Annotated in this window: 53 protein-coding genes (2 of these 53 cut by a window edge); 34 read left to right on the top strand and 19 right to left on the bottom strand. The window is 66.0% G+C overall.

Going from position 1 to position 56606, the window contains the following annotated elements:
• Positions 1–1151 carry the 5' portion of a sensor histidine kinase gene (locus J3R73_RS05020; RefSeq protein WP_307423188.1) on the bottom strand. It extends 463 nt beyond the left edge of the window, so only the first 1151 of its 1614 coding nucleotides appear in the window; it begins with the start codon at positions 1149–1151; its stop codon lies off the left edge, out of view.
• A complete protein-coding gene (locus tag J3R73_RS05015; RefSeq protein WP_307423185.1) occupies positions 1148–1855 on the bottom strand; it encodes a response regulator transcription factor in 708 nt (235 codons plus the stop codon). The genes J3R73_RS05020 and J3R73_RS05015 overlap by 4 nt, the downstream gene beginning before the upstream one ends.
• 285 nt (positions 1856–2140) lie before the next feature.
• On the opposite strand from J3R73_RS05015, the gene J3R73_RS05010 reads away from it, so the two are divergent.
• Positions 2141–3096, top strand: a protein-coding gene (locus J3R73_RS05010; RefSeq protein ID WP_370879838.1) for an IS630 family transposase whose coding sequence is annotated in 2 segments (ribosomal slippage) — positions 2141–2489 and positions 2489–3096 — 957 coding nt in all. Because the reading frame shifts where the segments join, the coding sequence is not laid out codon by codon here.
• 11 nt (positions 3097–3107) lie between these two features.
• Here the strand turns inward: J3R73_RS05010 and J3R73_RS05005 are convergent.
• From J3R73_RS05005 to J3R73_RS04990, 4 genes are all read right to left on the bottom strand, one after another.
• Entirely contained in the window at positions 3108–3302 is a 195-nt protein-coding gene (locus J3R73_RS05005; protein WP_307423183.1) for a Trm112 family protein, read from the bottom strand.
• A gap of 9 nt (positions 3303–3311) precedes the next feature.
• Positions 3312–3968 carry an LON peptidase substrate-binding domain-containing protein gene (locus tag J3R73_RS05000; RefSeq protein ID WP_307423180.1) on the bottom strand — a complete coding sequence of 219 codons (657 nt, stop codon included), beginning with the start codon at positions 3966–3968 and terminating at the stop codon, positions 3312–3314.
• Positions 3969–3992: 24 nt separating this feature from the next.
• On the bottom strand, positions 3993–4886 hold the full coding sequence (gene trxA, locus J3R73_RS04995) for a thioredoxin (RefSeq protein ID WP_307423178.1): 894 nt from the start codon (positions 4884–4886) through the stop codon (positions 3993–3995).
• Positions 4887–4991: 105 nt separating this feature from the next.
• Positions 4992–5495, bottom strand: a complete 504-nt coding sequence (locus J3R73_RS04990) for a prolyl-tRNA synthetase associated domain-containing protein (RefSeq protein WP_307423176.1) — start codon at positions 5493–5495, stop codon at positions 4992–4994.
• 179 nt (positions 5496–5674) lie between these two features.
• Between J3R73_RS04990 and mnmA the strand changes: the two genes are divergently transcribed.
• From mnmA to glmM, 5 genes are all read left to right on the top strand, one after another.
• Complete coding sequence (gene mnmA / locus J3R73_RS04985) at positions 5675–6844, top strand: tRNA 2-thiouridine(34) synthase MnmA (protein WP_307423174.1); 1170 nt, start codon at positions 5675–5677, stop codon at positions 6842–6844.
• A 278-nt stretch (positions 6845–7122) separates the two neighbouring features.
• Positions 7123–8115 carry a flagellar motor protein MotA gene (locus J3R73_RS04980; RefSeq protein ID WP_307423171.1) on the top strand — a complete coding sequence of 331 codons (993 nt, stop codon included), beginning with the start codon at positions 7123–7125 and terminating at the stop codon, positions 8113–8115.
• Between the two features lie 105 nt (positions 8116–8220).
• The gene (locus tag J3R73_RS04975) at positions 8221–9258 is read left to right on the top strand and encodes a peptidoglycan -binding protein (protein ID WP_307423168.1); all 1038 of its coding nucleotides are present in this window, start codon (positions 8221–8223) and stop codon (positions 9256–9258) included.
• The gene (locus J3R73_RS04970) at positions 9255–9707 is read left to right on the top strand and encodes a GNAT family N-acetyltransferase (RefSeq protein ID WP_307423165.1); all 453 of its coding nucleotides are present in this window, start codon (positions 9255–9257) and stop codon (positions 9705–9707) included. Before J3R73_RS04975 ends, J3R73_RS04970 begins: the two co-directional genes overlap by 4 nt.
• 130 nt (positions 9708–9837) lie before the next feature.
• Positions 9838–11178, top strand: a complete 1341-nt coding sequence (glmM, locus tag J3R73_RS04965) for a phosphoglucosamine mutase (RefSeq protein ID WP_307423162.1) — start codon at positions 9838–9840, stop codon at positions 11176–11178.
• A gap of 84 nt (positions 11179–11262) precedes the next feature.
• On the opposite strand, the gene J3R73_RS04960 is transcribed toward glmM, so the two are convergent.
• Positions 11263–12024 (bottom strand): ABC transporter permease, encoded by a 762-nt coding sequence (locus J3R73_RS04960; protein WP_307423158.1) that lies wholly within the window; start codon positions 12022–12024, stop codon positions 11263–11265.
• The gene (locus tag J3R73_RS04955; RefSeq protein ID WP_307423155.1) at positions 12021–12971 is read right to left on the bottom strand and encodes an ABC transporter ATP-binding protein; all 951 of its coding nucleotides are present in this window, start codon (positions 12969–12971) and stop codon (positions 12021–12023) included. Before J3R73_RS04955 ends, J3R73_RS04960 begins: the two co-directional genes overlap by 4 nt.
• 219 nt (positions 12972–13190) lie before the next feature.
• On the opposite strand from J3R73_RS04955, the gene J3R73_RS04950 reads away from it, so the two are divergent.
• The gene (locus J3R73_RS04950) at positions 13191–13982 is read left to right on the top strand and encodes an outer membrane protein (RefSeq protein ID WP_307423151.1); all 792 of its coding nucleotides are present in this window, start codon (positions 13191–13193) and stop codon (positions 13980–13982) included.
• Positions 13983–14084: 102 nt separating this feature from the next.
• On the top strand, positions 14085–15146 hold the full coding sequence (locus J3R73_RS04945) for an ABC transporter ATP-binding protein (RefSeq protein WP_307423148.1): 1062 nt from the start codon (positions 14085–14087) through the stop codon (positions 15144–15146).
• Here the strand turns inward: J3R73_RS04945 and J3R73_RS04940 are convergent.
• The gene (locus J3R73_RS04940) at positions 15143–15643 is read right to left on the bottom strand and encodes a hypothetical protein (protein WP_307423145.1); all 501 of its coding nucleotides are present in this window, start codon (positions 15641–15643) and stop codon (positions 15143–15145) included. The genes J3R73_RS04945 and J3R73_RS04940 overlap by 4 nt on opposite strands.
• Before the next feature lie 23 nt (positions 15644–15666).
• Here J3R73_RS04940 and J3R73_RS04935 point away from each other — a divergent pair, with 23 nt between their 5' ends.
• From J3R73_RS04935 to serA, 5 genes are all read left to right on the top strand, one after another.
• Entirely contained in the window at positions 15667–17337 is a 1671-nt protein-coding gene (locus tag J3R73_RS04935) for a type 2 periplasmic-binding domain-containing protein (RefSeq protein ID WP_307423142.1), read from the top strand.
• A gap of 270 nt (positions 17338–17607) precedes the next feature.
• Complete coding sequence (locus J3R73_RS04930; protein WP_307423141.1) at positions 17608–18717, top strand: carbohydrate ABC transporter permease; 1110 nt, start codon at positions 17608–17610, stop codon at positions 18715–18717.
• Between the two features lie 79 nt (positions 18718–18796).
• Positions 18797–19660 carry a carbohydrate ABC transporter permease gene (locus J3R73_RS04925; protein WP_307437106.1) on the top strand — a complete coding sequence of 288 codons (864 nt, stop codon included), beginning with the start codon at positions 18797–18799 and terminating at the stop codon, positions 19658–19660.
• A gap of 281 nt (positions 19661–19941) precedes the next feature.
• A complete protein-coding gene (locus J3R73_RS04920; protein WP_307423137.1) occupies positions 19942–21108 on the top strand; it encodes a phosphoserine transaminase in 1167 nt (388 codons plus the stop codon).
• Positions 21109–21466: 358 nt separating this feature from the next.
• A complete protein-coding gene (gene serA, locus J3R73_RS04915; RefSeq protein ID WP_307423135.1) occupies positions 21467–23056 on the top strand; it encodes a phosphoglycerate dehydrogenase in 1590 nt (529 codons plus the stop codon).
• Positions 23057–23203: 147 nt separating this feature from the next.
• Here serA and J3R73_RS04910 read toward each other — a convergent pair whose 3' ends face one another.
• Positions 23204–24355: an IS5 family transposase gene (locus J3R73_RS04910; RefSeq protein ID WP_307437102.1), complete on the bottom strand. Its 1152-nt coding sequence runs from the start codon at positions 24353–24355 to the stop codon at positions 23204–23206.
• Positions 24356–24758: 403 nt separating this feature from the next.
• Complete coding sequence (locus tag J3R73_RS04905; protein ID WP_307423133.1) at positions 24759–25001, bottom strand: hypothetical protein; 243 nt, start codon at positions 24999–25001, stop codon at positions 24759–24761.
• 141 nt (positions 25002–25142) lie between these two features.
• Between J3R73_RS04905 and J3R73_RS04900 the strand changes: the two genes are divergently transcribed.
• From J3R73_RS04900 to J3R73_RS04855, 10 genes are all read left to right on the top strand, one after another.
• Positions 25143–26000 carry a type 1 glutamine amidotransferase gene (locus J3R73_RS04900; protein WP_307423130.1) on the top strand — a complete coding sequence of 286 codons (858 nt, stop codon included), beginning with the start codon at positions 25143–25145 and terminating at the stop codon, positions 25998–26000.
• Between the two features lie 106 nt (positions 26001–26106).
• Positions 26107–27747: a mucoidy inhibitor MuiA family protein gene (locus J3R73_RS04895; RefSeq protein WP_307423127.1), complete on the top strand. Its 1641-nt coding sequence runs from the start codon at positions 26107–26109 to the stop codon at positions 27745–27747.
• Between the two features lie 240 nt (positions 27748–27987).
• On the top strand, positions 27988–28761 hold the full coding sequence (locus J3R73_RS04890; protein ID WP_307423124.1) for a ferredoxin--NADP reductase: 774 nt from the start codon (positions 27988–27990) through the stop codon (positions 28759–28761).
• Positions 28762–28810: 49 nt separating this feature from the next.
• Positions 28811–29242, top strand: coding sequence for a MarR family winged helix-turn-helix transcriptional regulator (locus tag J3R73_RS04885; protein ID WP_307423122.1), 432 nt, complete (start codon positions 28811–28813; stop codon positions 29240–29242).
• Positions 29243–29435: 193 nt separating this feature from the next.
• Complete coding sequence (locus tag J3R73_RS04880) at positions 29436–30395, top strand: sugar-binding transcriptional regulator (protein ID WP_307423119.1); 960 nt, start codon at positions 29436–29438, stop codon at positions 30393–30395.
• Between the two features lie 155 nt (positions 30396–30550).
• On the top strand, positions 30551–31867 hold the full coding sequence (locus J3R73_RS04875) for an ABC transporter substrate-binding protein (RefSeq protein WP_370879843.1): 1317 nt from the start codon (positions 30551–30553) through the stop codon (positions 31865–31867).
• 168 nt (positions 31868–32035) lie between these two features.
• Complete coding sequence (locus tag J3R73_RS04870) at positions 32036–32899, top strand: carbohydrate ABC transporter permease (RefSeq protein WP_307423117.1); 864 nt, start codon at positions 32036–32038, stop codon at positions 32897–32899.
• A 4-nt stretch (positions 32900–32903) separates the two neighbouring features.
• Positions 32904–33734: a carbohydrate ABC transporter permease gene (locus J3R73_RS04865; protein ID WP_307423115.1), complete on the top strand. Its 831-nt coding sequence runs from the start codon at positions 32904–32906 to the stop codon at positions 33732–33734.
• Between the two features lie 34 nt (positions 33735–33768).
• Complete coding sequence (locus J3R73_RS04860) at positions 33769–34770, top strand: ABC transporter ATP-binding protein (protein ID WP_307423113.1); 1002 nt, start codon at positions 33769–33771, stop codon at positions 34768–34770.
• 149 nt (positions 34771–34919) lie between these two features.
• Positions 34920–35690: an SDR family NAD(P)-dependent oxidoreductase gene (locus J3R73_RS04855; RefSeq protein ID WP_307423112.1), complete on the top strand. Its 771-nt coding sequence runs from the start codon at positions 34920–34922 to the stop codon at positions 35688–35690.
• Positions 35691–35930: 240 nt separating this feature from the next.
• Here J3R73_RS04855 and J3R73_RS04850 read toward each other — a convergent pair whose 3' ends face one another.
• Entirely contained in the window at positions 35931–37352 is a 1422-nt protein-coding gene (locus tag J3R73_RS04850) for a mannose-1-phosphate guanylyltransferase/mannose-6-phosphate isomerase (RefSeq protein WP_307423109.1), read from the bottom strand.
• Between J3R73_RS04850 and J3R73_RS04845 the strand changes: the two genes are divergently transcribed.
• From J3R73_RS04845 to J3R73_RS04830, 4 genes are all read left to right on the top strand, one after another.
• A complete protein-coding gene (locus J3R73_RS04845) occupies positions 37346–37576 on the top strand; it encodes a hypothetical protein (protein WP_307423106.1) in 231 nt (76 codons plus the stop codon). The genes J3R73_RS04850 and J3R73_RS04845 overlap by 7 nt on opposite strands.
• A gap of 399 nt (positions 37577–37975) precedes the next feature.
• Positions 37976–38545: a methyltransferase family protein gene (locus J3R73_RS04840; RefSeq protein WP_307423104.1), complete on the top strand. Its 570-nt coding sequence runs from the start codon at positions 37976–37978 to the stop codon at positions 38543–38545.
• 282 nt (positions 38546–38827) lie between these two features.
• Positions 38828–40306 (top strand): COG3904 family protein, encoded by a 1479-nt coding sequence (locus J3R73_RS04835; protein ID WP_307423101.1) that lies wholly within the window; start codon positions 38828–38830, stop codon positions 40304–40306.
• A gap of 174 nt (positions 40307–40480) precedes the next feature.
• Positions 40481–40942, top strand: a complete 462-nt coding sequence (locus J3R73_RS04830; protein WP_307423099.1) for a DUF4279 domain-containing protein — start codon at positions 40481–40483, stop codon at positions 40940–40942.
• An 88-nt stretch (positions 40943–41030) separates the two neighbouring features.
• Here the strand turns inward: J3R73_RS04830 and J3R73_RS04825 are convergent, their stop codons facing one another.
• Positions 41031–42548 carry a helicase HerA domain-containing protein gene (locus tag J3R73_RS04825; protein ID WP_307423097.1) on the bottom strand — a complete coding sequence of 506 codons (1518 nt, stop codon included), beginning with the start codon at positions 42546–42548 and terminating at the stop codon, positions 41031–41033.
• 294 nt (positions 42549–42842) lie between these two features.
• On the opposite strand from J3R73_RS04825, the gene J3R73_RS04820 reads away from it, so the two are divergent.
• The gene (locus J3R73_RS04820; RefSeq protein WP_307423094.1) at positions 42843–43922 is read left to right on the top strand and encodes an IS5 family transposase; all 1080 of its coding nucleotides are present in this window, start codon (positions 42843–42845) and stop codon (positions 43920–43922) included.
• 114 nt (positions 43923–44036) lie between these two features.
• Here the strand turns inward: J3R73_RS04820 and J3R73_RS04815 are convergent, their stop codons facing one another.
• The 4 genes from J3R73_RS04815 to J3R73_RS04800 all read right to left on the bottom strand — a co-directional run bounded on the left by J3R73_RS04815 (position 44037) and on the right by J3R73_RS04800 (position 47551).
• Positions 44037–44939 (bottom strand): SIS domain-containing protein, encoded by a 903-nt coding sequence (locus J3R73_RS04815; RefSeq protein ID WP_307423091.1) that lies wholly within the window; start codon positions 44937–44939, stop codon positions 44037–44039.
• Between the two features lie 96 nt (positions 44940–45035).
• Positions 45036–45935: an MBL fold metallo-hydrolase gene (locus tag J3R73_RS04810; protein WP_307423088.1), complete on the bottom strand. Its 900-nt coding sequence runs from the start codon at positions 45933–45935 to the stop codon at positions 45036–45038.
• A 9-nt stretch (positions 45936–45944) separates the two neighbouring features.
• Positions 45945–46898: a shikimate dehydrogenase family protein gene (locus tag J3R73_RS04805; RefSeq protein ID WP_307423085.1), complete on the bottom strand. Its 954-nt coding sequence runs from the start codon at positions 46896–46898 to the stop codon at positions 45945–45947.
• Positions 46895–47551, bottom strand: coding sequence for a bifunctional 4-hydroxy-2-oxoglutarate aldolase/2-dehydro-3-deoxy-phosphogluconate aldolase (locus tag J3R73_RS04800; RefSeq protein ID WP_307423082.1), 657 nt, complete (start codon positions 47549–47551; stop codon positions 46895–46897). Before J3R73_RS04800 ends, J3R73_RS04805 begins: the two co-directional genes overlap by 4 nt.
• A 411-nt stretch (positions 47552–47962) precedes the next feature.
• Between J3R73_RS04800 and J3R73_RS04795 the strand changes: the two genes are divergently transcribed.
• The 4 genes from J3R73_RS04795 to J3R73_RS04780 all read left to right on the top strand — a co-directional run bounded on the left by J3R73_RS04795 (position 47963) and on the right by J3R73_RS04780 (position 52262).
• On the top strand, positions 47963–49492 hold the full coding sequence (locus J3R73_RS04795) for a xylulokinase (protein WP_307423079.1): 1530 nt from the start codon (positions 47963–47965) through the stop codon (positions 49490–49492).
• Positions 49489–50559, top strand: coding sequence for a glycerol dehydrogenase (locus J3R73_RS04790; protein WP_307423076.1), 1071 nt, complete (start codon positions 49489–49491; stop codon positions 50557–50559). The genes J3R73_RS04795 and J3R73_RS04790 overlap by 4 nt, the downstream gene beginning before the upstream one ends.
• Positions 50560–50648: 89 nt before the next feature.
• Positions 50649–51407 carry an SDR family NAD(P)-dependent oxidoreductase gene (locus tag J3R73_RS04785; protein WP_307423073.1) on the top strand — a complete coding sequence of 253 codons (759 nt, stop codon included), beginning with the start codon at positions 50649–50651 and terminating at the stop codon, positions 51405–51407.
• A 63-nt stretch (positions 51408–51470) separates the two neighbouring features.
• Positions 51471–52262, top strand: a complete 792-nt coding sequence (locus J3R73_RS04780) for an SDR family NAD(P)-dependent oxidoreductase (RefSeq protein ID WP_307423070.1) — start codon at positions 51471–51473, stop codon at positions 52260–52262.
• Positions 52263–52347: 85 nt separating this feature from the next.
• On the opposite strand, the gene J3R73_RS04775 is transcribed toward J3R73_RS04780, so the two are convergent.
• Together J3R73_RS04775 and J3R73_RS04770 are read right to left on the bottom strand one after the other, a co-directional pair.
• Positions 52348–54915: a caspase family protein gene (locus tag J3R73_RS04775; RefSeq protein ID WP_307423068.1), complete on the bottom strand. Its 2568-nt coding sequence runs from the start codon at positions 54913–54915 to the stop codon at positions 52348–52350.
• 257 nt (positions 54916–55172) lie between these two features.
• A complete protein-coding gene (locus J3R73_RS04770) occupies positions 55173–55514 on the bottom strand; it encodes a hypothetical protein (RefSeq protein WP_307423065.1) in 342 nt (113 codons plus the stop codon).
• A gap of 133 nt (positions 55515–55647) precedes the next feature.
• On the opposite strand from J3R73_RS04770, the gene J3R73_RS04765 reads away from it, so the two are divergent.
• Both J3R73_RS04765 and J3R73_RS04760 read left to right on the top strand, forming a co-directional pair.
• Positions 55648–56112, top strand: coding sequence for a MarR family winged helix-turn-helix transcriptional regulator (locus J3R73_RS04765; RefSeq protein ID WP_307437096.1), 465 nt, complete (start codon positions 55648–55650; stop codon positions 56110–56112).
• Positions 56105–56606 carry the beginning of an HlyD family secretion protein gene (locus J3R73_RS04760; protein ID WP_307423062.1) on the top strand. The gene runs 707 nt beyond the window's last position, so 502 of the gene's 1209 nt are visible here — the first part of the coding sequence; its start codon is at positions 56105–56107; the stop codon falls past the right edge of the window. Before J3R73_RS04765 ends, J3R73_RS04760 begins: the two co-directional genes overlap by 8 nt.

Below are 56606 nucleotides of genomic sequence, written 5' to 3'. Positions count from 1 at the left end.
ATGTCGGCCCGCGCAAGCTCCAGGAGCCGCGCCACCAGCCGCGACAGGCGGGCGGCGTCGCCCTCGGCATTGGCGATGAAATGGTGCCGCTCCTGCGGGCTCATGCTGTCGCCATGCTCGTCGAGGAGTTCCAGCGCGCCGCGTATGCCGGTGAGCGGCGTCTTGAATTCATGGCTCATCGCAGCGGCGAAATCGCGCAGATAGCGCGAGCGCAGGTCGATCTGCGCCGCCATGCGGCGGAAATTGTCGAAGAGGGCGCGGATCTCCACCGTCGCCGTCGCGGGCGTCGGCGGCACCTCGCTGCCGCCCCGCCCGACATGGGCGCTCGCCTGCGTCAGCAACTCGATCGGCCTCGAAATGGCGCGCGAAAGCAGGCCGGCGAGGCCCAGGATGATGATGAAGATGACGCCGATCGCCAGCGCGATCTTGCCGAGGTCGTCATAGACGCCGCGGAACAAGGCCCGCGGCGAGCGCGACAACAGGAGCACGCCAACCGTTCTCTCGCCGATCTTGATCGGCCGGGCATAATGCACGCGGATGGCGGAGGCCCGGCTCAGCACCTCGAAGGCATAGCGCGGGACGTAATCGCCCCGCCGCCGCAGCACCGATTGCGACCGTCCCTCCATGGCCGACCGCACCTCCGGCAGGAAAGCGTAGCTCTTGCCCTGGAGCGGCCCGGCGGACAGCACGATTCCCTGGGAATCGAGCACCAGCGCATTGGCGAGGGTGCTGCGCCGGGTCTCCGCGATCAGCGGGGCGATCGCCTTGGCGGCGGCGAGCGCCTGGGGGTCGGGCTGACCCGGCCCATCGACGGGAGGCGGGCGCTGCGGCAGGATCGGCATGGTGTTGAGGTCGATGCTGAGGGCGTCGGGCGTGAAATAATGCGCCGGCGCGTCGTCGTCTCCTTCCTCATCGTCGGGCGGCGGCGCGGCCGGTGCCGGCCAGGCGAGACCGAAGGCCGCGTCATAGGCGGCGCCCTGCGCGATCAGTTCCGCCTCGGTCTGGCGGACGAGGACATTCTCGTAGACCCGCAGGAAGATCGCGCCGAAGCCGGGCATGAAGGCGGTGAAGAGCAGGACGCCGATCAGGATGGAGCGCAGGCGAAGGGCGGGCCAGCGCGCCTTGACGGCGTCCTTGATCGCTGTGATCAAGCGGCCCTGCCGGCGCAGGGGCCGATGCGATAGCCGATGCCCGCCCGCGTCTCGATGACGTCTTCGGCGCCGACCGCGACGAATTTCTGGCGGATATGCCGGATATGGCTGTCGATGGTGCGATCGGTGATGGCAAAGCCGGGACCGTGCAGCCGATCGATGATCTCGTCACGCGAGAAGACCTTCGAGGGCGTCGCCGCCAGGATCTGCAGCAGCTGGAATTCCTTTGCCGTCAGGCCGACGTCCCGCCCGTCCCACTGGACGTGCCAGCCTTCGGCGTCGAGATGCAGCAGGCCGCGCGCCAATGCGCGGACCGCCGCCGCCGTCGCCGGCTTCGGCCCTGCCCGCTTGAGGATGGCGCCGACCCGCGCCACCACCTCGCGCGGCGAGAACGGCTTGACCACGTAATCATCCGCGCCCAGTTCCAGGCCGAGGATGCGGTCGATCTCGTCGTCGCGGGAGGACAGGAACAGCACGGGCACCTCGGCGCCGGAGGCCCTGAGGCGCCGGCAGACTTCGAGCCCGTCCATGCGCGGCATGTTGATGTCGAGGATGACGAGGTCCGGCCGCCCGGAAAGGACGCCGGCGAGCCCCTCCTCGCCGTCGCCGGCCTCCTGCGTCGCCATGCCCGCCTTCGCCAGTGCGAACGCCAGCAATTCGCGGATATGCGGGTCGTCGTCGACGATGAGGACTGTGCGGGACATGGCGGATGATTGTCATTTCGGGACTGGCGTGTCAAAGCGGCGACCGCCATCGGCGATCGCGGCGATCCTGCCGGGGCGCCGTCCAGCCTCGATCCAGATCCCGTGCCCGATCCATGTCGCCACCGTGCAGAACCGGTGCAGCCGTCCGGCATCGCGGCACGACGCCCAGCCGCGCGGTCCCGTCCCCGAGGTCTAGAGCGGAATTTGTCTGAGTGGAATCGGAAGGGATTCCACTGGATGGCTTAGTGTGATTCATAGGTTTCCGGGCTATTCCGGAGATGAAGCATGACGAAGCGTGGTGAAGCCTATTCGCAGGATTTGCGAGATCGTGTGCTTGGGGCGCTGGATAGCGGGATGTCGGCGAGCACAATCGCACCAATCTTCAGGGTGAGTGTGTCCTACATCTACAAGGCGGCCGCGCGGCGGCGCGCGACGGGGGAGGTCAGTGCCCGCCCCCAGCGCAATCATGTTCCGCTCAAGCTTGCCAAGCATGAAGAGGTTCTGCGGGCCAAGGTCGCGGCTGATCCGGATGCGCGTGTCGCGGATCTGCGGGCCTGGGCGGAGGAAGAATTGGGGGTCAGCATCAGCCATGCCCCGATGTGGCATATGCTCAAGCGGCTTGGGCTGACATATAAAAAAAGACGATCCACGCCAGCGAGCAAAAACGCCCCGATGTCGCGGCCGCTCGCCGCAAATGGCACAGCAACCAAATCTGGCTGAGGCCCTCGCGTCTGGTCTTCATTGACGAGACCTGGGCCTCGACCGCGATGGCGCGCCACTACGGCAGGTGCAAGCGCGGACAGCGCCTGATCGACTACGTGCCGCATGGCCATTGGAAAACCACGACCTTCATTGGCGCTCTGCGCAGCGGGGGATTGACAGCTCCCTGCGTGCTCGACGGCCCAGTCAACGGCGATTGCTTCAAGGCCTATGTCGCGCAGATCCTCGTTCCCACCCTCAATTACGGCGATATCGTCATCATGGACAATCTGAGCAGCCACAAAGTCCCGGGTGTGCGCCAAGCCATCGAGGCCGCAGGGGCGGAACTGCTTTACTTGCCCGCCTACTCCCCCGATCTCAATCCGATCGAGAACCTCTTCGCAAAGCTCAAAGCTCTCCTGCGCGCGGCTGCAACCCGATCCATCCACGATCTCTGGGACGAAATCGCCAAAACTCTCCCGCGCTTCTCCCCGTCCGAATGCAGAAATTACTTCTCTAATGCTGGATATTCTACAGTCTGAACAATTTCGCTCTAGTCGATCGGCCGCGCCTCTTCCGGCAGCATGATCGGAAAACCCTCGCGGATCGGATAGGCGAGCTTGGCGGCGCGGGAGATCAGCTCCTGCCTTTCCGCGTCATATTCGAGCGTCGTCTTGGTGAGCGGGCAGACCAGCAGCTCCAACAGCTTCGGCTCGGTGAGGGGCGGCTTGCGAAGCGGGGTCTGCATGTCCAGCTCCTATTGCAGCGGCGTGTCGGAGCCGTCGCCGTCCTTGGCGAGCTCGATCTCGGTGATGGCGACCAGGATCTCCGCGCGCTCGCGCAGCGTCCCGGCCTCCAGCAGCGCCTGCTTCTCTCGCCTCCCGAAAGGGCTCATCATCGCCAGCGCGTTGACCAGCGCCTCGTTGGAGGCTTCGTGCACCTCGTTCCAGTTCACCTGGAAACGATGGACGTCGAGATAGGCCTTGAGGGTTTCGATCAGCGCCTTGCGGTCGACCTCGTCCTCGCCGGCGCGCGGCTGGAAATCGACGGCGAAGGGCTCAGCCGTGATGCGGCACTGGCGATAGGGCGTGGTGACCGCCTGTTCCTCCAGCACGCGAAAGCGGGAGATGCCGGTCAGCTGGATGAGGTAGCGGCCGTCTCCCGTCTCGGCGAACTGCGTGATCTTTCCCACGCAGCCGACCTGGAACAGCGGGGGGTTGGTTTCCTCCTCGCTTTCGGGCTGGATCATGCCGATGAGCCGATGCGTCCTCAGCGCGTCGTCGACCATCGCCAGATAGCGCGGCTCGAAGATGTTGAGCGGCAGCTGCCCTCGCGGCAGCAGCAGCGCTCCCGCCAGCGGGAAGACCGGGAGGGTCGCGGGAAGATCGGCGCTGGTCCTGAAAAGCGGCTGCATGCCCCTACACCTGCATTTCGCGCCTCAGGAAAACAGGATCGAGGAGAGGCGCCGGCGACCATAGATGGAATTCTCGTCCATCGGCCCCCAGGCCTCGAAGAACTGCACGAGCTGCTTGCGCGCGCCGTCCTCGTTCCATTGGCGGTCGCGCCGGGCGATATCGAGCAATTGATCGACCGCCTCCTTGCGCCGGCCTGCGGCGACGAGCGCGAGGGCGAGGTCGAAGCGGGCCTGATGATCGGCAGGATCGGCATCGACCTGGCGCATCAGCGCCTGGAGATCGCCGACATCGCTTGCCTGCTCGGCGAGTTCGAGCGCGGCACGGGCGCTGGCGATGATCGGATCGTTCTCCTTGCCCTTGGGCGTCAGCGACAGGGTGGCGGCCGCCTGTTCGAGCTGGCCCGCCGCCACGGCGCAGCGCGCCAGGCCGGCGATCGCCTTCAGATTGTCGGGATCCTCCTCATAGATCTGCGCGAAGATCTGGGCGGCTCCCTCGTCGTCCCCCTCCGCCAGCAGCGCCTCGGCCTCGGCGAGCATCTCCTCCGTCTCCGGAGCGCCGCCGGGGCCGGCGATGCGCGTGATGAACTCCTTGACCTGGCTCTCGGGCAGCGCGCCCATGAAGCCGTCCACGGGCTGCCCCTTGGAGAAGGCGAACACGGCCGGGATGGACTGCACGCCGAGCTGGCCGGCGATCTGCGGATATTTGTCGATATCCATCTTGACGAGCTTGACCTTGCCCTTGGCCGCGACGACGGCCTTTTCGAGCACCGGTCCCAGCTGCTTGCAGGGTCCGCACCATTCCGCCCAGAAATCGACGAGCACCGGCTGCTTCATCGATTCCTGGATCACATCGGCCATGAAGGCCTGCGTCGTCGTATCCTTGATCAGACCGTTTGTGCCCGCTGCATTGCCGCTCATCGCCCGAACCCACTGTCCACATTGCTGGTGGCGGTTAGATGGGGGCAAATCGGCGCGAAGGCAACTGTTCCCGCGATCTTCCGGCGCGCGATGCCTCTTCGCCGCTCAGCCCGCCGTCGAGACGGCCAGGATTTTCGGCTCATGTCCCGTGGCTTTCAGGAAGGCGACGAGGTCGTCGCGGGCGATCGTCGTCGTCTTCGTATTGACCAGGGGATGATGGTTGAGGTGCTCATGGCGCATCAGCGCTGCGTCGAGGACGACGCTCACCCGTCCCGCCTTGTCGTTGATCGCACCGAAGGGCGTCACCGCGCCGGGAAGCACGCCCCACACCTCGGTGAGAAGCTCGGCCGACCCGAAGGAAACTTTGCCCTGCGCACCGATGATCTCATGGATGCGCTTGAGATCGACGGTGGCGTCCTCCTCCAGGACGACGAGGAAAAGGCCTCCCTTGCGGTCCTTGAGGAAGAGGTTCTTCGTGTGCCCGCCGCCGATCTCGCCCCGCAAGGCCTTGGAGTCCTCCACGGTATGGAGCGGCGGATGCTCGACGGTGGTGACGGCGATGCCGAGCTGGTCGAAATAGGCGAAGAGGTCATCCGGCGTCGCGGGCATCGAGAAGGTCTCCAGGAACGCGCCTCCGTTAGCGCCGGAAGGGCGTCCATGCAAGGCGGTGCCGTCCCCATGCACCTGCGAAGCGGCCATGCCTTGAAAAACGTTCCATTTCGGCCCGAAATGCCGTAAGGCACGGCGCGCCGCAGAGACCTTGACCCTCTGATGGACACGAGGTTGCCATGTTGAATTCGCTCGACCTGCCGCGCCGGCCGCAGGACACCCGCGTGGTCGTCGCCATGTCCGGCGGCGTCGATTCGTCCGTCTGCGCCGCCCTGCTCAAGGAGCAGGGCTACGAGGTGATCGGCGTCACGCTCCAGCTCTACGATCATGGCGCGGCCGTGCACCGCAAGGGAGCGTGCTGCGCCGGCCAGGACATCCACGACGCGCGCGAGGTCGCCGACCGCATCGGCATCCCCCATTACGTGCTCGATTACGAGAGCCGCTTCAAGGCGGCGGTGATCGACCGCTTCGCCGATTCCTACATCGCCGGCGAGACGCCGATCCCCTGTGTCGAATGCAACCAGCGCGTCAAGTTCCGCGATCTTCTCGGCACCGCGCGCGACCTCGGCGCCGACGTGCTGGCGACCGGCCACTATGTCGCCAGCCGGGCTGTCGGTGGCGCCCGAGCCCTCTTCCGGCCCCGGGACGCCGAGCGCGACCAGAGCTATTTCATGTTCGCCACCACGAAGGAGCAGCTCGACGTGCTGCGGTTTCCTCTCGGCGACATGACCAAGCCCGAGACGCGGCAGGCGGCGGAACGCTTCGGCCTTTCCGTGGCCGCCAAGCCAGACAGCCAGGACATCTGCTTCGTGCCGTCCGGCCGCTATGCCGAGGTGATCGAGCGTCTCAAGCCGGAGGCCGCGACCCCGGGCGACATCGTGCATCTCGATGGGCGAGTGCTCGGCCGGCATGCCGGGGTCATTCATTTCACCATCGGCCAGCGCAAGGGGCTGGGCGTCGCCACGGGCGAGCCCCTGCACGTCCTCAGGCTCGACGCCGCCGCCGCCCGCGTGATCGTCGGCCCGCGCGAGGCGCTCGCGACTCGCATGATCGCGCTGCGCGACGTCAACTGGATCGGCGACGGCGCCCTGGAGGATCTGCCGGAAGAGGGCCTCGAGATCGCCGTGCGCGTGCGCTCGACGCGCCCGCCCCGGGCCGCGACGCTGCGCTTCGGCCCTCAAGGCGCCTGCGTCGAGCTCGCCGATGCCGAGGACGGCGTCTCCCCCGGCCAGGCGGCCGTGTTCTACGACAATGCGCAGGGACAGGCCCGCGTGCTCGGTGGCGGATTCATCCGCGGCGCCGAGCCGCGCGCGATGCGCCGGGATGCGGGCGCGACAGTCGCTGCCTGAGCGGCAATGCCGGCGCGGCGCCGTCGCGCTTTTACCGGCTTTGGCACTATGCTAGACCAGATGTGACAGGCCGGACCGGGTCCCTCCTCGGCCGGCCCCGGCTTGCGGCATCGGCGGCAGGGGAAGAGAATTCATGTTGTAAGGCATTGCAAAGCTTTATAGTCGATGGATGAATTCCTTTCCTGGCCCTCGGCTCCCGGCCCTCGGCCTCGCCGGGGATGACGGGTCGACGCTTTGCTCGGCCCGGCGCGGCATGAATACAGAAACGGCGTGGTGTGATGGCCCGAGACCTCGATCCCTACAAGCTGTCTTCCCCCCGGATCTTCTTCATCCGCATGCTGGTGTTTCTGGCCCTGGCCGGCTGCGTGGCGGCCGTCCTCTACCAGCAGCTCTTCAACGCCTTCATGGCCAATCCGGGCCTCAACGGCCTGATCGTCTTCACGCTGCTGCTCGGCATCGCCTTCGGTTTTCGCCAGGTCATCCGCCTCATCCCGGAAGTGCGCTGGGTCAATGCCTATCGGTTGCGCGATCCCGGCCTCGAGCTGCGCGACCAGCCCGTCATGCTGGCGCCGATGGCCACCCTTCTCGGGGACAAGGTCGGCCGGCGGTCGATTTCCCTGTCCACCCTGCGCTCGATCCTCGAATCGATCGGCATGCGGCTCGACGAGCAGCGCGAGATCTCGCGCTATCTCACCGGCCTGCTCGTCTTCCTCGGCCTGCTCGGCACCTTCTGGGGCCTGATCGAGACGGTGGGTTCGGTCGGCAACGTCATCAGCTCGATGTCGGTGGGCGGCGGCGGCGATGCCAGCACCATGTTCGAGGGGCTCAAGAGCGGCCTCGCCGCCCCGCTCCGCGGCATGGGCGTGTCGTTCTCCTCCTCGCTGTTCGGTCTCGCCGGCTCGCTCGTCCTCGGCTTCCTCGACCTGCAGGCCGGCCAGGCCCAGAACCGCTTCTACAACGAGCTGGAGGACTGGCTCGCTGCCACCGTCACGGACATCGAGGCCGAAGGCCTGGCGCGGGGCGGCACCGACGGCGACATGGCCGCCATCAAATCGGCCATCGAGCGCATGGCGCATGGCGCGCAGGAAGGCGGCTCCGGACGCAGCGCCACCGCCGCCATGGCCCAGCTCGCCGAAGGCATCCAGGGCCTCGTCCAGCACATGCGCTCCGAGCAGCAGATGATCCGCGACTGGGTGGAATCCCAGGCTGACCAGCAGCGCGACATCAAGGCCGTGCTGCAGCGCCTCATGCAGGAACGCGAGCAGAACTGATGCCGCATCGCTGCCATGCCCCATGCCTCATGCGGCCAGGAACGGCCCCGGCCGCCGCCCGCCGCCGCGCCGCCGCGGCGCTGACCGCCACAGGCGAGGTGCAGCATGCCTCCTAGCCGCTCGCGACGCCGGTCGGAGGGCATCAATTACTGGCCCGGCTTCGTCGACGCCCTGTCGACCCTGCTTCTGTCCATCATCATGATCCTGTCGATCTTCGTGCTCGGACAGTTCTTCCTGTCCCAGGAGGTCTCCGGCAAGGACGAGGCGCTGAGCCGGCTGAATGCGCAGATCGCCGAGCTGTCGCAGCTCCTCTCGCTGGAGCGCGCCAATGGGCGCAACGCGCAGGAGCAGCTGGCCGCGCTCACCGACAGCCTGTCCAAATCCAATGCGGACAAGGTGAAATTGCAAGGGCTCCTCGATGCGGCGCAAGGCGATGCGGCCGCCGCCCAAGCGAGCGGCGGCGCTGTAGAGCAGATCCAGGGCGAGCTCGACAGCCAGAAGCGCATCAGCGACCAGGCGCTGGCGCAGGTCGAGTTGCTCAACCAGCAGATCTCCGCCCTCCGGCGCCAGATCGCGGCGCTGGAACAGGCGCTCGACGCCTCCGAATCCAAGGACCGCGAGAGCCAGACCAAGATCGCCGACCTCGGCTCCCGCCTGAACGCCGCCCTCGCACAGCGGGTGCAGGAATTGTCTCGCTACCGCTCCGATTTCTTCGGCCGCCTGCGCGACGTGCTCGGCAACCGGCCGGATGTGCGCGTCGTCGGCGACCGCTTCGTGTTCCAGTCCGAAGTGTTCTTCCAGCCCGGCCAGGCCGCCCTGCAGCCGGAAGGCAAGGCCGAGATGGACAAACTCGCCGCCGCCCTGCTCGATCTCCAGGGCAAGATACCCAGCGACATTCCCTGGGTGCTGCGCGTCGACGGGCACACCGACGACCGGCCGATCAACTCGCCGCAATTCCCGAGCAATTGGGAGCTTTCGGCGAGCCGCGCCATCTCGGTCGTGCAATATCTGATTTCCAAGGGCATTCCGGCCCAACGCCTCGTCGCGGCGGGCTTCGGCGAATTCCAGCCGATCGACACCTCCGGCACCGAGGAAGCCCGCAAGAAGAACCGGCGCATCGAACTGAAGCTGACCGAGCGATGATCGCTGCCCTCGTGACGATTCGCGAGACCGGCGCCGAGGACGAATCCTCGCTTCGCGCCCTGTGGTGCGCGGCGTGGGAGAAGACCTATCCCGCCATCGACTATCAGGCCCGCTGGCCCTCGATGTGGCGGGACTGGCAGGAGAGCGGAGCCGCCATTTTCGCGGCCATGCGCGGCAGGGATTTCATCGGCATGATCGTCCTGGCAGGGGCTGGCGAGGGCCTCGTGGTCGAGCAGATCGCGCTCGCCCCGGCCGAACAAGGCTCCGGCACCGCCCATCTCCTGATGACCTTCGCCAAGAAGCGGGCGCCCGACCGCCTGAAGCTCACCGTCAACGCCTTCAACCGGCGCGCCATCCGCTTCTACGAGCGCGAGGGCTTCGTCCGGACGGGGACGGGCATCAACCCGGCTTCGGGGCTCTCGACGTTCGACTATGAGTGGCGCCGGTGATCCCGGCGCCGGAAGGCGGCGCTCGCCCCGGGCGCACCCGCGGGACCGCTGTTACCGTTGCAAACAAATTTTGAAACAATTTCGAGCAGAATTCTGGCACAGTGCTGTCCGGAAACGTCGAGGACGAACGATGAGTCGCAAATATTTCGGCACGGACGGTATTCGCGGCCGCGCCAATAGTTTTATCACGCCCGAACTTGCGATGAAGGTCGGCATGGCGGCCGGCTTGGCCTTCCAGCGCGGAGATCATCGCCATCGCGTCGTCATCGGCAAGGATACCCGCCTTTCCGGTTACATGATCGAGAATGCTCTCGTCGCCGGTTTCACTGCTGTCGGGGTGGACGTCATGCTGCTCGGCCCGATGCCGACGCCGGCCGTGGCGATGCTCACCAATTCGCTGCGCTGCGATATCGGCGTGATGATCTCGGCCTCGCACAATCCCTATGACGACAACGGCATCAAGCTGTTCGGCCCCGACGGCTTCAAGCTTTCGGACGACACCGAACGCGCCATCGAGATCCTGATCGACACCGACCTCTCGCCCAGGCTGGCGGGCTCGCGCGATCTCGGGCGCGCCCGGCGCATCGACGACGTCCGCGCCCGCTACATCGAGTTCGCCAAGCGCACCCTGCCCCGCCATATGCGCCTGGACGGCCTGCGCGTCATCGTCGACTGCGCCAACGGCGCGGCCTACAAGGTGGCGCCCGAGGCGCTCTGGGAACTGGGCGCCGACGTCATCGCCATCGGCGTCGAGCCCGACGGCTTCAACATCAACAAGGATGTCGGTTCGACGGCGCCCGAAGCGCTGTCCCAGAAGGTGCGGGAGCTGCGCGCCGACATCGGCATCGCGCTCGACGGCGACGCCGACCGTGTCGTCATCGTCGACGAGAAGGGCCACATCGTCGACGGCGACCAGCTGATGGCGGTGGTCGCCGCCTCCTGGAAGGAGGACGGCCGCCTGACGCAACCCGGCATCGTCGCCACCGTGATGTCCAATCTCGGCCTCGAACGCTATCTCGGCGGCCTCGGCCTTTTGCTGGAGCGGACCGCCGTCGGCGATCGCTACGTGCTGGAGCGCATGCGCTCGCAGGGCTACAATGTCGGCGGCGAGCAGTCCGGCCACATCATCCTGTCCGATTTCGCCACCACGGGCGACGGCCTCGTCGCCGCGCTGCAGGTCCTCGCCGTGCTGAAGAAGGCGAACAGGCCGGTGAGCGAAGTCTGCCACCGCTTCGATCCGCTGCCGCAGATCCTCAAGAACGTGCGCACCCGCGGCGGCAAGGTGCTGGACGATCCGAAAGTCGTCACCGCCATCGACAGCGCCCGCAAGACTCTCGGCGAAGGCGGGCGTCTGGTCATCCGACCGTCCGGCACCGAGCCCGTCATCCGCGTCATGGCGGAGGGGGACGACCGCAAGCGGGTGGAAGACGCGGTGGACGACGTCATCGAGGCGATCTCGAAGGCCGCGTGACCGAGCCATGGGTAAAGAGGAGCGGGGTGGACGTCCGCGCTCCGACCTGCCCCCGCCGCTCCATGATAAAACCGATACGGGCCGTCACACCTTGATGCGATAGCCCGTGCGGAAGATCCAGCCGATGGCGAGGAGGCAGAGCGTCATGAACACCAGCGTCATGGCCAGGCTCACGCCGACTTCGACATCCGAGACCCCGTAGAAGCTCCAGCGGAAGCCGCTGATGAGATAGACCACGGGATTGAACAGGGTGATCTTCTGCCAGAGCGGCGGCAGCATCGAGATCGAGTAGAAGCTGCCGCCGAGGAAGGTCAGCGGCGTCACGATCAGCGTGGGCACGATCTGCAGCTTTTCCCAGCCGTCGGCCCAGACGCCGATGATGAAGCCGAAGAGGCTGAAGGTCACCGAGGTCAGCACAAGGAAGGCAACCATCCAGAAGGGATGGGCGATCGAGAAATCGACGAAGAGCCGGGCCGTGGCCAGGATGACGAGGCCGAGCAGCATCGATTTCGAGGCGGCGGCTCCGACATAGCCGAGCACGATCTCCGCCACGGAGATGGGCGCCGACAACACTTCGTAGATCGTGCCGGAATATTTCGGCATGTAGATGCCGAAGGAGGCATTGGAGATGCTCTCGGTCAGGATCGCCAACATGATCAGGCCCGGCACGATGAAGGAGCCGTAGCTCACGCCGTCGATCTGGCTCATATGGGCGCCGATCGCCGAGCCGAACACGACGAAATAGAGCGATGTCGAGATCACCGGCGAGGCGATGCTCTGCGTCAGCGTGCGGAAGGTGCGCGACATCTCGAAAATGTAGATCGCCTTGACGGCATAGAGATTCATGGGCGTGCTCCGACCAGGCTGACGAAGATGTCCTCCAGCGAAGACTGGCTGGTCTGCAGGTCCTTGAAGGCGATGCCGCTTTCGCCCAGATCGTGCAGAAGGCGGGAAAGCCGCTCGGGATCGTCCTTCGCATCGAAGGTGTAGACGAGCTGATTGCCGGCGTCGGCGATTTCGAGCTGGAACGCCGAGAGCGCCGCAGGCACCGCCGTGAGCGGCGCGCGCAGGCTGAGGGTGAGCTGTTTCTTGCCGAGCTTGCGCATGAGCTCGGCCTTGTCCTCGACCAGGATGATCTCGCCCCGGCTGATCACGCCGATGCGGTCGGCCATCTCCTCGGCCTCCTCGATGTAATGGGTGGTGAGGATGATGGTGACGCCGCTTTCGCGCAGCGAGCGGACCATCTCCCACATGTCGCGCCGGAGTTCGACGTCGACGCCCGCCGTCGGCTCGTCGAGGAAAAGGATGCGCGGCTCGTGCGAGAGCGCCTTGGCGATCATCACGCGGCGCTTCATGCCGCCGGACAGCGTCACGATCTTGCTGTCCTTCTTGTCCCACAGCGACAGGCCGCGCAGCAGCTTTTCCAGGAAGGCGGGGTTGGGCGGCTTGCCGAACAGGCCGCGGCTGAAGCTCACCGTCGCCCATACGCTCTCGAAGGCGTCGGTGGCGAGTTCCTGCGGCACCAGGCCGATCTTGGTGCGCGCCGCGCGGAAATCGCTGATGATGTTGTGCCCGTCGGCGGTGATCGTGCCGCTCGACGGGTTGACGATACCGCAGATGATGCCGATCAGCGTCGTCTTGCCGGCGCCGTTCGGGCCGAGCAGCGCGAAGATCTCGCCGCGACGAAGGGTGAGGTCGATGTTCTTCAGGGCCTGGAAGCCCGACGCATAGGTCTTGCTCACGCCGGCGACGGTGACGATCGCCTCCGTCGGGGGAAAATGATCCGCCTTCATGCCGTCCTTCTTGTTTCCACCCTGTTTCGCGCGCCCACAAAGACGCTGGGAGCGAGGAGGTCAAGCGAAGAAAGTGCGGTCGAGGTGTGCGGGCCCCCCTCCGCGCGCCGCTTTTCCCCCGGATGAGGCGCGATCCTGCTTTCCCGTCAGCCCGCTCCGTCCCCGAGATGTTCACACTTCGTTAGGGTTAACAGAGGCTTAAGAAATGCCGCCCACACTATGCCGAGCCCAGAACCCGAATCGGCGGCAACGCCGGCGGCACGAGGAACCACGATGCGCGCCCTCCTTTCCGTTCTCGCCGCCTTCGCGGCCCTCTGTGCGCCCGTGGCGGCAGGAGCGGATATGCTGCCGCCCCTTCCCTCCCTCGACCAGCCCGGCAATGTCGACGACAGCGGCAGCGGCGCGGGCTGGTATCTGCGCGGCGGCTTCGGCGCCAGCCTGCCGGGCGGCCCCGCCGTCAGGCCCTCTTTCGTTCCGGGCGCGGCGACGCGCAGCGAGGGTCTCCACGCCGGCTGGGCTGTGGGCGGCGCGCTGGGCTACCAGCTCGGCTGGCTGCGCGGCGATCTTTCGCTCGACTATCTCGGCCCGCGAGACTTCGGCGAGCACTTCTCCGGCGCATGCGGAACGGCCTGCGCCGGCACGCTGAAGGGCCGCTTCAGCGCGATCCCCGTCCTCGCCAACCTCTATTATGATATCGGCACCTGGAACAATCTCACGCCCTATGTCGGCGCCGGCGCCGGCATCGCCCATGTCGACTGGGACAGGATCGAGCTCGGCGGCTCGTGCGACGGCGCCTGTCCGGCCGCCTCCGGCGCCGGGTCCTGGCATTTCGCCTGGCAGGTCGGCGCCGGCCTCGACTATGCCCTCACCGACAGGCTTTCGATGGAGGTCGATTACCGCCTTCTCGACCTCGGCAACGCCCGCGCCGGCTCCACGCCGGTCGGCAACCTCGCCGCCCGGACGGTCTGGGACAATGAAGTGCGCATCGGGCTGCGCTACAAGCTCAATTGACGCGGCCTCCCGCAACCGCCACCATCCCGACCTGGATTCGACCGCAATGAAGGGTCGGCGAACGAGCCGGCTGACACCATGCCGGCAGGGGAAGCGCACGATATGGCCTCAGTGGATGTCATCGACGTCAAGAAATCCTACGGCGCGCAGCAGGTCATCCACGGCGTCTCGATCAGCATCGCCGACGGTGAGTTCGTCACGCTGGTCGGCCCCTCCGGCTGCGGCAAGTCGACGCTGCTGCGCATGATCGCCGGGCTGGAGCCGATCACCGCCGGGGGCCTCAAAATCGGCGAGCGCTTCGTCAACGACCTCCCGCCGCGCGACCGCGACATCGCCATGGTGTTCCAGTCCTATGCGCTCTACCCGCACAAGACCGTCGCCGAAAACATGGGCTTCGCCCTGAAGATGCGCAAAGCGCCGCGGACGGAGATCGATGCGCGGGTGAAGCGGGCCGCCGAGATCCTCGACCTCGGCCCCTATCTCGCCCGCTATCCGCGCCAGCTCTCCGGCGGCCAGCGCCAGCGCGTCGCCATGGGCCGAGCCATCGTGCGCGACCCCAAAGTGTTCCTGTTCGACGAGCCCCTCTCGAATCTCGACGCCAAGCTGCGCGTGCAGATGCGGGCGGAGATCAAGGAACTGCATCAGCGGCTGAAGACCACGACGATCTATGTCACCCACGACCAGATCGAGGCGATGACCATGGCGGATCGCATCGTCGTGCTGCATGACGGCATCATCGAGCAGATCGGCTCGCCTCTCGAACTCTACGACCGGCCGGCCAACCTGTTCGTCGCCGGCTTCATCGGCTCGCCCGCGATGAACATGCTGGATGGCCATCTCCAGACGAGCGGCGATGCCCGCTTCGTCACCGAGGACGGCATCGAACTGCCGGTGGCCGACGTTCCCGCCGGCAGTGACGGCCGCCCGGTGATCTACGGCATCCGTCCCGAGCATTTCGCCCTCGGCGGCCCGCTGCAGGCGCAGGTCTCCGTGGTCGAGCCGACGGGATCGGAGACCCAGGTCTTCGCCCATATCGGCCGGCAGAAGCTGCTCGGCGTCTTCCGCGAGCGGGTGAGCGTCAACCCGGGCGAGATACTCGCGCTGACGCCGCAGGCCGACGCCGTGCATCTCTTCGACAAGGCGAGCGGACTGCGGCTCAACTAGGCGGCGGTGTCGGGGGCGTCCGGCGCCTGCCCGCGCTCTGCCGTCGCGAGTCCGGGCAAGGCGGGAAAGACGGTGGAGGCGGCCCGTATCGGAGGGGGGAACCGGCAGCCTTCCCAACACGGATCATGCCGGGCGCTGCCACGCGAGCGCTCTGTTTTGCTGGTCATCCTGTCGTAGTTGAAGACGTATAGTCCGAAATCGACCGTTTGTTTCACCGCGAAATCCACAAATTCGACATGAGAGAGAATTTCGCCGGCGAAATGAGCTTCTGAATTCAATTCCCTGATGTTGGAGCGGAGCGTACAGGATTTTGTTGACAGGAGCGGAGCTGCCTTTTTAGCATCGCTAGACTTCGGTCCCGCACGAAAGCTCATGCTCATTGAGGGGCCGTCGACATCCATAGCTGCCCGGAAGAGGCCGCCAAGAATACGATCAAGAGCGAGAATACGCTCAAGAATAAGACCGGCATCGACTGCCGATACGGGCCGGAACGGCACCGAGGAAACGGGAGGAACAGACTGTGAGATTGCACGACTACAAGCATTTTCTTGCGCTGCAGGCGAGCCGCAGGGCCCTGCTGAAGGGCGCGGCAGGGGCTGGTGTGCTGGCGGCGCTGGGCGGCGCCGGCTTCGGCGCCTCGGCGACGTCGGCCCTGGCGGACGAGGAAGGCGACCTGCGCGCCAAGATCCTGCAGATCCCCGGCGTCGGCAAGGGCTCGCCCACCGATTCCGACTGGCAGAAGGTCGGTGAACTCTGCCTCGGCGGCACCAAGTCGACCGTGAAGCAGGGCGAGTTCGCGGGCGTCGAGCTCTCTTTCATGGGCCTCAACAACCAGAACCTGCACAATCTGCTGTTCCGCGGCTTCCTCAAGCCATGGGAGGCCTATACCGGCGCCAAGATCACCTGGATCGATCTCGCGCAGGCCGATTACAATCCCCGCCTCCAGCAGGCCATCGCCACCGGCACGGTGGACTTCGACATCCTCGAAATGGGCGCGCCCTTCGAGGGCGACGTCTGCGGCAAGGGCCTGGCATCGGAAATGCCGGACTGGGTGAAGAAGCTCATCGATTTCGACGATCTCGTGAATTACCTCAAGCCCCCGGTCGGCACCTGGGACGGCAAGCAATATCGCGTCACCATCGACGGCGACACCCACAATTTCAACTACCGCACCGACTACTTCAAGGACGAGGCGCTGGCCAAGGCCTGGAAGGATGCCGGCAACACCACCGAATGGGCCGTGCCGAAAACCTGGCAGCAGGTGCAGACCGTCACCAAATTCCTCAAGGGCAAGCAGATCGACGGCCAGGACGCCTATGGCTATCTCGACCCCTGCAAGCCGTGGGGAGGCTTCGGCTTCTACTTCCTCGGCAGCCGCGCCACCGCCTATGCCAAGCATCCCAGCGACAAGGCCTGGCTGTTCGACGTCGACACCATGAAGCCGCGCATCAACAATCCGGCCTGGGTGCGGGCCATCCAGGACGTGCTGGACGCCTTGCCTTCCGAGCCCGCCGACCAGCTCAACGCCGACCCGAACACCACCGGCTGGCAGCAATTCCTCGGCGGCACCGGTTCGATGTGCGTGTGGTGGGGCGATATCGGCTCCAACGCCAAGACCAACGACACCTCCGTCATCGGCGATAAATGCGCCTTCGATATCCTGCCCGGCTCGGACGATGTCTACAACGCCAAGAGCGGTGCGTGGGAAAAGCTGCCGAGCGGGCCGAACTTCGCGCCCAACCTGGCTTATCTCGGCTGGGGCATCTACGTCATGGCCCGTGTCGAAAAGGACGAGAAGAAGAAGAAAGCGGCCTGGAGCGCGGCGGCCCATCTCGGCGGCAAGGATCTCGCGATGTGGACGGCCGCCTATCCCTCCGGCTTCCAGTGCTACCGCAACAGCCAGAGCAACATCGCCGAATGGGTCGCGGCCGGCTATGAGAAGGACTTCATCGCCAACTATCTCGATTCGCAGTTCAACTCCTACAACCACCCGAACGGCGCGATCGAGCCGCGCATTCCCGGCATCTTCCAATATTACAGCCTGGCCGAGGATGTGCTGACCAAGATCTTCGCCGGCCAGCTCAAGGCCCAGGAAGGCGCCGACCAGATCGCCGCTGCCTGGGAGAAGCTGACCGACCAGATCGGCCGCGAGAAACAGATCGCGCTCTACAAGGCCTCGCTGGGCATGTAACGCGACTGGAATTCCACGGCTCAAGAACGGCCGAGACGTCGATATATGCTCGTTTGAGCCCGAGAACTCGACATTTGCCGCTTCCCTCCCCCTTGTGGGGAGGGATCAGAGGGTGAGGGTCGAGACAGCGGAGCGGGGTCGGGCAGAAAGACGACGACCCCCCCATCCCCTACCCCTTCCCCACAGGGGGAAGGGAAAATCCCCAGCGTCTCGTCCTACGGCCTCGATCCGGCGCCTGGGGATGGGATGTCCGTGCTCCCAGGACGTTCGATGCCACCAGCTCCGCCGACAAGCGACAGCCCCTATATTCCCTCCTCGATCTCCCCCAGCCGGCGGACGGCGGGGAGGGTCCTGGTCGCCCTCGCCTCCCTCGTGCTGGTCGGCATGGCCCTGGTCCAGATCCTGCACGAGAATGGCGCACTCGGCTTCGGCTTCGCCAATTGGCGTCCCGTGCTCTATGCCTTCCTGGGATGGTCGATCGCGCTCGGCATCGCCCAGGTGCTGATCCGCGGCGAGGCCGGCGAGCGGGCGCTCTTCATCCTGCCCGCCGTGCTCTTCACCGTGGCGATGGTGATCTTCCCCACGCTCTTCGGCTTCTACATCGCCTTCAGCGACTGGAATCTCAGCTCCTTCAGCGGCCAGCACTTCAACGGCGTCGACAATCTGGTGACGCTGTTCCACGATCGCTACTTCTGGAACGCCCTGCTGAACATGGTCTATTACGTCCTGGCCGTGTTCGTCGAATATGCGATCGCCTTCGGCCTGGCCCTGCTGCTCAATGCCGAGATCAAGGCCCGCAAATTCTTCCGCGTCGCCTTCCTGATGCCCTTCATGCTCAGCCCTGTGGCGGTGAGCTGGATGGTGGGCAAGTCGATGATGGAATATCGCTACGGGCCGGTGGGCCGGCTGATGCGGGTGCTCGGCTGGCACAGCCCCTCCTTCTTCACCGATCCCTGGATCGCCCGGATCAGCATCGAGGCGATGGACGCCTGGGTCTCCATTCCCTTCCTGATGATCCTGCTGCTGGCCGGCCTCCAGGCCCTGCCCCGCGAGGTGATGGAAGCCTCGCGGATCGACGGCGCCACGGGTTGGCAGCAATTCCGCGAGATGACCTTCCCGCTGATGATGCCGGTGAGCATCACCGCCGTCATCCTCCGGATCATCTTCAAGCTGAAGCTCGCCGACATCGTCATCAACACGACCTCGGGGGGGCCGGGCGGCGCCACCGACACCGTGTCGAGCTTCATCTACCGGGAATACCGGGACCGGTCCAATGTCGGCTACGGCACGATGCTGGCGATGTTCTACCTCGTGCTGATCATCGTCTTCGTCACCATGCTGCTGAATTTCGCCAACAAGCGCGTGCGGCGCGTCAACTGATTGCGGGGCACAGAAATTGGCGATCAGCACAACATCCTCCGAAGCCCCGGGCCGTAGCGAAACGGCCTTCCGCGCCACCATGATCCTCAGCCGGGTGCTGATCTACGGCGCCCTGATCCTGTGGGCCTTCGTCTCGCTGTTTCCAATCTACTGGACGCTGACGACCTCGATGAAGAGCGCCGTCGACGTCACCCAGGGCCATCTCCTGCCCTGGATCGACTTCCAGCCCGACTGGAAGGGCTGGCGCTCGCTCGGCCTGTCGCCCGACACGATCTTCGAGACATCGACGGTGCGCGACGAGTTCGTGGCGCGCTTCATGAACAGCGTCATCACCTCGCTCGGCGCCTCGCTGCTCGCCGTGGTGATCGGCTCCCTCGCCGCCTACGGCCTCAGCCGCTTCCAGTACAAGTTCGCCTGGATGCGCAACCGCGACATTTCGTTCTTCTTCCTGTCGCAGCTGATTCTGCCGCCGGTCGTGCTGGCGCTGCCCTTCCTCGTGCTCTATCGCGAGCTGGCCCTGCTCGACACCACCATCGGCCTGATCCTGCTCTACACGCTGTCGGTGCTGCCGATCGTCATCTGGATCATGCGCGACCAGTTCGACACGATTCCCATCGAGCTCGACGAGGCCGCCCTAGTCGACGGGCTCTCGCTCTGGGGCGCCTTCTGGCACATCATCCTGCCGATCGCCCTGCCCGGCATGGTCGCCGCCTTCATCCTCTCGCTGGTGCTGAGCTGGAACGAATATTTCTTCGCCGCCCTCCTCACCAGCAGCGACGCCAAGACCCTGCCGGTGATGGTGGCGAGCCAGACCGGCTCGCAGGGGATCAACTGGTGGTCGATGGCCGCCCTCTCGACCACGGCGATCGCGCCGCTGGCGCTCATCGGCATCTTCCTGGAACGCTATATCGTCAAGGGCCTGACCGCCGGCTCGGTGAAGTAGGCGCGGGAGTATCCGTAGGGGCCGAGCGTTTCCAGTCGTCGTCGCGAAGGAATCGTGCCTTGGAGTGTCGATCACCGATCGACATGGAATCTCGCATTCGCCGGATGGCGAAGAGGTCGATCGGTGATCGACCCTCCATGCAGACTTCTCGGCATACGCCGAAATATCCTTCTTGCGACCTTCGAAAGCCTCTTGACGCCATCGGCCCTGACGGCGCATACGGGCGGCGGGACATTCCTCCCCAACGAGGGACGCCCATCTGCGAGGATGGAGACATCGCAATGACACTGCCAATGCCAGCGGCAAAGCCCGCTGTTGCAAACTTTTCGTCCGGCCCCTGCGCCAAGCGCCCAGGCTGGACCCCTGAAGCCCTCAAGGGTGCCGCCCTCGGCCGCTCCCACCGGGCAAAAATCGGCAAGACCAAGCTGGAACAGGCGATCGGGCTGACGCGCGAGATTCTCGGCGTGCCCGCCGACTACCGCATCGGCATCGTGCCGGCGTCCGACACCGGCGCGGTCGAAATGGCCCTGTGGTCCCTGCTCGGCGCCCGCGGCGTCGACATGCTGGCCTGGGAATCCTTCGGCGCCGAATGGGTCACCGACGTCGTCAAGCAGCTCAAGCTCGAAGATGCCCGCGTCTTCAAGGCGGGCTATGGCGATCTCGTCGACTTCAGCAAGGTCGATGCGAAGACGCGCGACATCGTCTTCACCTGGAACGGCACGACGTCAGGCGTTCGCGTCGCCAATGCCGACTGGATCCCGGCCGACCGCGAGGGCCTCGCCATCTGCGACGCCACCTCGGCGGCCTTCGCCCAGCGCCTCGACTGGGACAAGCTCGACGTCGTCACCTTCTCCTGGCAGAAGGTGCTGGGCGGCGAGGCCGCGCACGGCATGCTGATCCTGTCTCCCCGTGCCGTCGCCCGCCTGGAAAGCTACACCCCGGCCTGGCCGCTGCCCAAGATCTTCCGCCTCACCAAGGGCGGCAAGCTCATCGAGGGCATCTTCAAGGGCGAGACCATCAACACGCCGTCCCTCCTCTGCGTGGAGGACTATCTCGACGCGCTCGACTGGGCCAAGACCGTGGGCGGCCTCGACGGCCTGATCGCCCGGGCCGACGCCAATCTCGCCGCCATCGAGCGCTTCGTCGCGAAGACGCCGTGGATCGAATTCCTGGCCAAGGACGAGGCCACGCGCTCCAACACCTCGGTCTGCCTCAAGGTGGTCGACCCGGCGGTGACGGCGCTCGATGCCGACGGCCAGGCGGCGTTTGCCAAGGCCCTCTCCTCTGCCATCGAAGCGGAAAAGGCGGGGCTCGACATCGCCTCCTATCGCGATGCACCGCCAGGCCTGCGCATCTGGTGCGGCGCGACGGTCCAGACCTCCGACGTCGAAGCCCTGCTGCCCTGGCTCGAATGGTCGTTCCAGCGCGCCAAGGCCGCGCTCGGCTGAGTTCCTCCTGGGACCGCCGGCGTCCAGCCGGCCTTTTCCGGAAACCTGCCGTTTCCAAGCGTCGGCAGAATGCCCATAAGCGCTAACTTTAGATTGTTAAACGTGACGTTTGGGCCCTCCCTCCCCCTTGCGGGGAGGGAATAGAAGGGTGGGGGTCAGGACACAATCTCATCGGTCGAGACTATGTCTCGACCCCCATCCCTTACCCTTCCCCGCAAGGGGGAAGGGAGACCCGAGCGTCGCATCCGTCTAAATTAAGTTAGCGCCTGTGGGCAGGATGCCGGCGGTCCCGATGCTCGTCTCTTCGTCAATTGCCGTTCCAAGAAGCGGACAGGATGTCCGCGCTCCAGGAGACACCATGCCCGCCCCCAAAGTCCTGATTTCAGACGCTCTTTCCCCCGCCGCCGTGCAGATCTTCAGGGATCGCGGCATCGAGGTCGACTTCCAGCCCAGTCTCGGCAAGGACAAGGAAAAGCTCGCCGAGATCATCGGCAAGTATGACGGCCTCGCCATCCGTTCGGCCACCAAGGTCACGGCGGCGATCCTCGCCAAGGCGACCAATCTCAAGGTGATCGGCCGCGCCGGCATCGGCGTCGACAATGTCGACATTCCCGCCGCCACCGGCCGCGGCGTCATCGTCATGAACACGCCCTTCGGCAATTCGATCACCACGGCCGAACACGCCATCGCCATGATGTTCGCCTTGGCCCGCGAAATTCCCGCCGCCGACGCCTCGACGCAGGCCGGCAAGTGGGAAAAGAACCGCTTCATGGGCGTCGAGATCACCGGCAAGGTGCTGGGCATCATCGGTTGCGGCAATATCGGCTCGATCGTCGCGGACCGCGCCGTCGGCCTCAAGATGCGCGTCATCGCCTACGATCCCTTCCTCAGCCCGGAGCGGGCGCTCGAGCTCGGCGTCGAGAAGGTCGACCTCGACGACCTGCTGGCCCGCGCCGAGATCATCACGCTGCACACGCCGATGACGCCGCAGACGCGCAACATCCTGTCGCGCGAAGCGCTCGCCAGGACGCGCAAGGGCGTGCGCATCATCAACTGCGCCCGCGGCGGCCTGATCGACGAGGAAGCGCTGGCCGAACTGCTCAAGAGCGGCCATGTCGCCGGCGCCGCACTCGACGTCTTCGTCGAGGAGCCGGCCACGGCCAACCCGCTGTTCGGCCTGCCCAACGTCGTGTGCACGCCGCATCTCGGCGCCTCCACCACCGAGGCACAGGAGAATGTCGCGCTGCAGGTCGCCGAGCAGATGTCGGACTATCTGTTGCGCGGCGCCATCTCCAACGCCGTCAACTTCCCCTCGATCACGGCCGAGGAAGCGCCCCGCCTGAAACCCTTCATCTCGCTCGCCGAGAAGCTCGGCTCCTTCGCCGGCCAGCTCACCGAGACCGACATCAAGACCATCCGCATCATCTATGAGGGCGAGGTTGCCCACATGAAGATCAAGGCGCTCACCAGCGCGGCCGTCGCCGGCCTGCTGCGCCCGATGCTGGCCGACATCAACATCGTGGCCGCCCCGACCGTGGCGCGCGAGCGCGGCATCGTCATCGAGGAGACCACCCGCGAGAAGACGGGCGACCATGATTCGCTGATCACGCTGGAAGTCGAGACCGGGAACCTGACGCGGGCGGTGGCCGGCACCATCATCGCCGGCACCAAGCCGCGCATCGTGCAGATCAAGGGCATCAATGTGGAGGCGGACCTGCTGCCGCGCATGCTCTACATCACCAACCACGACCGTCCCGGCTTCATCGGCCGCATCGGCACGGTGCTCGGCGAGAACGGCATCAACATCGCCCATATGCAGTTCGGCCGCGACTTCGAGGGCGGCAACGCCATCGCGCTGGTGGCGATCGACCAGGCGGTGGACGACAAGCTGCTGAAGGAGATCAACACCATCCCGAACGTCGTGCAGGTGAAGGCGCTGACGTTCTAGCAGGCTGCGGAAAAACGTGTTGCGTGGCCGCATATTTTGGCTGAGGGCCTGATTTTTTGGGTTCGGTTTGATTTTGGCGGCCGGTTTTCATGCAATGACCGCTGCCAAAACAGCATTTTGGATGCGTTTTCCGACATTTTGGCGCAGTTATCCTTTGATTTCGATCAATTTGGGCAATCGGATCAGATTGCAGGCCGCCGCCGTCAGCGTGAAGGACCAACCGACGCGTTCAGTGCCTCGATGGCGGGTCTTGCTCAGTCCGCCACAGGTCTTGATCCAGCCGAACCCTTCCTCGATCCGCTTGCGGATGCGCTGGCTGAGAGCGTAGCCGGCATGCCGGGTGGTGCGCCCGTCAATGGCGGAACGCCGGTTGGTGGTGTTCTGCGCCACATGCGGGGTGACCTTGATACTGCGCAGATCCGCCACAAAGCCAGCCACGTCATAGGCCTTGTCGGCAGCGACCGTGATGCGATGACGGGCGTTGCGGCGCCTGAGCATGCTCAGGGCCGCTTCCCGCTCGGCAGTGCCGGTCGCAAGCGTCAGTTCGGTGTCGACGATCAGGCCGTGGCGGTTCTCCATGAGGAAGTGCCCCATATGGCACAGCCTGGCCGCGGCGCCGCGGCCCTTCTTGTAGAGCCGGGCATCCGGATCGCTGGTCGAGGCATGGGTCCGGTTGCTGCGCTTCTCGCCATGGAAATCGCGCTCGGCGTTCCGTCCGCCGGCGGGCTTGCCTTCCGGAGCCGCACCGGAAGCCGGCGGGACGCTGCCCGAACCGCCATCATCGTCCTTGTCCGGGCTGTCGGCCCTATCGGCCTTGGGTTTGAAGCCCTTGATGCTCGCCCAGGCCTCGATCAGGGTGCCGTCCACCGAAAAATGATCCTCCGACAGCAACGCCGTCACCCGCGGCTGGGACAGCACCGCAGCCAGGAACTTGGCGGCGATATCGCCTTCCTGCAGGCGCTCGCGGTTCTTGGTGAACACCGTCACATCCCAGATCGGCGCATCCATCGACAGCCCGGCAAACCAGCGGAACATCAGATTGTAATCCATCTGTTCCATCAGTTGCCGCTCCGAGCGGATCGTGAAGAAGGCCTGCAGCAACAGCGCACGCAGCAGCTTCTCCGGCGGGATCGAAGGACGCCCATGCCGCGAATACAGCTTGTCGAACTCCGGCGACAGCGCCTCCAGCGCCTCGTCGACAATCGCACGGATCGCACGCAGCGGATGATCCGCAGGAACCCGAGCTTCGCAGCTCACATACGAGAACAGACTCTCCGTCCGAACATCCGCTCCGCGCATCGATCCCCTCCCGTTCATGCACCAGCAGTGAATCACCATGGAACGCTTCGAGGAAGACTTTTTCCGCAGCCTGCTAGGTCTTCTTCCCCGGGCCGCGGGCACCCTGCCCCTAGGCCAAGATGAGAGGAAGAGGCGCAGCTTTGTGATATCCGGGCTTTGTCCCGGGTATCCGGACTTCGTACGGCATGACGGCTCGCGGCCCGGCCGGATCGCCGGGACAAGCCCCGGCAATGACAAATCGTGGACGCTCCTATGCGCCAAAATACGATAATGAGCCGCCTTCTCCCTTTCGGGACGCTGCATTTCCTTTGGAAATGCTTGGGGTCTCGGCGGGGAGAAGAAAAACCGCGCTATTGTCTGGAAGCTTAGCGCCTATGGACGGGACGCTGCGATCCCAGATCAACTACTTCCAGGCCGTGCCGCCGCCGGCGGCGCAGCCATAGGGCGGCAGCGTCTTGTTGCCGAAGGTCTCCTTCAGCCGGCTGCAGCCCCATGCGTTGAGCGGGCCGGGCATGCGGCTGTTGAGCTCGATGCCCACTTCATCGAACGGGTCGGTCGTGTTGGTGACATAGGCATACCAGCGGCCGCCGATGACGGCGATGAAGGCCACGACGACGACGATCAGAATGCGTAAAAGGCGATTCATGGGAGAAGCTCCGGCTTGCAGGGGCGCTCTACCCGATGCCTCCGATGATTGCCACCCCGGACGCTGTGCTCTTTTCCTCCGGGCCGGGGGCTGCTAAAGCCGTGCGCACGAGCCAATTCACTGCGATCTCCCGGGTGCGAAATGCGTCTCCTCGTCGTCGAAGGCAATGTCCGTGCTGCGCGTGAACGGCACAGGGCCACCTATGGCCTCACGCCTTCCGAATCCTACGCCGCCGTCCTCAAGAGCCTCGCGCCCGAGGCGATCTGCGACATCGCCCTGCCCGCGGACGAGGGCGCCAACCTGCCGGAAAGGACGGGCCTGGAGGGCTATGACGGCGTGGTGCTGACCGGCTCCGGCCTGAACATCTGGAAAGCGGAGCCGGAGACGATGCGGCAGGTCGAGCTGGCCCGCGAAGTCTATCGCTCGGGCACGCCCTTCTTCGGCTCCTGCTGGGGCTTGCAGGTGGCCACGGTCGCGGCCGGCGGCTCGGTCCGCGCCAATCCGCGCGGGCGCGAGGTCGGCATCGCGCGCGACATCGCCCTGACGCCGGAAGGACGCGATCATCCGCTCTATCGCGGCAAGGCGCCGGTGTTCACCAGCCCCTGCGTGCATGGCGACGAAGTCGAGACGCTGCCGGAGGGGGCCATCGTCCTCGCCGCCAACCCGGTCAGCGACGTGCAGGCCGTCGAGATCCCCTATGAGGGCGGGCGGTTCTGGGGCATCCAGTATCACCCGGAATTTTCGCTGAACGAATTGTCGGTGATCATGCGCCGCTACAAGCCGACATTGCTGGCCGAAGGTTTCTTCCGTGACGCGGGCACCGCCGACCAGTGGCTGGCGGACCTCGAGGCGCTGGTGGCCGACCCGCGCCGCAAGGATATTTCATGGCGCTACGGCATCGGGCCGGACATTCTCGACGCCAGGATCCGGCTCAAGGAAATCGAGAACTTCATCGCCCTGCGCGTCAGGCCGGTGCAGTCGGAGCGCGGCCGGGCGTAAGGCCCGTCTCCTGTTCCTTCGGTCACACCTGTCGCAACCCAGGCGCGAACCGCCGCCCTCGCGCCGCAATTGACCCCTCCGATGGCGCCTTCATCGGAGCTTCGCCATGGGTCTCGCCAATCGCCTCGCCGTCACCGCGCTTCTGCTGCTCGGCACCACCCCGGTCTTTGCGGCCGATCTCGACGTGAGATCGGCGATCGATGCAGTGGCTGTCTATCCCGACGGCGCCACGGTGAGCCGCGTCATCGATTTTTCCGCGCCGCCCGGCGAGACGACCCTGGTCGCCCGCGACCTTCCGCCCGGCATCGACGCAAGCTCTCTGCGCGTCGATGCCGGAGAGGCCGATGGCGTCGCGATTGCCGGCATCGATGCTTCCACGGCGACGATCGACGTGCCGCAGCCCGATGCGAGCGCGGGCAAGGCGCTGGTCGACCTGCATGACAGGCGCGACGCCGTCGCCGCGACGATCGCCGCGCTGACCGCCAAGCAGGCGCTGATCGAACGCTTCGCCCGCACCTCCGGCTTTCCGACCGGCAAGGACGGCGGCGACGCCGCCTCGCTGCGGGCGACGTGGAACGCCGTCGGCGACGACCTTACGGGCGTCAACGAAGCGATCCGCCAGGCCAAGGTGACGCTGCGCGGCGTGGACGAGCAGATCGCCGACCTCGAGAGACGGCGCGACGGCCGCCCGCAGGGCAGGCAGGGAACCGCGCTGCGTATCGCCCTTTCGTCGGACCGGCCGGCGAGAGGCAGGCTGCACGTCTCCTACCTCGTCGCCCAAGCCGGCTGGACGCCCCTCTATGACGCGCGGCTCGACACGGGCCGGAACGCGCTCGAAGTCATCCGCCGCGCCAGGGTCACCCAATCGACCGGCGAGGATTGGCGGGACGTCACCCTGACGATCTCGACGGCCCATGCCTCCACGGGCGCGAGCGTGCCGAAGCTGGACAGCAGGATCGTCGCTTTCGCGCCGGACATCCTGGCGGACGCCGTCGTCCCGGCGCCCCGCGCCGAGGCGCGCAAGAGCGAAGCGGCAAGCGCGCCGATCGCGCCGAGCCTGGCTGCCAGACCCGCGCCTCCGCCGGTGCCCGGCCGCGAAACGGAGGCCAGGACCGACATCGCCGGCTTCCAGAGCACATGGACGCTCCCGGGGCGGACATCGATCCAGTCCGGCCCCTCGACCCGGTCGCTGCGCCTCGCATCCTTCACCGTCAGTCCCGAGGTCGTGGCACGGGCCGCCCCGGCCCTGCAGGAAGCTGCCTATATCGAAGCGGCCTTCGACTTGGCGGACGACACGCCGCTCTTTCCCGGCAGCGTCTCCATCTACCGCGACGGGCTCTATGCCGGCCAGGCCGACATGCCCTTCGCCACAAGCGGCCAGCCGGTGCGGCTCGGCTTCGGCGTCGACGACCGCATCAAGATCGACCGCGTCGTGACGCGCAAGCTGGAATCGGACAGCGGCAACGCCCATCCGACCAGCTCGGACCGGCGCGACTACAAGGTCACGCTGCGCAACGGCCGTCCGACCCCGATCCGGATCTCCGTGGAGGAGGCCCTGCCCGTCAGCGAGAACAGCGCCATCCGCATCGAGCTTTCGCCGCAGATGACGCCGCCGACGGTGAAGAACGCCGACGACCGCCGCGGCGTGGCGGTATGGACCTATGATCTCGCTCCCGGCGAGGTCAAGGACATCAGGTTCGGCTACAGGGTGACCTGGCCCTGGGGCGAATCGATCACGCTGGACTGAGCCGCCCGCACGGCGTGCCGATACGCGGCGGCACGCCGCCCCTCCCAGCCGACAGCCCCTCAAGCCGGATCTTGATCTCGCGCCAATTCGTTTGTATACGAACGAATATCCGGCTGATACCGCGACGGGAAATCGCAGCCCCCTGCAATTCACGCTATCAAATGTTTATTTATTTGATTGCCAGAATGTTTGCGGATATCTCACCGGCAAACGATCGACTGTAGCGGCGGCGAGGCCAGCATGAGCAATTTCAACGAGGAGCGCGTCCTCAGCGTCCATCACTGGACCGACAAGCTGTTCAGTTTCACCACGACGCGCGATCCCGGCTTCCGTTTCGAGAACGGGCAGTTCACCATGATCGGCCTGCCGGTCAACGGCCGGCCGCTGCTGCGCGCCTACAGTCTCGTCAGCGCCAATCACGAGGACACGCTCGAATTCTTCTCGATCAAGGTGCAGGACGGCCCGCTCACCTCGCGCCTCCAGCATCTGAAGGAAGGCGACGCCATCATCGTTGGCCGCAAGGCGACGGGAACGCTGCTGCTCGACAACCTCAAGCCCGGCCGCCACCTCTATCTCATCGGCACCGGCACCGGCCTCGCCCCCTTCCTGAGCCTGATCAAGGATCCCGAGACCTATGGCCGCTTCGAGAAGATCGTGCTGATCCATGGCTGCCGCCAGGTGCAGGAACTCGCCTATGGCGAGCGCATCACCCATGAATTGCCGGCCCATGAATTCCTCGGCGAAAGCGTGCGCGAGCAGCTGATCTATTACCCGACGGTGACGCGCGAGGCCTTCCGCAACACCGGGCGCATCACCGACCTCATCAAGTCGGAGAAGCTGTTCGAGGATATCGGCCTGCCGCCGCTCGACGTCGAGCAGGACCGCGTGATGATCTGCGGCAGCCCGGAGATGCTGCGCGACCTGAAGGCCCTGCTCGAGGAGCGGGGTGCCGTCGAGGGCAATCACGGCGAGCCCGGCCATTTCGTCATCGAAAAAGCGTTCGTCGACAGGTAGAACAGCCTGGGGTCGACGAAGCGGGCGTTGCAAGGGGGCGGACAAGGGCGTGGCTGATCCAGAGGAGAGCGCGGCCTATATCCTCGACGATCAGATCGGCTTCGTGCTGAGGCAGGCCTATCAGCGCCATGCCGCCCTGTTCGCCGAGCATCTCGGCGAATCCCTTACGCCCACGCAATGGGCCGTCCTGGCCAAGCTCGCCGAACTCGGCTGCTGTTCGCAGAACATGCTTGGCCGCCTCACCGCCATGGACGTCGCCACGGTGAAGGGCGTGGTCGAGCGCCTCATCAAGCGTGGCTTCGTCGAGACCAGGCCCGATCCGGACGACCGCCGCCGCCTCGCCCTCTCGCTGTCGCCGGGCGGCCGCGCGCTCTATGAACGTCTCGCCGCCGTCGCCCTGGAGATCTCCCGGCTGACTCTCTCCCCTCTCGACGAGGCCGAGCGGAAGATCCTGCTGTCGCTGCTCGCGCGGTTGCGCTGATCAGATCGCGCGATATCGGGCACACGGAAGGCGGCCGTTCCCCCACAGGCGGGAGCCGGGAGTAGCAAAGGCGACGATAAATCGATTATTTGCGCCATTGGAAGCTTGCGCAGCGCGGCCATGAGTGCATGCTACGCGCAACAATTGAGCTTTCGCATATGACGCGAGCATTTACTCAAAGGGAAGGAACCGCATGAGCGGCGATGTCGGCGAACTCCAGGGCCGCAAGCTGGACCTCGCGACGCGTGCAGCCTGGCTCTATTACATCGATGGCGCCACGCAGGACGAGATCGCCACCCAGTTCGACGTCTCCCGCCAGAGTGTCCAGCGCCTGATCGCGCTCGCGGTGTCGGAACGGGTGATCGAGTTCCGCATCCAGGGCCCCGTCGCCGAATGCACCGCGCTGGCGCAGAATCTGCGGGGCCGTTTCGGCCTGTCGATCTGCGAGGTCGTGCCGAACGGGCTGCACGACCCGCTGGCGGCGGTCGGGCTGGCGGCGGCGCAGGTCCTTGAAGCCCAGTTCGGCCAGCGCGGTTCGGGCGTCTTCGGGTTTTCCACCGGACGCACCCTGCTGCGCATGGCGCGCGAGATTTCCGCCCGCTCTCGTCCGGACCTCAAGATGGTATCGATCGTCGGCAATGCGGCCCGGGACGGCTGCGTCAGCCCCTATGAGATCGCCATGCGCCTCGCCGACAAGCTGGGGGCCAAATGCTATCCGCTGCAGATGCCGGTCGTCGCCGGCACGGTGGAGCATTGCCGCACCCTGCAGCAGCAGCCGGTGCACCGCAGGATCCGCGAGCTGGTGGAAACCGCGCGGGCGATCTATGTCGGCGTCAGCGACGTCAATTGGGGCTCGCCGCTGCAGCAGGACGGTTTCGTCGAGGAATCCGAGATGCGCTACCTCGTCGAGAACGGCGCCATCGGCGAAATCGCGGCCTGGCCCTTCGACCGGGACGGCAGGATCCAGTCCAACGACTACACCAACCGCCTTCCGGGCTTCCGTCCGGACGACCTCGCGCGCATCGTCCCCGTGGTCGGCGTGGCCGCCGGCCCGCGCAAGGTCGCTCCGCTGCGGGCGGCACTGAAGGGCGACCTCCTTTCCGGCCTGATCACCGACGAGCATACCGCGCTCGCTCTCCTCGACCAGAACTGATCGCCGGGCCCGGATTGTTGCAGCGCAGCCAAAGATGTTCCCGGACCCCGCTTGACAAGGCGTCGCACCGTTGAGAACATGCCCGGGTGTTGGGCGCCTGCTCAACGCCCAATAAGCCGCATCGAAATGGCACGTCTTTTCTAAGGGAGGTTCTGGTGAAGACTGCGAAAACCTTACTCGCTCTGGCCGGCGCGCTCGCATGCAGCGTCGCCTCCGCCTGGGCGGCCGATACGCTGACGATCGCCACCGTCAACAATGGCGACATGGTCCGCATGCAGAAGCTGACGGACGACTTTACGAAAGCCAATCCGGACGTCACGCTGAACTGGGTGACGCTGGAGGAGAACGCGCTGCGCGAGAAGGTGACGACCGACATCGCCACCAAGGCCGGCCAGTTCGACGTCCTCACCATCGGCACCTATGAAGTGCCGATCTGGGCCAAGAAGGGCTGGCTGGTCTCGCTCGACAAGCTCGGCGCCGACTACGACGTCGACGACCTCCTCACCCCGATTCGCGCCGGGCTCAGCTACGAGGACAAGCTCTACGCCGCGCCTTTCTACGGCGAATCCTCGATGGTGATGTATCGCAAGGACCTGTTCGCCAAGGCCGGCCTCACCATGCCGGAAAGCCCGACCTGGGATTTCGTCGCCGACGCGGCGCGCAAGATCGCCGACAAGGCCACCGGCACCTACGGCATCTGCCTGCGCGGCAAGGCGGGCTGGGGTGAGAACATGGCCTTCATCACCGCGATGTCGAATTCGTTCGGCGCCCGCTGGTTCGATGAGAAGTGGCATCCCCAATTCGACCAGCCGGAATGGAAGAACACGCTCAGCTTCTACGTCAAGCTGCTGAAGGATGCCGGCCCGCCCGGCGCCTCGTCCAACGGCTTCAACGAGAACCTGACGCTGTTCAATTCCGGCAAATGCGGCATGTGGATCGACGCCACCGTCGCCGCTTCCTTCGTCAGCGATCCCAAGCAGTCCAAGGTCTCCGACCAGGTCGGCTTCGCGCTGGCGCCGAACAACGGCCTCGGCAAGAACGCCAACTGGCTGTGGGCCTGGTCGCTCGCCATCCCGAAGAGCTCCAAGCACATCGAGGCGGCCGAGAAGTTCATCGCCTGGGCGACGGGCAAGCACTACATCGACCTGGTGGCCTCGAAGGAAGGCTGGGCGAACGTGCCCCCCGGCACGCGCAAGTCGCTCTACGCCAACCCCGAATACCAGAAGGCAGCTCCCTTCGCGAAGCTGACGCTGGATTCGATCATGTCCGCCGATCCGACCCATCCGACCGTCAAGCCCGTGCCCTATGTCGGCGTGCAGTTCGTCGCCATTCCCGAGTTCCAGGGCATCGGCACCACGGTCGGCCAGCAGTTCTCGGCGGCCCTCGCCGGCAGCACCACCGTGGATGCCGCCCTCGCCTCCGCCCAGAACAGTACGACGCGCACCATGACGAAGGCCGGCTACATCAAGTAGACCCGCCTCGCGGAACGGACGATCCCGACCTCCCGACACTGGGCTGCCCCTTCTCCGGAACGGGCAGCCTCTTTCGAGCCGAGGCGGATCGAGGCCAATCGCGGGCCAAGCCAAGGGCAGCCCGTCAAGAACAGACCATCAAGGTTTCGGTCATGGGGAGGATTTCGAATGGCGACGCAGCAGACGCGTTTGCTGGCCCGGGCAGCCGTCGCGCCCTCGGTGCTGATGCTCTTCATCTGGATGATCGTCCCGCTGGTGATGACCATCTGGTTCTCGTTCCACCGCTACGATCTCCAGAACCTCGACACCTATGACTGGTCAGGCTGGGAGAATTATTATTACTTCCTGACCGATCCCGCCTTCATCCAGGCCCTGATCGTCACCTTGACCCTGGTCGCCAGCGTCCTCGTCATCACCGTCGTCGGCGGCGTCCTGCTCGCCCTCCTGATGGACCAGCCCTTCTTCGGGCAGGGCATCGTGCGCCTGATGGTGCTCGCCCCCTTCTTCGTGATGCCGACCGTCTCGGCGCTGGTGTGGAAGAACCTGTTCATGAATCCGGATTCGGGTCTCTTCACCTGGATCTCGCAATCGCTGCACCTGCCGGTGGTGATCTGGTTCACCAATTACCCGCTGCTGTCGATCATCCTGATCGTCGCCTGGCAGTGGCTGCCCTTCGCCACGCTCATCCTGCTGACGGCGATCCAGTCCCTGGACGAGGAGCAGAAGGAAGCCGCGCAGCTCGACGGCGCCAAGCCGCTCTCCTATTTCTTCTACATCGTGCTGCCGCACCTCTCGCGCGCCATCACCGTGGTGGTGCTGATCGAGACGATCTTCCTGCTCAACACCTTCGCCGAGATCAAGGTCACCACCAATGGCGGCCCCTCGACCTCGAACCTGCCCTATCTGGTCTATCTCACGCAGCAGGCATCGGATATCGGCGGCGCCTCGGCCGGCGCGCTCATCGCGGTCGTCCTCGCCAACATCGTCGCGATGTTCCTCGTCCGTCTCATCGGCAAGAACCTGGAGGCCTGACGTCATGGCGCGCGCAGTCTCGACCCGACGCAAAATCCTGGTGACCGCGGCCGCGTGGCTCGCCGGCCTCATCGTGTTCTTTCCGATCCTGTGGATGGTGATCACCAGCTTCAAGACGGAAGGCGACGCCAGCGCCATGCCGCCGGTCTTCCTGTTCTTCCACTGGACCACGGAGAATTATGCGGAGATCCTCGAGCGGTCGAACTATTTCCTCGCGGCCTGGAATTCCGTCTTCCTGTCGATCGGCTCGACCCTGCTCGGCCTGGTCTTCGCGGTTCCCGCCGCATGGGCCATGGCCTTTGCGCCCGGCAGGAAGACCAAGGACCTGCTGCTCTGGATGCTCTCCACCAAGATGATGCCGGCCATCGGCGCCCTGATGCCGATCTTCCTGCTGTTCAACTATCTGGGCCTGCTCGACAACCGGTGGGGCGTGCTCATCGTGATGTTCCTGCTCAACCTGCCGATCGTCGTGTGGATGCTCTACACCTATTTCAAGGAGATCCCCGGCGAGATCCTGGAGGCCGCACGCATGGACGGGGCTTCGCTCTGGCGGGAGATCATCTATGTCCTCGCCCCGATGGCCGTGCCGGGCATCGCCTCGACCCTGCTCCTCAATACCATCCTCGCCTGGAACGAAGCCTTCTGGACCATCAACCTGACGACCTTCGACGCTGCGCCTCTGACCCAGTTCATCGCCGGCTATTCCGCCCGGGAGGGCCTGTTCTGGGCCACGCTCTCGGCGGCCTCGACCCTGGCCATCCTGCCGATCGTCGTGCTCGGCTGGTTCTCGCAGAAGCAGCTCGTCCGCGGCTTGACCTTCGGAGCGGTAAAATGATCAAAAATAAAATCATCAATTGGGGAGTGGCGTGATGGGTCGTTTCAATCTTCGCAAGGTCCGGAAGGCTTTCGGCGAGGTGGTGATCATTCCTTCGCTCGACCTCGACATCGAAGAGGGCGAGTTCGTCGTCTTCGTCGGCCCGTCAGGCTGCGGCAAGTCGACCCTGCTCAGGCTGATCGCCGGCCTGGAAGACGTCACGGCGGGCGAGATCCGGATCGACGGCGTCGACATGGCCGACGCGCCGCCGGCCAAGCGCGGCCTGTCGATGGTGTTCCAGTCTTACGCGCTCTATCCGCATATGAGCGTGCGCAACAACATCGCCTTCGCCCTGAAGATGGCGGGCGAGCCCAAGGACGTCATCGCCCGCAAGGTCGAGAAGGCGGCGGCGACCTTGAACCTCACCAATTACCTCGATCGCAAGCCGCGACAGCTTTCCGGCGGCCAGCGCCAGCGCGTCGCCATCGGCCGCGCCATCGTGCGCGAGCCCAAGGCCTTCCTGTTCGACGAGCCCCTTTCGAACCTCGACGCGGCGCTGCGCGTCAACATGCGCCTGGAAATCACCCAGCTGCATCAGTCGTTGAAGACGACGATGATCTACGTCACCCACGACCAGGTGGAAGCCATGACGATGGCCGACAAGATCGTCGTGCTGAACGCCGGCAACATCGAGCAGGTCGGCACGCCGCTGGACCTCTACAACAAGCCGAACAACATCTTCGTGGCCGGCTTCATCGGCTCGCCCAAGATGAACCTGATCAAGCCGAAATCCGTCGAGGCCTATAACGCGACGACGATCGGCATTCGGCCCGAGCACATCGATCTCTCGCCGACCGAGGGGCAGTGGAAAGGCGAAATCATGATCTCGGAGCATTTGGGCTCGGACACCTTCTTCCACATCGACGTCGAGGATGTCGGCCGCATCACCGCGCGGGCCCCCGGAGAATTCAGCCTGGGAACCGGCGACATCATCTTCCTGACGCCGCAGCCTCAGCGCCTCCATCGTTTCGACGAGACGGGAAAAGCCATCCGGTGACCCTCTCTTCGGGCGGCGGCGCTCCGCCCCCCTGCGCCGCCTTGACGAACGGGCCTCGCGACTGCTGCAAGAAACGAAGCGGTGCCGATTCTGCGGCGCTGCTTCCATGACGATCCGCGGCATCGGACCGCGCGTGAAAGGGCCTAGCCATGTATATGAAGAAGCTTGATCTTACCGGACGCAACGCACTCGTCACCGGCGGCGGACGCGGCATCGGCCTGGCCTGCGCCGAGGCGCTGGCGGAAGCCGGCGCCAAGGTCGTGATCGCCGATTTCGACATGGCGGTGGCGACGGAAGGGCAGGCTGCGCTCGCCGCCAAGGGCTATGCCGTCGATATCGTCAAGATGGACGTGACCAAGCCCGACGAGGTGACCAAGGTCGCCGACGACCTCGCGGCCAAGGCGCCGATCGACATCCTCGTCAACAATGCCGGCATCGCCCGCTCGATGACCCCGGCGGAGAACGTCGCCGACGAGCATTGGCTCAACGTGATCGACGTCAATCTCAACGGCGTGTTCTGGTGCTGCCGAGCCTTCGGCAAGCATATGCTCGCCGCCGGCAAGGGATCGATCGTCAATATCGGCTCGATGTCCGGCTTCATCGTCAACAAGCCGCAGGAACAGTCCTACTACAACGCATCCAAGGCCGGCGTGCATCACCTCACCAAGTCGCTTGCCGCCGAATGGGGCACGCGCGGGGTCCGCGTCAACGCGGTGGCACCGACCTACATCAACACGCCGCTCACCGCCTTCGCCAAGGAAAACGCGGCGATGTTCCAGACCTGGCTGGACATGACGCCGATGGGACGCCTCGGCGAGGTCGACGAGATCGCCTCCACCGTGCATTTCCTCGCCTCGGACGCCGCCAGCCTGCTCACCGGTTCCATCGTGCTCGCCGACGGCGGCTACACCTGCTGGTGATGGCGATGAGGGGCGCTCACCGATCGCCCCTCTCGGAAACGCAGGGCGTGCCGGAAGGGAAGAGGTCGATCGGTGATCACCCTCCGACGGTGGTCGGACGTCCCCTCTTCAGGCCGCAACCCGTGTCAAGGAATGGCACGGACGGAGGGGCGATCACCGATCGCCCTTCTCGGAAACGCAGAGCGTGCCGAAAGGGAAGAGGTCGATCGGTGATCGACCCTCCGGCCGGCCGTCATCCGCTCAGGATGCCGCCCGGTTGTAGACGTCGGCGAGGCGGATGATGTCGTCCTCGCCGAAATAGCTGCCGGTCTGCACCTCGACGAGTTCGAGGTCGATCTTGCCGGGATTCTCCAGCCGGTGCGTCGCCCCGATCGGGATATAGGTCGATTCGTTCTCGTGCAGCGTCTTGATCTCGCCGTTCACGCTGACGGTGGCGACGCCGCGCACCACGATCCAGTGCTCCGAGCGGTGGTGGTGCTTCTGCAGGGACAATTGCCCGCCGGGCTTCACCACGATGCGCTTGACCTGATGGCGCGGCCCGAGATCGAGCGAGCGGTAATTGCCCCAGGGGCGGAAGGCCTGCAGATGCTCCTGCGTGAGCTTGCCATGGGTCTGCTTGAGGCCTTCGACGAGGGCCTTCACGCCGGCGGCATCCTCCCGCCGCGCCACCAGGATGGCGTCGCCCGTGGCGATCACCGCGAGATCGTCGAGGCCGACGACACAGACGAGCTGGCTTTCCGAGGAGACGAGATTGCGGCGGGCATTGACGAACACGCCCTTGCCGAGTTGCGCATTGCCGGCCTCGTCCTGCGGGGAGAGATCGCGTACGGCGCTCCAGGAGCCGACATCCGACCAGTCGAAGGTCGCGGGGACGACGGCCGCATGCTGCGTCTTCTCCATGACCGCGTAGTCGATGGAGCGCTTGCCGCAGCGGGCGAAGGCCTCGGCATCGAGGCGGACGAAGCCGAGGTCACGGGCGGCGTCGGCCACGGCCTCCTTGGCGGCGGCGACCGTTGCGGGCTCGCGCGTGGCATATTCGGCGAGCAGGGCGGCGGCCTGGAACATGAAATTGCCGGAGTTCCACAGATAGCCTTCGCGCACATAGCGCGTGGCGGTCTCGATGTCGGGCTTTTCGACGAAGCGCCGCACGGCCAGGACGCCGTCCGCCACTTCCTCGCCGACCTCGATATAGCCATAGCCGGTCGCCGGATGATCGGGCGTGACGCCGAACGTGACGATCTGCCCCTTCGAGGCAGCGGCGCGGGCGGCGATGCAGGCCCCGAGAAAACCCTCGATGTCCCTGACGCGGTGGTCGGCGGCGAGCGCCAGGACCAGGGTCCGATCGCCGTCGCGCTCGGCGATGAAGGCTGCGCCGACCGCGATGGCCGGCCCCGAATCGCGCGCCTCAGGCTCCAGCACGATGTCGGCCTCGACGCCGATCGACAGAAGCTGGTCGGCGACGAGGAAACGATGGTCGTGGTTGGTCACCACGACCGGGCGCCCGAACACAGAGGGCTCGCTGACGCGGCGGACCGTTTCCTGAAATGTGGAGAGGTCCCCGAACAGCGGCAGGAACTGCTTGGGACGGCTGGCACGCGAGGCCGGCCAGAGCCGGGTGCCTGAGCCGCCGCACACGATCAAAGGAACGATCAGAGATGACATTTATCACCCATGTTGGAGAGCAGGGTCGCCCCATATTTTTCCCGGCCGGCCGAAACGATGCCATCCGCCATTTCCAGGAAAAATCTGTCTGGCACGAAATTAAGGCATCTGTATTGCATCAGTCTCCAAAGCCGATGGCAATACCCTTTGCGCCGGACGATGCCATTCCGGAAATGGGTGGCCCAGTTGCGCCGTGCTGGATTGGCGAAAAATCCCATTTTTGAAATCCGTCCGAGGACGGGAGAGCCGGACGACTTTTTCAACAGAACTATACTTCGCCTTTATACCCGCAAGGGACGCTGTTATACATCGGGCCCGCGGTTCGACTGGCGCTTTATTCGCAGCGCCCGATGCCATGGAAAAACGTTGAAGTTCTCAGCCGCCCGCTCGGCAATTCCCATGCCATTTAATCCTTTGCCGCCGGGCCGGTCGGTGCAAACGGAGGCCCACCCGCCTTCCGACCGCTCCCCCGCCCGTCATTCTCCGGACGGGCGGACAGTCGCAGGCGATTGATGCACTGCACAAATTGCCGGAATTGCGCCTTGAACCGGCGTGATTTCTCCACGAGAGTCCGGACGGTGCAGTGGGGCCGCCGCCGGCCGCCTGCCGCAACGGAGGGACCCATGCATCCCGGCATCGTCCTCATCGGCCTCTGGGTTGCCTGGGCCCTGTCCTGGCTCGTGGCGGCGCGCTGGGCCAGCCGCCCGACCCGCATCGAGACCACGCGGAATGCGGCCATTTATCGCATGGCCCTCCTGACCGGAGGCCTCCTCCTGGCGGTTCCCGCGCACAGCGCGTGGGCCATGCATCTGTGGTGGCCGGGTCATGTACAAGCCTGGCTGCTGGTGCTTCTCGCCGCTGCCGGCTTCGCCTTCGCGTGGTGGGCCCGCCTTCATCTGGGCAGGCTGTGGTCGAGCTCGGTGACCATCAAGCCGGACCATCACATCGTCGACACCGGGCCATACGGGCTGGTGCGCCACCCGATCTATGCCGGGCTGCTGCTCGCCGTCCTCGCCACCGTCCTGATCAAGGGCGGTCTCCTCGGCATCGGCGGCGGCGTCATCATCCTGGCCGGCATCATCGTCAAGGCCCGGCTCGAGGAGGGCTTCCTGCGCGAGGATCTCGGCCGCGAAGCCTATGATTCCTATGCCCGCCGCGTGCCGATGCTGGTGCCGTTCCTACGTTTCGGCTGACCTTCACCCCTGCGATCAACGTTATGTGATGACGGATCGCGCGCTCTCCCGCTTGACGAAGCACGCACGAAATTCATCGTCTGCAGATCCGACTGTCCGCCATCCGGAATCGTTCGCGCGAACGGCAAGGGTGCACATTTCGATTGCATTTCGATGATCAGATATCTGCATGCGCTCGTCCTGCTGCTCGGCTTGTGCGGCGGAGCCACCTATGCGGACACGCTGAATCTTCCGGCGGGGCCTGATCTGTTCACGGTGACGCACGGGCCGGAAGGCCCGCCGATGCGGGTGATCATCGTCCACAGCGACGAAGCTGGATGCGCACCCGGCTGCGCGGCGTGGATCTCGGCGGAAGGACGGATCACGGCGGACACCCCTGCACTCTTCGAGCGCGCTTTCGCTGCGATGGCGCCGCGGAAACTGCCCATCCTCATCGTGTCCAACGGCGGCCTGATCGAGAGTGCGCTCAAGATCGGGCACATGATAAGGCAGCGCCATCTCGACGTCGCCGTCAGCGCCACATGGCTGCAAGCCTGCCCGAAAGGGGACAAGACCTGCAGGGAGGGCGCCCTGACGGGCCGGTTGGGCGAGCCGCACGGCAACGCGGCCTACTGCGCCTCGGCCTGCGTCTACATCCTGGCCGCCGGCGAAAGGCGTATCGTGTCCTATGATGTCGGGGTGGGCCTGCACGAGGCGAGCGCGACGATCGTTCATGAGGAAATCGAGCACGTTCCGGTCGTGGACCCCCTGGGCCGCCGCATGGGCTATCGAAGCAAGGTCTTGTCGAGCTATTCGACCGAAGGGGCGCCTCGCAGCGGCAGCTACGACAGATGGGCTGCCTACTTCAGAACGATGGGCATCCGGGGCGATCTCGTGGCGCTCATGCATAAAGCCACGCCCGAGCAAGTCCATTGGATGACGATGGCCGAGCTCGATTCGACCGGCCTTGCCACCGATCGCTTCTCGCCGGAAGCCTTTATCGACGCGCTGGGGCATCCGACCCATGCCCTCCTCGAACCAGCGGTCCCCGCTTCGGGATGGATCCACCAGGAAGCCTCGGGTGACCATTGGCAGGACGGAACCTCCCGGCCCGCCGGCACGACTTCCCACCCGCCGGCGAAAGACCCACCAATCACGATCATCCAGCACTTGCCGGTTTCCTATACCGCGCTTTACCCGGATTGGTCTGTGCCTCCGCTGTCCTTCGCGATCACCCCGCCCGTGCCGCGCCCGATAGAGGCCGCCGCGCCGGCCCCTCCTGTCGAAAAGGCCCGTTCGGCGCCCGCCAAGCCCGAGCCGGTCACGCCCGATGCGGGCTCGCCGTCCGCCAGCACCACCAGCAAGAAGATGGCGCTGGTGGTTGCGGCGCCGGTCCAGCCCCTCCGTCACAAGGATCCGCCGCACGGAGCTACGGTCCGGGATCGACCGCAACGCTGCACGGGTATCGATACCATCCCTGTCGCGGGCATGCGGCTGAAGGGACGGATCATGGTGGTCTTTCCGCTGGCCCCCGCCGGCTTGGTGCTCGCCGGGGTCGAGCATCAATTACGCCTGAGCGCCGATCCGAAATATTTCGGCTACGAACGCGTGGGGGTGATTGTCGACAGCCCGGCGATGTTCGGCACGCGCCAGTCGGTCCTGATCCCGCACAATCTCCATGCCGGTGCCGGCGACGAGATCGCCTTCGTAACGAGGCACCAGGACCGCCAGGCCTGCCGCTTCATTCCAAGTCTCGCCACCAGCGTGCGCGGCGCGGAGTAGAGCGCTCTTTCTTCAGACCGAATCGCCCGGAATCGAAAAATGCATTTCATACCGGAGAGCTAAATTAGTGATCCGCTCCGGCTCGGCTGTATGCCGACCAGAAAGATGACGAAGGATGGGGTTGTGGCCGGGTCAACTGGTCAGGATCGAAATTCTCCACCACGGGAGCCGAGCATGACATCCACTCCGACATCGGCAGGCAAGGACTACCGCCTCGCCCACGCGTCGGCTTGCGTCCAAGGCGACAATCTGGATCCGGATTTCTGGACCGCCTATTTCGACTGCAAGCCAGACAAAGCGATAAGGAAGGGACTTCCATTCGCAACCCCGTCAGGACGCATCAGACTGGGGGCAACGGGACTATGGAGCATCCAAAGCAGATCACATGTTCGAGCAGACGAACTCACGCCCCACATCTCCCACCTTCTTCACCGGCTTCGGCTGCCCAGGCCGGCCCTGGCGGACCTGCTCAAGTCGAGGGGCGAACGCTTCCGAATATTCTGCTACTGGGACAATGATGCCGGCGACCGACTGCCTGTCGTCAGTGAACAGTGTAAACGAGATATCGAGCTTTCAGGCGGCACGATCGATATCGACGAGTACCCCAAGACTCGAGACGAAGGATGCGACGAGTAGGGCGTTCTGTCCTGCTGCCCGATTTGAATAACAATCAAAGCAACGGCCATGCGAGGAACCGCCGGCATTCGGCCCCCCGGCGGCGGTGCTATTCCGCCGCCGCAAGGCCGTCTCTCGAGACGGCGGGTGCATTCGGGTCGCCCGGCGCGGTCTCCCAGCCGAGATCCGGAACCGTGGCGATGCGGCTGCCGCGCATGTCGGTGCGCGTCATCACGAAGTCGGCGTTCTGCAGGTGCCGGATCTGGCTGCGCGCCCGGCCCGCAGAATGGCTGCCGCAGCGCTGCGCGATCTCCGCATCGGACGGGCATGGCGCCCCGTTCAGCGCAGCGCCGGCCAGGATGAGGAAGACGGCCTGGAGATCGACCGGGACCCGGCGGGCATGGTCGAGCGCCCGCTGCCATGCCTCGCCGTCCACGACATCGGGGTCCATGCCGGCCCGGGCCGCGTTGAGGAGGAACTTGAACTCGGCCATCGCCGGCGGCGTCCCGCCCAGCCTGGCGATGCGGCAGCGCACGATGAAATCCTGGTAGAGCACGGCCTCGGTGCGGAAGGCGGCGTCGGCCTCCTGCAGGATGGCGAAGGCGATGCGGCGATAGGCGAGCTGCCGCTCGGCGTCCGGCATGGCGGGCAGGCCTTCCTCGCCTGCGCTTTCAGCCGGCCTGTCGCGGACCAGCTGCTCCAGGATCTCGTTGGTCGAGGGCGGCGGCGGGGACGGCGCCCGGCGCTCGGCACGCGGGCGCGAGGCGGCCATCGGCACCGGCGCCAGGATGAGGTCGCGCGTTCCCTCCCCTGCTTCCGGCAGCGGCGTCAGCTTCGGCGTGGCGACGCGCGGGCGCGTCTCCACCGGCCCGACCCGGATCGGCAAAGGACGGCGCGAGAGGGCCGGGCCGAGCGCGACGAACTGGCCGCGCTGCAATTCACGGAAGGTCTCGGCCTGGCGGCGGTCGAGGCCGAGGAGATCGGCCGCACGCGCCATGTCGATATCGAGGAAGGTACGGCCCATCAGGAAGTTGGAGGCTTCGGCAGCGACGTTCTTGGCGAGCTTGGCGAGGCGCTGGGTGGCGATGATGCCGGCCAGCCCGCGCTTGCGGCCGCGGCACATCAGGTTGGTCATCGCGCCCAGCGACACCTTGCGCGCCTCTTCCGACACCTCGCCCGAGGCCGCCGGCGCGAAGAGCTGGGCCTCGTCGACCACGACGAGCATCGGAAACCAGAAATCGCGCTCCGCATCGAACAGGGCGTTGAGGAAGGCCGCCGCGGCCCGCATCTGCATCTCCGCGTCGAGGCTTTCCAGCACCAGCACCGCGGAGGCCCGATGCTGGCGGATGCGCTGGGCGATATGCTCGAGCTCGGCCAGGCTGCGCTCGCCGTCGATGACGACATGGCCGTAGCGGTCCGACAGGCTGGCGAATTCGCCCTCGGGATCGATGATGACCTGCTGGACATGGGGGGCGCTCTGCTCGAGCAGGCGGCGCAGCAGATGCGACTTGCCCGAGCCCGAATTGCCCTGCACCAGGAGCCGCGTCGCCAGCAACTCTTCGATATCGAGCATCGCGGGCCCACTGCCGGGCGCGGAAGCGGTGCCCATGTCGATTTCGATCTTCATACGCCGTGCCGATTTCCAGGATTTGGTTCGAAAAGCCCAGCCTTTCGAGAACGATGGGTGTCAGGATGACAGATAGGGCTGAAAAGCGATTCTATCGATGTTTTCCTGTAGCGGGCAGCCCGAAGCCATAGCGCCTGCCGCCCGCCGGCGTCACCCCCGGGCCGGGCGCAGGGGGCGGATGTCCACATCTTCCGGGCATCGCTCCACAGCCGTCTCTAGCAGGCTGCGGAAATTCACTACCCGAAGCGCGAGCGATCTGATTCACTGATTGTTGTGGATTGCTTGGAGGGGCTGATGCGCGGATCGGATGAACAGACGGGTGCGCTCTTTAGTTATCAGAGCCCTGAATCGCTTGTTCCTCGCGATCATCCGCTACGTGCCATCCGCCTTGTGGTGAACGCGGCTCTCGAACGGTTGTCCGAGCCGTTCTCGAAGCTCTATTCGCCGTATGGCCGCGCCTCGATCGCACCGGAGAAACTGCTGCGGGCCTTGTTGGTGCAGGCCTTCTTCGGCATCCGTTCCGAGCGCCAGCTCATGGAGCAGGTGCGCTACAACATGCTGTTCCGCTGGTTCATCGGCCTGTCGATGGATGCGCCGATCTGGGATGTGACGGTGTTCACCAAGAACCGCGACCGGCTTTTGGAGGGCGACATCGCGCGGGAATTTCTGCTTGCGATCCTGGCCGATCCGCAGGTCAAGCCCTTGCTGTCGAGCGAGCATTTTTCGGTGGACGGCACGCTGATCGCCGCCTGGGCGTCGATGAAGAGCTTTCAGCCCAAGGATGGCAGCGGGTCACCGCCCGGGCCGGGCCGCAATGGCGAGCGCGATTTCCGGGGCGAGAAGCGCTCCAACCAGACCCATGAGAGCACCACCGACCCGGATGCCCGGCTTTATCGCAAGGCGGACGGCCAGCCCGCCAAGCTGGCCTATCTCGGCCATGTCCTCATGGAGAACCGCAACGGCCTCATCGTCGATGCCGAACTGACGAAGGCCACCGGCTGGGCCGAGCGGGCGGCGGCCGAGGCGATGATCGAGGACGCCGCGCCGGCCGGCCGTGTCACCCTGGGCGCCGACAAGGCCTATGACGTCGCTGCGCATGTGGCCAGGTTGCGCGCTCTCGGCGTGACGCCGCATGTCGCGCAGAACGCCACCAACCGCCGGTCAGCCATCGATCGGCGCACGACACGCCACCCCGGATATGCCCTCAGCCAGACGATCCGCAAACGCATCGAAGAGCCGTTCGGCTGGATCAAGGAAGCCGGCGGCTTCCGGCAAACAAAACACCGAGGCCAAGAACGGGTCGGATGGATGTTCACTCTCAGAGCCGCAGCCTACAACCTCATCCGACTTCCCAAACTCTTCGCAACGACTTGAACCGGAATACCGGAAAAACGCATCGATACCCGATCCACATCCGTCAGAAATCCCACTCCAACTGCATGAGCAAAAACGAAAATCACCTATACAGATGTCAATTTCCGCAGCCTGCTAGAGCCGCTCGTTGGTGCGCAGTTCGGTGAGGCGGCGCTTCATCAGGCGGAAGCGGCGCAGGTGGTCCTCGTCGCGCCGCAACGCCACGGCGGTGGAGAGCACGTCGATGACGACGAGGGCGGCGATGCGCGAGATCGTCGGCGTGTAGATGTTGGTGTTGTCGAGCGTCTCGACGATCAGCGCCACGTCGCAATGGCGCGTCAGGGGCGTGTCGGCCCCGGTGATGCCGATCACCGCGACGCCGTTCTCGTGCGCCGTGCGCGCCACCTCGATGATGGAGCGCGTCATGCCGGTGTTGGAAATGACCACCGCGACGTCGCCGGGCTTCATCATCGCCGCGACCATCAGCTGCTGGTGGGAATCGAGCTGCGCCCCGCAGGGCACGCCGAAGAGCGGGAATTTCTGCTGGGCGTCGCGGGCGACGATGCCCGAGGCGCCGAAGCCGAAGAATTCGATGTAATTGGCCTTTTCGAGGATGCCGATCGCCCGCGTCAGGGCCGCCTTGTCGAGATGGTGGCGCGCCCAGTCGAGGCTGGTGATCGTGTAGTCGAAGATCTTCTCCACCACCGCCTCCGGCGAATCGGTGTCGAGCAGCACCGAATGGGTGGCGGGCGTGCCGAGCGCCAGGCTCTGCGCGAGGCGGAGCTTGAAGTCCTGGAAGCCGTTGCAGCCGATCGCCGTGCAGAAGCGGATCACCGTCGGCTCGCTGACCTCGGCGGCGTGGGCGGTCTCCGCCACCGTCGCATTCAGGATGCGGTGGGGATCGGCCAGGATCAGGTCCGCCACCTTGCGGTCGGACTTGCGCAGCTCCGACCGCATGAGGCGCACGACCTCGAGCACGTTCTGCGTCGTCGCGCGGGCGGCCGGCTGCGCCGCCGCGGGCGGGATCGGTGTGGTCATGGGCTGGCGGTCCTCTCCTTCATCCCGCAAGAATGCCTGCTCGCGCCCCAGGCCGATGGATGAGCCGACAAGGCTACCGCCCTTCGAGGCCCGCCGTCATCCGCCCACCGGGTCCTTGCCGAGGCGGTATTCGACGCCCGTCCTCGCACGGACCAGCCTCGTCCCGCCCGTCATGCCACGGGCCCTGGCATCGATCGCTTCCGGCGCCGCGCTGTTGAAGGCGAACATGCCGTAATGATGGGCCATGACGACCGGCACGCGGCATTCGCGAGCGAGATCGGCCGTTTCGTCCAGCGTGAAATTGCCGGCAATGCCGGCCGAGCGCAAGGCGTCCGAACGGCCATTGACCGGAAACAAAGCGAGATCGGGCCGGAACGCGGCGATTTCCGCCGCCTGCCCCTCGAACGGCACGGTATCGCCGGAATGGAAGACCCTGAGCCCATCCGCCTCCAGCCCGTAGCCGAGGAAGACATGCCGGCCGGCGGCATCGCGTTCCAGCGTTTCGTGGGCGGCGCGCATCACGCTCAGCCGGAGGCCCGCAGCGAGGTCGAGGCCGTCCCCCGCATCGACGCCGACGAGGCGTCCCGGCGCCGCGCCGATCCGCTCGCGTGCGAGGGCGAGGGAGGCGAGCGGCACGACGAAGCGCGTTCCGGCACAGCGAGCGGCGATCCGCTGCAGCGTTTCGCCGTCCATGTGGTCGGTATGGTGGTGCGTGCACAGCACCGCATCGATCGGCGGCAGATCGTCGACGCCGATCGGAGGCGGCATCATGCGTTCATGCGAGAAGCCGCGGCCGCGATATTTCACCGCCAGCGCATCCGAGAGATAGGGATCGATCAGCAGACGGGCCTGCCCGGTATCCAGCACGAAGCCCGCCTGCCCCAGCCAGTACAGCGAAAGCCCGCCCGCTGCCGGACGGGTGGCGAGACGCGCCGCCAGCGGCCCGTCATAAGGGATCTGTTCGAAGGACGGCCACGCGCCCCGGTCAGGTGCCATCGGGCGCGCCTAGCCTTTGGCGGCGCTGATGGCGATCTCGCCGAGGCGGTCGAAATCCGGGCCGGCGGTCGGGATCGCGATGTGGAAGACTTCTGCGATCACCTGCGTCCAGCCATGCAGGAAATAGGTCCAGCCATCCTCGATCTGCAGGTGCCGTTCCGCCTGCTGGCGCCGGGCCTGGTCGAGGAAGACGAGGTCGCCGCGATAGTTGAGATCCCAGACGATGGCGCGTTCGGGGAAGCGCACGGCATCGGTGAGCGGCGAGCCCGGCGCATCCTTGCCGAGGCCGGTCGCGTTGATGACCACCGAACCGGGCTTCAGCGTCGCCGTCACGGCGTCATTGTCCTCGGGCCTGGGGGCGAGGACATAATCCACCGACACGCGCATGCCGATCTCGGCATGGATGCGCCGGATCTCGTCGAGGCGGTGCGGGCTGCGGTTGGAGACGATGATGCGGGAAGGCACGTCGTCGCTGCGTTCGGGCCGGACGATGTGCCACGTCAAGGCGATGGTCGAGCCGCCGGCGCCGATCGAGAAGAGTTCGGCGCCGGTGCGGGCGAAATGGCCGGGCTCGATGAAGCCGTCGAGAGCCAGCCCGGAGGAGATCGGGTCCTTGGCGTGGCAGACGAGGCGCCCGTCCCGCTTGGAGAGGCAGCTCGTCTCCTCCATCCCGCGCGCGAAGGGATCGATCTCGTCGAACATGTCGCGGCAGGCCTTGTAGAGATCGATCTTATGGGTGGTGACGAGCGCGCCCAGCGACAGCGGGTCGGCCTTGATGAAGGCGACGGCCTCGCGATAGGCCTGCGGCTCGGCATGCAGGGGGAAATCGATCCCCTTGATCACCGCATCCTTCAGCCCGAGATGCGCCGCCCAGGCGGGAAACACCCGCATGATCGAGCTCTTTGTGGTGGTGACGCCGATGAAGTAGAGGGTCGGCCGGGTCGCCGGCTGATAGAGACTCATGATGCACTTTCCCTTATGGCTCTGGCACGCTCCACCGCCGCCCTCGCCTTTGCCGTGATGTCGGCGAAGCGGCCTTCGCGCAGGTCTTCCGGACGGGCGATCCAGGTGCCGCCGACCGCGGCGACGAAGCGGTGCTTCAGCCAGTCGCCCATCGTCTCCAGGCTGACGCCGCCGGTCGGGATGAAGCGGACCCCGAGATGGTTGAACGGCGCGACGATCGCTTCCAGCGCCTTCGGCCCGCCCGCGATGCCGGCCGGAAAGAACTTGCACAGCCGGAACCCGGCCCGGACCGCGAGGGTGAGGTCGGTCGGCGTCATGATGCCGGGCGCGAAGGGCAGGCCGATCGCGACGGCGGCGGCGGCGATCTCGGGATCGAAGCCCGGCGACAGCGCGAACTTCGCGCCGTTCTCCTTCGAGGCCCGCACCGAATCGAGGTCGAGCACGGTGCCGGCGCCCGCCAGGAAATCCGGACGCTTCTCCTTGAGCGTCGCCAGGACGTCGGCGGCGGCCCGGGTCCGGAAGGTGATCTCGGCGATCGGCAGGCCGCCCTCGGCCAGGGCGTCGGCGAGGGCCACGGCATGGCCCGCCTCTTCGATGGCGATGACCGGGACGACACCGATTGCTTCGATCTGCTCGAGGGGGCTTGCTGCCATCATGGCTCTCCAGAAATCATGGGCGGGAAGGCACCAGGGCTTCCTCGCGGGAACGCCGTGCTTATAATGCGCGTTCGCCACGCGGATCCAGCCGGCGCGCCCGTTTCGAGCTGCTAGGGATTGCCCTCTCTCGCATATGCCGCTCCCAATCTGTAGCAATGCTACAGACAGCGGCTTTTACATGCAAGATGGATGAGACATTGCTGCGTTGCAGCGTAGAATGAGCCGAAGTTTCGGTTGACCTTACCGAAATCATGTAGCATCGCTACTCGACGGACCGCCTCCCGGCGACAAACAGCAAATCCACATGTCCCAGCCCCATCACCGCCATCGTGTTCCGAAATCCGCGCGCAAGCCGGCCGTCACACGTTCCTCGCAGGCCGCAGGCCGCCGCAACCGGGGAGGCCGGCCATGACCCAGGACCTGATCCTCGCCATCGACGTCGGCACCGGCAGCGCCCGCGCGGCTCTGGTCGATGCCGCCGGCGGGGCCATAAGGCAGATCTCCGCCAGCGAGTATGACCAGATCGTCCCGGCCTTCGGCTGGGCCGAGCAGCGCCCGGCCGACTGGTGGGCCGGCACGGTCCAGGCGGTCAGGGCCGTGCTCGACCGGGAGCCCGACGCGGTCAGGCGCATCCTCGCCGTCGCCGCCTGCGGACAGATGCACGGCACCGTGCTGGTCGACGGCCATGGCCGTCCGACGCGCGAGACCGCGCCGCTGTGGAACGACAAGCGCACCGCGGCGCTGGTGGCGGCCTTCGAGCGCGACAATGCGCCCGCCTCCTATCTCGCCGAGAGCGGCAACCCGCCGACGCCGGCCTGGCCTGGCTTCAAGCTCGCCTGGCTGCGCGACAACGACCCCAAGGCCTATGAGGCCGCCGCCACCGTCCTGATGCCGAAGGACTACATCAACCTGCGGCTGACCGGCGAGATCGCCATGGACGAGGGCGACGCCTCCTGCAGCTTCCTGATGAACCCGCAGACGGGGCAATGGTCGGCGGCGATGATCGACCGGCTCGGCCTCGATGCCGCCAAGCTGCCGCCGATCCGCTCGCCGCTGGACATCCTCGGCGCGGTCACCGCCGCGGCGGCGGCCGAGACCGGCCTCGCCGAGGGAACCCCCGTGCTGGTGGGCGGCGCCGACTATCCCGTCGCCGTGCTCGGGTCGGGCGTGATGCGGCCGGGCCTCGCCTCCGACGTCATGGGCACGTCCTCGATCATCACCCTGATCGCCGAACGCCCGCTGCTCGACCCGGAGATGTGCAATGTGCGCACCGTCGAAGGCCATTGGGGCCCGTTCACGCTGCTGGAAACCGGCGGCGACGCCATGCGCTGGGCCCGCCGCGCCTTTCACGAGAAGGCGCTGGGCTATGGCGAGATCGTGGCGAAGGCGGCCGAAGCGCCGGCCGGCGCCGACGCCCTGTTCTTCCTGCCCTTCCTGGTCGGAGAAAGGCTCGGCGCGCATCGCAATGCGCGGGCCCAGTTCTTCGGCATCGGCGCCCGCCACGGCCTCGCCCATCTCCACCGCGCCATCCTGGAAGGCGTGGCCTTCGCCGTCACCCGCCATATCCGCATCATCGAAGCCGCCACCGGCCAGAAGCTCGAGCGCGTCGTCGCCTCGGGCGGGGGGGCGAAGACGGCGCTCTGGCTGAAGATCAAGGCCAGCGCCTACAATGTGCCGATCCTCGTGCCCCAGGAAACCGAATGCGGCCTGGTGGGCTGCGCCGCGATGGCGGCGACGGCCGTCGGGCGCTTCTCGCGGGTCGAGGATGCGGTCACGCGCTTCGTGGCCTATGCCGACGAGGTCCTGCCCGATCCAGCCTGGGCCGACACCTATGCGAGGATGCAGCCGGTGTTCGACCGCATCTACAGGCATTCGCAGGCCCTCTATGACGACCTCGACGGCCTCGCTGCGGCTTCGCACACGGAAAAAGTATCATGACACTCATCGGCGCCCGCTTTCCGGGCCGTTATCTCCAGGGACCCGGCATTCTCCCGCTTCTCGGCAAGGAAGCGGCGACGTTCGGCAGGACCGCCCTGTGCGTCGTCGACCGGGGTATCTACGACGCGCTCGCCCCGGCCGTCGAAGCGGCCTGCGCCGGAGCCGTCGCGGCGACGCTGGTCCGCCATGGCGGCGAGTGCTCGGAAAGCGAGATCGCACGGGTCGAGGCGATCGGGCGCGAGGCGGGGGCCGAAGTGGTGATCGGCATCGGTGGCGGCAAGGCGCTGGACACCGCCAAGGCCGCGGCCTTCCGGCTGGGGCGGCCGAGCGTGATCGTACCGACGATCGCCGCCTCGGATGCCCCCTGCAGCGCGCTCGCCGTGATCTATCACGATGACGGCAAGGTGGCGTATGACTTCTTCTTCCCGCGCAATCCCGATCTCGTCCTGGTCGACACCGCGATCATCGCCAGGGCCCCGGCCCGTTTCCTGTCCGCCGGCATCGGCGACGCCCTCGCCACCTTCTACGAGGCGGAGGCCTGCCGCCTGTCGGGCGCCGACAATTGCATGAAAACGCGCGGCGCCGCGATCGCCTACGAAGTCGCCCGCCTGTGCCGCGACACCGTGCTCGACCATGGGGTGGCGGCGCTCGCCGAATGCGAAGCCGGCGCGCCCGGCCCCGCCTTCGAGCGGGTGGTGGAAGCCAATATCCTGCTCAGCGGCGTCGGCTTCGAATCCGGCGGCGTCGCCGGCGCCCATGCCATCCATCACGGCCTGTGCGAGCTCGACGACGTGCATCACCATCTCCACGGCGAGAAGGTCGCCATCGGCGTGCTCGCCGAACTGATCCTGCAGAGCGCCCCGCAGGAGGAGTTCCGGCGCATCCGCGATTTCTGCGTGGCGGTGAAGCTGCCGGTGCGGCTCGCCGATATCGGCATCGCCGACGCGACGGAGGAGAAGCTGCGCATCGTGGCCGAACGCGCCTGCCGGCCGGGCGAGATCATGCACAACGAGGCGGCTCCGATGACGCTCGACAAGGTCGTCGCGGCGCTCCGCGCCCTGATCTGACGCTGAAACCCGCCATGTCCCCGCACATCCCCGCGGGGCGCGACATGCCGGGGCACCCACTCCAGAATTCGAGCGAAAGAGGAATACCCATGCAGGACGTTCTCTCGGCCTTCCGCCCCGATCTCTTCGCCGGCAAGACCGTCGTCATTTCCGGCGGATCGAGCGGCATCGGCCTCGCCCTCGCCGAGGGCTTTGCCCGGCTCGGCGCCGGCGTCATCGCCACCGGCTCGTCGTCGGCCAAGCTGTCGGCGGCCAGGGCCGACCCCGGCCTCGCTGGCATCCGCTTCGAAAAGCTCGACGTCCGCGACAAGCAGGCCGTCGACGCCTTCTTCTCGATCTTGCCGAGCCTGGACGTGCTGGTCAACGCCCAGGGCATCGCCCGCCCGGGCGCGGAATGGACGGAGGAGACCTATCTCGAAGTCATCGACGTCAACATGAACAGCGCCATGCGCCTATCGATGGCGGCCCATCCGCTCCTGCTCAAGTCGAAGGGCTCCATCATCAATTTCGCCTCGATGCTGAGCTATCTCGCCGATGACAGCGTGCCCGCCTATTGCGCCAGCAAGACCGGCATCGTGGGGCTGACGCGGGCGCTGGCGCATAAATTCGGGCCGGAGGGCATTCGCGTCAACGCGATCGCCCCCGGCTACCACAAGACGGACATGACGCGGGCGCTGTGGGAAGATCCCGTCCCGGCGGACAAGATCGCGAAGAAATCGGCGCTCAAGCGCTGGGGCAGCGTCGACGACCTCGTGGGAACCGCGATCTTCTTCGCCTCGCCCGCCGCCCAGTTCGTCACCGCCACCACTTTGCCCGTCGACGGCGGCTATGTCGTCGGCGGCTTCTGAAAAACCGCACGGCAAGATCACGACCAGGATCGCTACAAAAATCACGACAAGGAGGAGGCTCGCATGGATCTCGGATTGAAGGGCAAGGTCGCCGTCATCACCGGCGGCAGCGTCGGCATCGGCCTCGCGATCGCCGAAGGACTGGCGGCGGAAGGAAGCCACGTCGTGCTGGCGGCACGCCAGAGCGAACGCGTCACCGCCGAGGCCGGGCGCATCGCCGCTCATTTCGGCGTGCGCACGCTCGGTGTCGCCTGCGACGTCGGCACGCCGGAGGGCACGCGCAAGCTGGTCGATGAGACCGCCGCGACCTTCGGCGGCGCCGACATCCTGATCAACAATGCCGGGACGGGCTCCAACGAGACCATCATGGAAGCGCCGGACGAGAAGTGGCAGAGCTATTGGGACCTGCATGTGATGGCTGCCGTCCGGCTGGCCCGCGGCTTCGTGCCCTCGATGCGCGAACGCGGCGCCGGCGTCATCCTGCACAACGCCTCGATCTGCGCGGCGCAGCCCTTGTGGTACGAGCCGATCTACAACGTCACCAAGGCTGCGCTGATGATGTTCTCCAAGACCCTCGCCCAAGAGGTGATCAAGGACAATATCCGCGTCAACACCGTCAATCCCGGCCTGATCCTGACGCCCGACTGGGTCAAGACCGCCAAGCAGCTCACGGCCGACAAGGGCGGCGACTGGCAGGGCTATCTCGACGAGGTCGCACGCGAGCATGCACCGATCAAGCGCTTCGCGACGGCGCAGGAACTGGCGAACTTCTTCGTCTTCCTGTGCTCGGACAAGGCGAGCTACAGCGTCGGCTCGACCTATTACGTCGACGGCGGCATGCTGAAGACGGTATAGGCGCCGGGAGGGGCGCTCCCCCCTCCCGAACGCGACGCATCGGCAGAAGCGGAGCGGAATTCCGCTCCGCGTTTTTTTGCGATCCTCAGCAGGGCGGCATCCCCGGCCGGCCGCAGTTTCGCCCGGGCGCGGCGGGATGGGCCTGCGGCGGTTGCCGCATCGGCTGCTGCACCCGCGGTTCCGGCCGAGGCTGACGCTGCGGCTGCATCTGGGGCGCCTGGCGGATCTGCGGCTGAAGGCGCGGCTGAGGCGCCGGGCGTTCCTGCATCGGCTGCATCTGGGGTTTGGGCGCATGGGCCGGCCTGTTGGATTGAGGCTGCGCCCTTTCGAGCTGCGGCGCAGGCTGCGACGGGAACGGCTTGCCAGCCGCCGGCCCCTGGTCGCCACCGGGCTGGTTCCGGCGGTGCTGCTTCGCCGTCGGCAGGCCCCCCTCCTGGCCATTCCCGGGTGCATTCGCCTTCGGCCCGCCGACGCCCGGCTCCGGCTGGAGGGCCGGATTGCCGGGCTGAGCGCCGCCGGCGGGACCATTGCCCGGCAACGCGCCATGACCCTTCTTTCCGCGGCCCTGCTTGCCCGGCTTGGGATTACCCGGCTCCGCGCCGGGCTGCGCCTGCGCAGCCGGATTCTGAAGGGTGTCGGGCGCCTGCCCGTTCATGCCCGGCAGGTTGTTCTGGCCCGGCGGGGGCTTGTGCCCCTTCCGGCCCTGCTGGCCCGCCTGGCCGGGGAGCGGCTGACCGCCGTTCATGCCAGGCAGGTTGTTCTGCCCGCCCGGCCCCTTCTCACCCTTGTGGTCCTGGGGGCCGGCCTGGCCCGGGAGCGGCGGCTGCCCACCGGCCTTCGGCAGATTGCCCTGTCCCGGCAGCGGCTTCTGCCCGTTCATGCCCGGCAGGTTGTTCTGCCCGGCCGGACCCTTGTGATCCTGCGGGCCGGCTTGTCCCGGCAACGGATTCTGCCCGTTCACGCCCGGCGGGTTCTGGCCGGCCGGGAGCTTGCCGGGCTGGACGACGCCCGGAAGGGGCTGCAATCCAGGCCGCGGCTGCCCCGGCAGGATGGGCTGGCCGCCGGTGCGGTCGACCCCGCCCGGATTCCTCGGTCCGGCACCGGGGCGGTTCCGCAGATAGGGCGGCAGGGTAACGCCGAGCACGGCGGCAGCCGCACCCGCCGCAATCGCGGCGCCGGTCACCTTCTCGCCCGGCGTCATGGCGGCGCCGGGGCGTTCGTCTTCCCGTCGCGGATTGTCGATCATCTCGTTGACGACCGTCGAGTTGTGGATGTTCTCGAAGATGACGTTCTGGGGCGGCGGCTCGATATAGCGCGGGGGCCGCACCCATTCGGGAACCGCGACGTAGCGCGGCATCGGCAGCATGTAGTCACCGCGGGGCGGGGGCGGCGGCGGCAATTCGACGAAGTCGCGCGGCGGCGGCGGCAGGAAGATCACCGGCGGCGGGGGCGGCGGCGGCAGATCGAAGTCCGGATCGCTGAAGATGAACACCGGACGGTCGACATAGACGACCTCGAATTCCGGCGGCGGCGGCACATCGTATTCGATGGCATCGAAGGTCGCGGGCGGCTCGAGGGCGGCCTCGAAATGGCGGAGGCGGCGCCGCGCATCCCAAGCGTGCGGCCCGCGCGGATAGCGCCTGAGATAGGACCAGTAGGCGTTCGGCGTGTCGCGCATCCAGGTCTGCCGCCACGTGATCGCCTCGCGTCGCGCGGCGACGATGGCGCGCACGCGCTTGGCCATCGCATCCTTCGGATAGGCCTTCAGGAACTCCTCGTAGCCGGGCAGCGTGTCGCGGTCGAGCGCCGCCATATAGGCGTCCCGCGCGTCGAATTGGGCGATGGGCTTGGCCCGCATCGCCGCGTCGCGATCATAGGAGGCCTGGGGCGCCGGCGCGCCGGAACCCCGCTCGAAGAAGACGAAAGGCTCGGTGATCCTCGACGTGCTCCACGGCAGCACGGCGCCGTTGGTCTTCTCGCTGACGCGCAGCCGCGTCCTGTCGAAGACGTCCTGCAGCGGCAGCCCGCCGACCCGCATCATCTCGGCGAGCGATTGCGCATAGGCGCCATAAGGCCCCTGCTCGGCCGGGGCGACGGTGCCCGGAGCGGCATTGAAGGCGACCAGCATGTTCGGATCGGCGTCGACGAGGGCGAGGCCGCCGGCGAGCGGCTGGTCGCCGCGGGCGAAATCATTGGCGCGGGCGCCATCGACGACGACGATGCTCATCTTGAGCGGAAGAGCGGCCAGTGCCTTGGTGAAATCGGAGATGCGGACGGCGTCCACCGACACCGCGGCGGCATTCGCGATCCTCGCATCGACAGGCACGAAATAATTCTCGCCCTGGAGTTGCAGGCCATAGCCGGCGAGATAGACGAAGGCGACGGTGTGGGGACCCGACGCAGTCGCCTTGTCCAGAAAATCACGGAAGGCGTGGCGCAGGGCATCCTGGTCGAGATCGCGGGCGCCGACGACATCGAAGCCGGACGCCTGCAGCGTCTGCGCGATCAGTCCGGCATCGTTGGCCGCGGTGGCCAGAGGCCCCGCCTGATAGGCGCCATTGCCGATGACGAGCGCGATGCGCTTCTCGTCCTGCGCCCGCGCCGCCCCGGCAAGAAGGAAGAGAGCCCCGAAAACGAGAAACAGTTTCGCCATCATCCTTGCGGCCATTTTCCACCCTTTTGTCGTTGCACATGCCCCGCGTGTTTTCACGCACCGGAAAACGCAGGACGTGCATTGGAAACATACAAGAAGGCAGCTTTAGGACCGTAGAAGGGCAGCGAAGGGTTCCGAGCAACATTTCACCCCGGCGATTTCGATCCGCAGCCTCGCCGGCGACCCTTCCGGCCGAAAGCCCGCCTCGCGCCGACCATCGGCAACAAAATGCGCCGCAATATGCGGAAAATACCGTTTCAGCGCTGATCCTGGCAGAGTATGATGGGTTCGCTGAGAGCGCCGGTGAAACCGCTTCCCTGATAGACGATCGCGTTGTTGGCTCCGCGCGGCAGCAGGAACGATCCCGAGGCGATCTGGGGGACATTGTTGGGCAGCAGGAGGGCCCAGCTGAAATTGCACAATTGGGACGGTTTCTTCGCGTCGAGGTGGCTGCAGTTGAGTTGAGCGCCTCCGAGCATGGCCGCACCGCCGCAACTGACGAATTTAGGGGCCGCACCTGCCGGCACGCTCGACATTGCGAAGCAGGACAGAGCGGCAAGAAACCCAAAACCAAGCAGAACGACGCTTCGCTGCCTCATATTTCGACCAGATCCTGTACGCCAGCCGCGCATTTCGTCTGCGGGGGCCTACTTACCGATTGCAATTTCGCCATCCTTGTTATAGATTGGGTTGAAAATAAGCAACCTCATAATTAACTCGGCTTGTGCCACGATGCTCGTCCAACCGACCCTGGGCTTCCTGCTGCACGACGTCGCCCGCCTCCTGCGCAAACGCTTCGAACAGCGCGCCCGGGATCTCGGCTTGACGCGTTCGCAATGGCAGGCTCTCGCCTATCTCGCCCAGAACGAGGGCATCCATCAGGGCGGTCTCGCCGATATCCTGGAAATCGAGCCGATCACGCTGGTCCGCATCCTCGACAAGCTCGAGGCGCGTGGCCTGGTGGAGCGTCGCCAGCATGCCGCCGACCGGCGCATATGGCTGCTTTTCCTGACCCCGGCCGCCCATCCCATCCTCACGACGATCCGCGGCATCGGCGAAGCCACCCGCGGCGAAGCCCTGACGGGCATTTCCGATCAGGACCGCATCCAATTGCTCAACACCTTAACCATTATGAAAACCAATCTTCTGGAAGCCTGCCGCTTGCCGGTCGATGGCAAGGAGGCAGAACATGGCTGACGGCAATACCGTTCCTCGCATCGACAGCCGCAAGACGGACGACAAGCAGGACGCCAAGCCGTCCCAGTCCGAGGCGCCTTCAGCGCCGAAGCCGGCTCCCGTCGTCACCCCGGCGGCCATGCCGCCCGCGGCGCCGAAAAGGAAGCGCTCGCTGGTCCGACCGGTCCTGTTCGCCCTGCTCCCCATCGCGCTCGTCGTCGGCGGCTATTATTACGTGACCGGCGGCCAGGTCGTGGAAACCGACAATGCCTATGTCCAGGCGGCGACGGTCGGCGTCTCCACCGATGTCGCGGGCACCGTGATCGAGATCGACGTCACCAACAACCAGCGTGTCAGGAAGGGCGACATCCTCTACCGGCTACGCCAGGACACCTACAAGATCGCCCTCGCAGGCGCGCAGGCCCAGCTCGGCACGGTGCGCAACCAGGTGCTGACGCTGCAGGCGAGCTACACCCTTGCCGTGAGCCAGATCGAACAGGCCAGGACGGACATTC

It is taken from the genome of Labrys monachus, from assembly GCF_030814655.1.
In the GTDB taxonomy this organism is placed as follows: Bacteria; Pseudomonadota; Alphaproteobacteria; order Rhizobiales; family Labraceae; genus Labrys; species Labrys monacha.
Note: the sequence above shows the minus strand (reverse complement) of the source record. Positions and strands in the feature narration are given on the sequence as shown.

Coding starts and splice junctions, on each gene's coding strand:
- J3R73_RS04955 (WP_307423155.1), bottom strand. CDS start 12,971: ATGAAGGCGGATCATTTTCCCCCGACGGAGGCGATCGTCACCGTCGCC.
- J3R73_RS04945 (WP_307423148.1), top strand. CDS start 14,085: ATGGCCTCAGTGGATGTCATCGACGTCAAGAAATCCTACGGCGCGCAG.
- J3R73_RS04975 (WP_307423168.1), top strand. CDS start 8,221: ATGCCTCCTAGCCGCTCGCGACGCCGGTCGGAGGGCATCAATTACTGG.
- J3R73_RS04800 (WP_307423082.1), bottom strand. CDS start 47,551: ATGGCAGCAAGCCCCCTCGAGCAGATCGAAGCAATCGGTGTCGTCCCG.
- J3R73_RS04910 (WP_307437102.1), bottom strand. CDS start 24,355: ATGCGCGGAGCGGATGTTCGGACGGAGAGTCTGTTCTCGTATGTGAGC.
- J3R73_RS04855 (WP_307423112.1), top strand. CDS start 34,920: ATGTATATGAAGAAGCTTGATCTTACCGGACGCAACGCACTCGTCACC.
- J3R73_RS04830 (WP_307423099.1), top strand. CDS start 40,481: ATGACATCCACTCCGACATCGGCAGGCAAGGACTACCGCCTCGCCCAC.
- J3R73_RS04900 (WP_307423130.1), top strand. CDS start 25,143: ATGCGTCTCCTCGTCGTCGAAGGCAATGTCCGTGCTGCGCGTGAACGG.
- trxA (WP_307423178.1), bottom strand. CDS start 4,886: ATGAGCGGCAATGCAGCGGGCACAAACGGTCTGATCAAGGATACGACG.
- J3R73_RS04920 (WP_307423137.1), top strand. CDS start 19,942: ATGACACTGCCAATGCCAGCGGCAAAGCCCGCTGTTGCAAACTTTTCG.
- J3R73_RS04905 (WP_307423133.1), bottom strand. CDS start 25,001: ATGAATCGCCTTTTACGCATTCTGATCGTCGTCGTCGTGGCCTTCATC.
- J3R73_RS05015 (WP_307423185.1), bottom strand. CDS start 1,855: ATGTCCCGCACAGTCCTCATCGTCGACGACGACCCGCATATCCGCGAA.
- J3R73_RS04990 (WP_307423176.1), bottom strand. CDS start 5,495: ATGCCCGCGACGCCGGATGACCTCTTCGCCTATTTCGACCAGCTCGGC.
- J3R73_RS04780 (WP_307423070.1), top strand. CDS start 51,471: ATGGATCTCGGATTGAAGGGCAAGGTCGCCGTCATCACCGGCGGCAGC.
- J3R73_RS04820 (WP_307423094.1), top strand. CDS start 42,843: ATGCGCGGATCGGATGAACAGACGGGTGCGCTCTTTAGTTATCAGAGC.
- J3R73_RS04765 (WP_307437096.1), top strand. CDS start 55,648: ATGCTCGTCCAACCGACCCTGGGCTTCCTGCTGCACGACGTCGCCCGC.
- J3R73_RS04810 (WP_307423088.1), bottom strand. CDS start 45,935: ATGGCACCTGACCGGGGCGCGTGGCCGTCCTTCGAACAGATCCCTTAT.
- J3R73_RS05000 (WP_307423180.1), bottom strand. CDS start 3,968: ATGCAGCCGCTTTTCAGGACCAGCGCCGATCTTCCCGCGACCCTCCCG.
- J3R73_RS04930 (WP_307423141.1), top strand. CDS start 17,608: ATGCCACCAGCTCCGCCGACAAGCGACAGCCCCTATATTCCCTCCTCG.
- J3R73_RS04795 (WP_307423079.1), top strand. CDS start 47,963: ATGACCCAGGACCTGATCCTCGCCATCGACGTCGGCACCGGCAGCGCC.
- mnmA (WP_307423174.1), top strand. CDS start 5,675: ATGTTGAATTCGCTCGACCTGCCGCGCCGGCCGCAGGACACCCGCGTG.
- J3R73_RS04845 (WP_307423106.1), top strand. CDS start 37,346: ATGACATTTATCACCCATGTTGGAGAGCAGGGTCGCCCCATATTTTTC.
- J3R73_RS04805 (WP_307423085.1), bottom strand. CDS start 46,898: ATGAGTCTCTATCAGCCGGCGACCCGGCCGACCCTCTACTTCATCGGC.
- J3R73_RS04860 (WP_307423113.1), top strand. CDS start 33,769: ATGGGTCGTTTCAATCTTCGCAAGGTCCGGAAGGCTTTCGGCGAGGTG.
- J3R73_RS04895 (WP_307423127.1), top strand. CDS start 26,107: ATGGGTCTCGCCAATCGCCTCGCCGTCACCGCGCTTCTGCTGCTCGGC.
- J3R73_RS04825 (WP_307423097.1), bottom strand. CDS start 42,548: ATGAAGATCGAAATCGACATGGGCACCGCTTCCGCGCCCGGCAGTGGG.
- J3R73_RS04880 (WP_307423119.1), top strand. CDS start 29,436: ATGAGCGGCGATGTCGGCGAACTCCAGGGCCGCAAGCTGGACCTCGCG.
- glmM (WP_307423162.1), top strand. CDS start 9,838: ATGAGTCGCAAATATTTCGGCACGGACGGTATTCGCGGCCGCGCCAAT.
- J3R73_RS04815 (WP_307423091.1), bottom strand. CDS start 44,939: ATGACCACACCGATCCCGCCCGCGGCGGCGCAGCCGGCCGCCCGCGCG.
- J3R73_RS04950 (WP_307423151.1), top strand. CDS start 13,191: ATGCCGAGCCCAGAACCCGAATCGGCGGCAACGCCGGCGGCACGAGGA.
- J3R73_RS04970 (WP_307423165.1), top strand. CDS start 9,255: ATGATCGCTGCCCTCGTGACGATTCGCGAGACCGGCGCCGAGGACGAA.
- J3R73_RS04785 (WP_307423073.1), top strand. CDS start 50,649: ATGCAGGACGTTCTCTCGGCCTTCCGCCCCGATCTCTTCGCCGGCAAG.
- J3R73_RS04840 (WP_307423104.1), top strand. CDS start 37,976: ATGCATCCCGGCATCGTCCTCATCGGCCTCTGGGTTGCCTGGGCCCTG.
- J3R73_RS04775 (WP_307423068.1), bottom strand. CDS start 54,915: ATGGCGAAACTGTTTCTCGTTTTCGGGGCTCTCTTCCTTCTTGCCGGG.
- J3R73_RS05005 (WP_307423183.1), bottom strand. CDS start 3,302: ATGCAGACCCCGCTTCGCAAGCCGCCCCTCACCGAGCCGAAGCTGTTG.
- J3R73_RS04925 (WP_307437106.1), top strand. CDS start 18,797: ATGATCCTCAGCCGGGTGCTGATCTACGGCGCCCTGATCCTGTGGGCC.
- J3R73_RS04870 (WP_307423117.1), top strand. CDS start 32,036: ATGGCGACGCAGCAGACGCGTTTGCTGGCCCGGGCAGCCGTCGCGCCC.
- J3R73_RS04980 (WP_307423171.1), top strand. CDS start 7,123: ATGGCCCGAGACCTCGATCCCTACAAGCTGTCTTCCCCCCGGATCTTC.
- J3R73_RS04770 (WP_307423065.1), bottom strand. CDS start 55,514: ATGAGGCAGCGAAGCGTCGTTCTGCTTGGTTTTGGGTTTCTTGCCGCT.
- J3R73_RS04890 (WP_307423124.1), top strand. CDS start 27,988: ATGAGCAATTTCAACGAGGAGCGCGTCCTCAGCGTCCATCACTGGACC.
- J3R73_RS04960 (WP_307423158.1), bottom strand. CDS start 12,024: ATGAATCTCTATGCCGTCAAGGCGATCTACATTTTCGAGATGTCGCGC.
- J3R73_RS04790 (WP_307423076.1), top strand. CDS start 49,489: ATGACACTCATCGGCGCCCGCTTTCCGGGCCGTTATCTCCAGGGACCC.
- J3R73_RS04850 (WP_307423109.1), bottom strand. CDS start 37,352: ATGTCATCTCTGATCGTTCCTTTGATCGTGTGCGGCGGCTCAGGCACC.
- J3R73_RS04865 (WP_307423115.1), top strand. CDS start 32,904: ATGGCGCGCGCAGTCTCGACCCGACGCAAAATCCTGGTGACCGCGGCC.
- J3R73_RS04835 (WP_307423101.1), top strand. CDS start 38,828: ATGCGGGTGATCATCGTCCACAGCGACGAAGCTGGATGCGCACCCGGC.
- serA (WP_307423135.1), top strand. CDS start 21,467: ATGCCCGCCCCCAAAGTCCTGATTTCAGACGCTCTTTCCCCCGCCGCC.